Here is a 57,671-nt window from a genome sequence, read left to right as displayed (position 1 = left end):
CAGCCTTCGGCAAACCATCGAAGACGGTGGTATCGTCTATGGAGCACGCGCGTCGACGTTCTCGCCGACCGTAATCGAGGTATTCGGCGAGTTGGGCGTCGATTTCGTCTGGCTCGACTTCGAGCATATGGGACCCAGTCCGTACGACAGTCGGGTCTTCGAAGACCTCACCCGAGCGGCCGAGGCCGGTGGGACGGAACTCTTCGTTCGATTACCCAGCGGGGACCCACCGCTCATCAGGAAAGTGCTGGATGCCGGTGTACGCAACATCCTCATTCCCCGTGTCGACTCGGCCGAGGAAGTCCGCAAAGCGGTCGAAGCGACACGGTTCGTTTACGAGGACGGGCCTGGGGAACGTGGGAAAGCGAGCGGCCGGTCAAGCAACTGGGGTGCCGCCGATGGGTACATCGAGACCGAGGACGACGAGGTCTGCCTCGGCGTGATGATCGAGAAGACGACTGCGGTCGACGAACTCGACGACATCCTCTCGGTCCCCGAGCTCGGCTTCGTGTTCATCGGCCCTTCCGACCTCTCGGTACAGATGGGCCATCCCGGCGAGAAGACACATACTGAGGTACTCGAGACGATCGAGAAGATCACCGACGCGTGCCACGAGGCCGACGTTTCGACGGGCGTCATCAAGACGGATCCAGACGAAATCGAGGCGGCCGTCGACGACGGGCACCAGATCCTCCGCGTCGGTGGCGACCTTGGCTCGATCAAGGCAACGCTCGGAGAGCGACTCACGACGATCCGCGACGACAACTGAGACGCTCACCGTGATTCTTTCCGGGTAGACACTATCCTCTGTACCGCGAGCGATGATGCGTGACTACGGCAGTTCGTATCGGGTTTCGGTGGCCGGTAGCAGTTGATTTATTCGGGTGCCGTCTGACCGTCTATCTATGGCGCCAGAAGTTGCACGGCTAGGCCACGTATCGCTCGAAACCCCGAATCTCGAAGAATCGCTGTCCTTCTTTCACGATGCCGTCGGACTGGAAATCGTCGAGAGCGTCGACGACACCGTATTCCTCCGTGCGGTAGACGAGCACGATCACCACTCGCTCAGTCTGACCGAGGCCGACGCGGCGCGTATCGACCACATCGGGTGGCAAACTGCCGAACCCGAGGACGTGAGGAGGTTCGCGGAGAAGTTCGAACAACAGGGATTCGATCTCACGTGGATCGAGGAGGACGAAGAACCCGGACAGGGGGAGGCGATTCGGTTCGAGATACCGAACGGTCACCGGTTCGAGCTCTACGGTACGATGGAAAAGCCGGAACCGCCGGCGGAGCGGCGATCGAAGCTCAAGAATCGCGTCTACGATCCGTCTGGAAACAACCCCGTCGCCCCGCATCGAATCGACCACGTCCAGATCTGGGACCCCGACGGGCTCGAGTGCGCGGAGTGGATCCGCGACGAGCTCGGATTCCAGGTGCAGGAGTACTACGACGAAGCCGACGGCTCGAGATGGGGGACTTTTCTGAGCGCCTGCGAGGCGAAAATCGATATCGCGGTTGTCCAGTCGGAACACGAAGACGACCTCCCCGCACTTCACCACGTCGCCTATGCAGTGGATTCACCCAACGATCTGTTCGAGGCGCACAACGCGATGAACGAACACGGGGTTCCCGTCGACGGAATCGGCCAACACGGGATCTCACGAGGCGAATTTATGTATGCGCGGGATCCGATCAGCGGTCACCGGGTCGAGTTCAACACGGGTAGTTATCTCACGCTGGACCCTCACTGGGAACCGATCGCCTGGGAGGCAGGCGACATCAGCGACGGTGACGATCACCAGTGGATCGGTGGTATCGACTCCCTCGAACGAGTCCACTACTGATCGCACAGCCGCCCGGTTGAACGTCGTCGCCAATCGAAAATACGACGGGTGCACGCGGTGATTTCGACTCACACGGCCGTCCTCGTCGAGACCCCGTCTATCGTGAGTCGTCGAGGTACGGACTCGGTGCGACCGTCGCGGATATCTCCGTCTGCGAGTGTGCTTCCACCGTCGGATTCGGCGATTGACCGCCCTCCTCGCCCCAGACGAAGGTGACCTCCGTACCGGGTTCGCTGTACTCTCGGTCGATCGAACAGATAGAGATCATCTCCCGGTCGCTGTAGGAGTACGCGAAACTCTTCGAGATACCGACGACCTCGCCGTCTTTGAGCACTTTGTCGTGGTGGCCGCCCCACCGATCGCGCGGGAGGTCGATGAACTTGTTCGGGAGCGCGTCGTCGTCGAACAGCGACGCGAAGATACCGATGGCGTCTTCGTCGTCCCAGACGAGCGTCACGCGCGTCCGGTCGGGGTCTGCCGCCTCGGTCTCGAGGGCCTCGCGTCCGACGAACTCGTGGTCGAACTCGATCATATGGTCGTAGCCGATGTCGAGCGGACTCACGTAGTAATCACGAATGTCGTCCGAGTGATAGCTCCCAGCGATCGAATACGTGCCTTCGTAGCTACTCGCACTCAGCCACTCGCGGTACTCCGCCATCTCTTCGCCGGTGTATATCGCGGGGACGTGCGTCGTGACCCAGCCGAGCTTCACACTCAGCGGTTCGTACGCACGGGTCCCGAGTCGCTGGATATCGTATTCTTCACCCGCTTCGAGGATCACGTCTTTGATCAGATCGGCGTGTTCGTAGGGGCCCTGCAGTTCGAAGCCGATCTCGCCGGCCATTCCGTGGCGGAGTGCGCGGACCTCCTCGCCCGCGATGGTGATCCGCTTGAAATTGAAGAACGGGATGTCGGTGAGAGATTCGTCGACGATCTCCTGCATCACGTCGAGCGCGTTCGGTCCCTGCACCTGGTAGGTGTAGAAATGCGGGTCGTCGTCGGTCTTCGAGGACTTCGGATAGATAGTCTCGCTGACGTCGTACTCACCCGTCTCAGCGTGATACGCGAGCCAGTGTGCGGCCGGAACTTTGCCGCTCATCACGAACTTTTCGTCCTCCAGTCGCTGCAGCACCCCGTCTCCGATGAACTTCCCGTCGGGGTTGCAGAAAATGGCCTGCTTGGCCTTCCCGACGTCGAATCCCTCGAAACTGTTCGTACAAAGTTTCTTCAGGAGGTCGAACGAACCAGGACCCTCGATCACCTGATCCATCTGGTGGTGAGAGAGGTCCGCCAACACACACGTTTCGCGGGCGGCGCGTAGCTCGTCCATCCAATTCGAGTACTCGCGTTTCACTTCCTGCGGCCAGACCCATCGCCCGCCGGCCTGCTGGAGCATTCCCACTGGATCCTGAGCCGCATCTAGAGCTGTCTGTAGGCTTCGGTCAGCCATACAGAAGTGAATACAGTTTTATTATTTAAACTTACCGTCCAGGGGGGGACCAAAATAAACAATTCGGCCGTTGCGAACGCTGGCCGTGACCACGCGTCGTTGACGAACTTCGACTCAGTAACTATCGGCAACCGTTGTGAGCACAAACTCTACGATCAATCGGGCCTAGAGGCCCGATTTCGAGGTCGACAGTTAGTGTGGGTCTGCTCAAGCGGTCTATGATGATCGTTGCTCTAAAACTTGTTCAATATTGTTGAACAAATCTGCTGCATACGACTTGAAGTAATTGAGGGGAGGGGGGATAACATTTGTACATTTGTGATTATCGAGGTCCTGGCGGCGTGGTATGAGGGTACACTGGTGCTAAGAGAATTATATAATATATGTACATCTGTTATTCTACACGGTCGACTACAGGCCGCTCTCGGAGTACGTCAATTTTAGTTCTATTTCGTTGGCTGCACCCTTTACGATGTCCGGGATATCGGCGGTGAATCGTTCGCCGACGAACCGGTTAGCAGGTCCAGCGAGGCTGATCGAGCAGACGACCTCGCCGTCGAGCAGGATCGGTGCTGCGACCGAACGCATCCCCTCTACTGATTCTTCTCTGGAGTAGGCATGTCCCTGCTCACGTATCTGTTTTAGCTCCTCTCGCAGTTCGTCGGGGTCCGTGATGGTCTGTGGCGTCTTTTGTTCTAGCGGTCGCTGTGAAATGATCTCCTCGATTCGTTCCTGCGGGAGATGCGCGAAAATTGCCTTTCCGCTGGCCGTGCAGTGGAGACCTGATCGGTCACCCATCGTGAGATCGGTCCGGACTGCCCGATTCCCCTCCGTCCCGTAGACGTATACAGCCTCTCCGAGTTCTTCTACGAAACAGGCCGCCAGCTCCCCAGTCGTATCCGCTAGTTCCTCGACTTTCGATTTGACGTTAGGGAACACGGGTTCGTTCCAGAGTGCGTACATTCCGTATTGCAGGAACTGCAGACCGATCTGGTACTTCGCGCCATCCTTTACGACGAATTTGTTCTTCGCGAGGGTATTCAAATAGACCTGTACAGTGCTCTTCGGCATATCTAGCTCCTGTGATAGTTCTGTGACCGTTTTCCCACCGTTGGATTTGAGGTGTTCAACCATCTTGAACACCTTGTTGACCGATTTGAGGGTGTTGTCGTGTCGAGTCATACCACGGAATTCGGCGCGATGCCATAACAATCTTCTTGTTCTCCCGGAGCAACCGTTTCAGTTCAATATTGTTGAACGAATCTCCGATCCTACTTGTGCGTCGCTGTTCGGGGTTAGTATCATATATGTTTGAAAATGCTTTAGTAGTACTATGTATATCCCTACCTATGGGTGTCAATGACAGCCTGTTGTCTCGGAGAAAAGTAGTCAAAGCTCTCGCCGCAGGGACTGGGGTTGCAGGACTTGCCGGCTGTTCTGGCGGTGGCGGCGGTGGCACGTCGGACGGCGACAGTGGCAGCGGCGACGGCGGTTCCGGTGACGGAAGCACCACCAGTTCCAGCGGCGGCAGCTCTGGTGGCGATAAGGCAGTCGTTCGCGTCGGTGGCGGCGGCGGCAGCTGGGGAGAAGCCCGACGGGAATCGTTGTTCGAACCGTTCGCAAACGGTGAGCCCCCGTACGAAGAGGAACACAATTATAACTACATCACTGCTTCGTCCGAACAGTACACGGCGGAGCTGAAACGCGACCCGGAGAATCCGAACTACGAACTCGTCGAACTGGACGCGCAGCGCGCCGCACTTCTCGGACAGAACGACGCCCTCATCAAACAGACCGACTTCGAGAACTACGACGACATCCCGCCCGCGTTCAAAAACGAGTATATGGGCGGGACCGTATACTTCCCGCGCGGTATCGCCTACCGGGAAGATATGACTGACAAGGAGTTCAACACCTGGGATTCGCTCATCGACCCCGACCTCGAGGGGAAAGTCGGATTCGAGCCCTGGGACAATGCGGGGTCGAAGTACTTCTACGTTATCAACAAAATCAAGGGTGGCTCTCTCGACAATATCGAACCGGGGCTGAACTGGCTCCGTGAGTTCGTCGAGACGACTGATCCCATCATCTTCGACTCGATCGACCAAGCTCGCTCCCTCTATTTGAACGACGAGATGTACGTCGCGCCATTCCTTTCGGCGCGAGCCGAGAACATCGAAATCGACGAGGGCCTCCCGATGGGCTTCTCGGTCCCGGAGGGCGGATGCGTCCAGGACACGTGGGGATACCCGATCACGAAACACACCAGCGAGGACCGCCTCGAGCAGGCCAAAATACTCGGAAACGGCAATCTGGCCCCTGAACCACAGGTCTACTTCGCCGAGACTATGGGCTACCCGCCGGCCAACCCGAAGGCGCTCGAGATGATCTCTGAAGAGGTCAAAGAGAAGCACCCGATGATAAATCCCACCGAGGAACAGAGACAACGGTACGACGTCGACATCGACTGGGTCCAGGTAGAACAGCAGAAACAACAAGACGGCCAGCGCTTCAAGAAAATCATCGCTGGCGCATAATACCGACAACCGTCAGCGCGTCTGCACGTGGTGTATTTTCTCCGCAAAGAATAAATAATAACCAGCCAATCTCAAGCTATAATCCAGAAATGGCATTCGTAAACATTCAGAACCTCCGAAAAACGTACGGGGACGTCGTCGCAGTGAACGATGTTTCATTAGACATCGAGGAAGGCGAGTTCGTCTCGATTCTCGGGCCATCGGGGTCCGGGAAGACGACGATGCTGAAGTCGATCGCCGGATTCGTCGATCCCACCGCGGGGAGCATTGTCGTCGCCGGGAACGAGATGATCGGGCTCCCGCCCGAGGACCGAAATATGGGGCTCGTGTTCCAGCGCCTAGCTCTGTTTCCTCATATGTCCGTGTTCGACAACGTCGCGTTCGGTCTCCGACATCGAGAAAACCTCACGGAGGCAGAGATGGAAGAGCGCGTCGCCGAAATCCTCGAGATCGTTTCACTCCCGGGCTACGAAGATCGCAATATCCAGAACTTGAGCGGCGGGGAACAACAGCGTGTCGCGCTGGCCCGCGTCCTCGTTCTCGAACCCGACTTGCTCCTCTACGACGAGCCGCTGTCGGACCTCGACCGCCAGCTCCGCGAGCAGATGCGCCGTGAGATCAAAGACCTGCACGACAGGCTCGAGATCACGTCGATCTACGTGACACACAACCAGCGCGAGGCACTGACGCTGTCTGACCGCGTGCTCGTGCTCCACGAGGGCGAGAAGATTCGGTACGCACCTCCGTCGGAGATCTACCAGGACCCACAGTCGAAGTTCGTCGCGAACTTCGTCGGCGACTCGAACTTCGTCTCTGTCACTAAGGGGCAGAACGGTACCGTGACCTTCGAGGACGACGACATCTCGCTGCCGATGCACGAGGCGGACGCTGACGCAGCCACGGACCTCCTCTACATCCGTCCCGAGGACATCACGATCAACCCCCCCGACGGGGAACGAGTCTTCTCTGGGACCGTCCGCAGCACGGTCCACCTTGGCTCGGTGACCGAGTACAAGATCGAAGTGGGTGGAAACGAGTTCCTCACCACTGATCTGGGCGCACCGCAGTACACCGAAGGTGACAGCGTGACTGTCCGATTCGAGGATTACGGGCTCGTGGAGGCGTAGTATGCTGGGCGCAATCACAGACTTCACTGGCGATCTCGTCGGTCGGCCAAACCGGGTCTCGGATTGGCTGGACGAGTACCTTCCGGCCGTGCCACCGGCGGCGTACCTGCTGTTCTTCCTGATCATCCCGATCCTCTATGCGGTGTACATCAGCTTTTTCGAGTACAGCGCGACGACGATCATTTCCTGGAACTTCACCCTCGAACACTACGAGCAGCTCCTGTTCGATCCCTTCTACCAGGGACTGCTCTGGTACACGGTCAGGCTGTCGCTCATCGTGTCCGCGTTCTGCGTCTTGCTTGGGTACCCACTCGGGTACTTTATCGCAACGACCACTCCGCTGCGTCGCCAGCTGGCGCTGTTCGCGGTCTTCCTCCCACTTATGGTCGGGACGGTGGTCCGCATCTACGGGTGGATCGTTCTGTTCGCCACCAACGGCGTGATCAACACTGTCCTCCAGGATCTGCTGGGTTTCAAAATCGCTCTTCTGGGGAACACGCTGTCGGTCACAATCGGTCTAATCGGGGTATACCTCCCGCTCGTCGTCCTGCCCGTCTACTCGTCGATCGAAGACATCCCGGACTCGCTCGTCCCCGCGGCGCGAAACCTCGGCGCGAATCAGCTCCAGGCGTTCTACAAGGTGACGTTCCGCCTGAGCCTGCCCGGTCTACTCACCGGGACCATCTTCGTGTTCGTCCTGACGATGAACTCAATCGTGACTCCTGACCTGCTCGGCGGCCGTTCGGATCTGACGATGGGGCGGTTGATATACGACAGTGCCGTGAACGGTCTCAACTGGCCCTTCGCGAGCGCCGTTGGGACGATCCTGACGATCACGACGACAGCAATGGTGTACATTTACTTTTCATTCGTTCGCGACCGAATGGGGGTTTCAGAATGGGACTGATGGCGATTATGAGCGTGATTTCGACGCTCCTGACCGGCCGGAACTCGCGGTCGCTCTCGGCTCCGGCGGTCTTCGCCGGACGGGCGCTCTATTACGGGCTGCTCGGATTAGCGGTATCCATACTGGTCCTTCCGATCGTCATCGTGGTCGGGATCTCGCTCAACCCGACCCAATCTCAGGCATTTCCCCCGACAGGGATCTCCCTGCGCTGGTATCAAGAATTCATCGCGAGTTCGTTCTTCGACCCGTTCTTTTTCGTGAGCCTACCGATCGCAGTCACTACCGCCACGATCTCGACGATCCTCGGAATCCTCGCCGCGTACGTCGTCGTTCGCCGTGACGTGCCGTTCGAGAACGAGGTCGTTATGTACTTCATCTCTCCCCTCATCATCCCGCCGGCGATCATCGCGCTCGCGCTGATGATAACGCTCAATTTCAACTTCCTGAGTTTCGTTCCGACGTCCGCAAAGCTCGTCGTGGGCCACGTGGTCATCACGATCCCGTACACGTTCCTCACGGCGATGACGGCGATCGAGTCGGTCGATACCGAACTCGTCGAAGGGGCGCGAAACCTCGGCGCGACCAAGTTCCAGGCGTTCCGGAAGATAACGCTCCCGTTGATGAAAAGCGGGGTCATCTCCGGATTCCTGCTGGCGTTCATCCTCTCGTTCACGGACTCTCTGGTCGCGCTGTTCCTCTCGAGCGGGAGCTCGACGACGCTGCCGGTCGAGATATTCCTCTTCCTGCAGTACGAGTCGTCACCGCTAGTGGCGGCCACCGCATCGATTCAGATTCTCTTGGTGCTGGTCCTCGTGGTGCTGATCGGCCGCCTGATTGGCTTCAAAGCGGCCGCCGTTAGCTCCTGAGACGGGCTTCGTTCCGCTCAGATTTTCCTCATCTCCCGCTGTAGTGCAGCTCTGATCGATCTATCGTCCAGCAGCTGTGTGTCAAATGCACAGGACCTGTTCCCCGTTCGACCCCGACCGCTCCGGCCCAGAGGCTAATTATTTATTCCTGTGGTTCGACCCCTCAATGGATGAGCCAAGAGTTGAGTGATACGCCTCTCTACATCGACGGCGAGTGGCACGCACCGGCGAACGACGACAGCATTCCCGTCTCTGATCCGACTACAGGGACAGAAGTGGATTCAGTACCGTCCGCGACGACAGACGACGTCCGGCGAGCCACGGAAGCGGCGCGGGCCGCGCAACCCGAATGGGAGCGACGCCCGGCGAAGGAACGCGGTGATCTGATCCGTGAGATCGCGGACCTCCTCGAAGACCACGCCGAACCGCTGGCAGAGACGCTCGTCACCGAACAGGGAAAGACGTATTCGGTGGCGGAATACGAGATCCGCGCGGCCGCGGACATCGCACGATATATGTCGGAGTGGGACCGTCGAATCGAAGGCGACGTCGTTCCGGGAAGCGAACCGCGCCAGTCGATCAATCTGCTGCGGAAGCCCTACGGGGTTGTCGCGGGGATTATCCCGTGGAACTTCCCGATTTCCGTCTTCGTGCGGAAGTTCGCGCCTGCCCTCGTCACTGGCAACACGACAGTCCTCAAGCCGAGCGAGCTGACGCCGCTGACCACGCTCGAACTGGTCGACATCGTCGACCGCGAGGTCGATCTTCCACCAGGTGTCCTGAACGTCGTGACCGGCGGCGGCGCGGTCGGAGCCGGACTCGTAAGCGACAGCGAGGTGGATTACGTGACGATGACCGGCAACGTCGAGACCGGGAAGGCGATAATGCGTAACGCGGCGGACGATCTCACGCGGGTTTCGCTCGAGCTCGGTGGTAAGGCGCCGGCGATCGTCTGCGCGGACGCCGACGTCGAACTCGCCGTGGAGAACATCGTCGCGTCGCGGACGATCAACGCGGGACAGGCCTGCACGTGCGTCGAGCGGGTATACGTCCACTCCGACGTCCGCGATGAGTTCCAGTCGCAGTTCGTTGAAGCGATGGACGCCCTCGAGATCGGCGACCCGCGTGACGACCCCGATATGGGGCCGCAGGTGAGCGCGGGAGAACTCGAGAAGACGCAGGAAGCGATCCGAGGAGCGATCGAGCAGGGGGCAACGGTCCTGACGGGCGGTGAGTCGGTCGCAGAGCCGCCCACCTCGGGCGGTCACTGGGTGGAACCGACCGTTCTCGGCGACGTGAATCAGGAAATGGACGTCGTCAGCGAGGAGGTGTTCGGCCCGGTGGCGCCCGTCGTCGAGGTCGACTCCGTGGATCAGGCCGTCGCGTACGCCAACGACTCGCGGTACGGGCTCTCCTCGTACGTCTTCACCGAGAGCTATCGCGATGCGATGCAGATCGCGGAGGACCTCGACTTCGGCGAGACGTTCATCAACGGGAGTGGTGGCGCACAACAGGGCCACCACATCGGCTGGAACGAGTCCGGACTGGGCGGCGAAGACGGGAAACACGGCGCGCTGAAGTACACCCAGATCAAGTCGGTCTACCACAATTTCCAGTAGTGTCTGACCCTGCCGCGACGGCGACGCCGCATCTCGACTAGTCGGTACATATAATAACGGGTAGGCAGACTTTTCGATATGGTTGAGACCACTGCCGGAGTCGTCGGACTCGGCAAGATGGGCGGCAATATGGCGAAGCATCTCCTCGACGAGGGCTTCGAGGTGTACGGACACGACCTCCAGCCGGAGGCCCGCGAGACGTTTGCCGATTACGGAGGGATCGTCGCTGACAGCGGCCGCGACGTTGCCCGACGGAGCGACGTCACCATCACGAGCCTCCCGAACTCCGAGATCGTGAAGGCCGTGTATACCGGTGAGGGAGGGCTAGCGCACGAGTCTGTCGAGACAACCTTCTTGGAGATGAGTACGATCGCACCGCCGACGACCGAAGCGGTCGCCGAGGCTGTCGAGGACACGCCCGCAGAGATTCTGGATGCGCCGATCACTGGCGGACCGGAAAACTCGCGTGACGGTACTCTCACGGGCCTCGTTGGTGGAAAAGAGGCCGTCTTCGACTCCGAGCACGCACAGAACGTGTTGCAGGCCCTCTGTGCGGAGCTCCACTACGCCGGCTCTTCGGGGGCCGGACACGCGATGAAGCTGCTGAACAATACGATGTCGATGGGGAACCTGCTGCTGGCGATGGAGACCGTCGCGCTCGGCGCTCGGTACGGCATCGATAGCGAGCGCCTCTGGGACATTCTGGGGAACGCCAGCGCCACTTCGGTGGCGTTCGAAAGCCGAATGCCGCGCGTGCTCGAACGTGACTTCGAGGCGGGGTTCAGCGTCGACTTCGCGCGAAAGGACGTCGGCCTCGCCGTCGATATGGCGGATTCGGAGGATTTCCCGATGGTGATGGGAAGCCTCGTCCACCGCCTGTACACGCAGGCAAGTGACGAGGGGTTCGGTGAGGAAGACGTTGGTTCGGTCGTGAAGATGTTCGAACAGGAACTGGAAGATCAGGTCGGCGGCGAGTAACGGTCTTCGTCGAGATAGTGGAGGGTGACTTTGCCTCTCGGGACGGCTGGAGGTGACGTTACTCGTCGAGACGGCTGTACAGTTCGTCCGCCTCGATGGTCTTTCGATCGTTAGCGTGGATCGATCGACCCTCGCCACTGAAGTTCGATTCGAAGTTGACGTAGCGTTCGAGTTTTTTCGAGGCGTCTTTGAACACCGGCGTCCCGTGGTTGAGGAGCGCGACATCGAACTCGTAGTCCAGCAGTTTTTCGAGGTTCTTCTCGGCCTCGACAGCCGCCTCCGCCGGCTGATTCGTGTGTGTCGCCTGCGGCGGATGGAGGAGATACCCCGGCGGGAGACCGCGGCGGTCCGATCCCGAAACCGTGTCGGCGCAGTGGGCTATTCCCGCCTCTTCGTCGACGAGAACGGAGTTCCCGGGCGAGTGACCGGGGACGTGTACGGTCTCGAACCGGCCGATCTGTTCCTTGTCGCCGAAGAGGTGATCGGGTTCGGTCTGAATGTCGATTCCGTAGTCGTCGATCTCGACGACGTTGTCGTCCTCGGGGACCCACGTTTCCACGTCGTAGCGTTCCACTACCTCGTCGAACGCGCCGACGTGGTCTAAATGCCGGTGTGTGATGACGAGCCGTTCGGGTTCGACGCCGATCTGTTCGATGCCCTCGAAGAGGTACTCGGCGCGGTTCTGAAAGCAGGTGTCCACGAGGGTCGGTACGTCACCGGGAAGGTCGAAAAAATAGGTCCGGTGGCGCTCGCCCTGGGTGATTTCTGGCCCTTCGTCTGCGGCCTGCCAGGTGATATCGTACACGGTATCGGCGATGTCGAGCGTTCTAACGACTGGAGCAGTCTCCGACATACGAAGAGAGATTCTATCGAGCTACAAATAGCTATCGTCCCTTTCGCTGAAGGGACCTCGGCTGTCGACGTCTCTCGGCAACTTGCCCGTCGTCTATCCGGCATCCCCGAATCGTTTTTGTGACCGTGTCACAGATCCGTAGGTGGGTGTTACGAATGAGCAATGAACGCGGACAGTGCAAGCGGCGAATCCACGATTTCGCCCGTTCGGTGCGGAACACGGGAACCGATCGTATCGCAGACCTCCTGGCGGAACACTACCATCCTGACGCGGGGTGGCACGGTCCGGCTCCTTTCGACGAGTTGGCCGGGCGCGAGGAGATCCGCCAACACTACTGGGAGCCGCTCCTCGAGTCGTTCCCGGATCTCGAGCGGAACGATTACATCCTCTTTGGCGGTGAGTTCCGAGACAGTACGTGGGTGTGTGCCGCAGGCAACTTTGTCGGGACGTTCGAGAACGACTGGCTCGACATCCCCGCCACCGGGCACGCGACGTGGATCAGACACGGGACGTTCCATCGGTTCGAGGAGGGGAAAATCGCGGAGACTCGGCTCTTCATCGACGTCCTCGACGTACTGCGGCAGGCCGGTTATCAGTTCGTCCCGGCGCTCGCCCCCGAAATCGTCGCGCCAGCACCGGCGACTGTCGACGGCATCCTCCTCGATGGTGCGGACCCAGCCGAGACCGAGCGGACGCTTGAACTGGTCGAGGGGATGATCTTCGAGGGTTTGGAATCCTACGAAGACGAAGGACTCGACGGGATGGGGATGGACGAGTACTGGCACGACGACTTTATGTGGTACGGTCCCGCTGGCATCGGTTCGACCCGCGGTATCGACGGGTTTCAGGCATATCATCAGCAGCCGTTTCTGGATGCCTTCCCCGATCGGGAAGCTGACAGCGACGACATCCGACTGGCCGAGGGAACGTACTGTGCGTGGACTGGCTGGCCGAGCTTGGAGGCGACACACCTCGGCGACGGGTGGCTGGGACTCCCTGCGACGGGCAAATCAGTCGAGATGCGGGTTATGGACTTCTGGCGCCGCGAGGGGGATCTGCTCGCAGAAAACTGGGTGTTCATCGATATGATCGACTTGCTCGACCAGATTGGCGTCGACGTTCTCGAGCGGGTGCGGAACGACCGGCAGTATCTCTAAACGGCGCTAGGTTATCGGCCGTCGACCCGGAGTCTGAAGCAGCGCTCGAACGAGTCCATATGCGCGTCCGATAGTGTTTTATCATATCCGCGAGGACCATAATCCAGTCGGTGAGAGCTATGGCAACACAAAGAATGGAAAATAAACAATCAGTACACGAGTTCTCCAGTCGTGTTCACGAGACGACTGCAGACGGCATCGAGGATCTACTTGCCGAATACGTCGACGAGGACGTCGAGTGGCACGGTCCGGCACCGATCGACGAACTCGCGGGCCGGGCTGAACTGGTCGAAGAGTTCTGGCGGCCCTTGCTGCGAGCATTCCCGGATCTCGAGAAGAACGACTACGTCCTGTTCGCCGGGGAGTTCGAGGGCGACGAGTGGGTCTGTGCGACCGGCAATCTCGTCGGGACGTTCGAGAACGACTGGCTCGACATCCCCGCGACCGGACACGCGACGTGGCTCCGATACGGCGAGTTCCACCGGTTCGAGAACGGGAAGATCGCCGAGACGCGAACCATCGTCGACGTGCTGGACGTGCTCCGGCAGGCCGGCTACCAGTTCGTTCCGTCTCTCGCGCCGGAAGTGATTATTCCGGGCCCGACGAGTCAGAACGGTGTCCTGCTCGAACCGCAGGACGAGGAGGATTCCCGACAGACGATGGAACTGGTGGAGGGGATGTTGTTCGACGGGCTGAATTCCTACGAAGAACAGGGTCTGGAAAATATGGGTATGGAGCAGTACTGGCACGAGGACTTTATGTGGTACGGACCGGCCGGCATCGGGAGTACCAGGGGGATCGACGGATTCCAGGAGTTCCATCAGAATCCGTTCTTGGAGGCGTTCCCCGACCGGGAAGTTGGACACCACGACGCGCGCCTCGCCGAGGGGAACTATTGTGCCTCGACTGGATGGCCAGCAGTTGTGGGGACTCATCTGGGCGACGGGTGGCTGGGACTGCCAGCGACCGGGAACTCGACAGATATGCGGGTTATCGACGTCTGGCGACGGGAGGGTGACCTCCTCGCGGAGAACTGGGTGTTCATCGATATGATCGACCTGCTCGACCAGCTCGGTGTCGACGTGTTTGAACGTCTACGCGAGAATCCGCGGTCTGTTCGGCGGTCCTCCGCGCCATAACTTGGAGAAAGTACGCGCTCGGACGCACCACCCCGTACGATAGTTTCATTTTCCGTGTGAGTGGTTATCTTAGTCGAGGCCGAATTATATGGCAGCTGAACCTAAGCGATTAGTCCACGAGTTCTCACAGTGCATCCACGACGTGACGGCAGAGAGTGTCGATGGCCTCCTCGACGAGTTCTACCACGATGACGCGGGGTGGTACGGTCCGGAGCCAATCAACGAGTTGAATGGTGTCGAATCGATAGCCCAAGGATGCTGGAAACCACTGTTGACTGGGTTTCCCGACCTCGAAACGAACGACTACATCCTCCTCGAAGATGAGTTCGAAGGCGAGGAGTGGGTCAGTACGGCAGGGACGTTTGTCGGTACGTTTGATGAAGACTGGCTCGGCATCCCTGCAACCGGGCATACGACCTGGATCCAGTACGGTGCACTATACCGCGTAGTGGATGAAAAAATAGCAGAGACGCGGATTCTGTTCGACGTGCTTGACGTGATGCGACAGGCGGGTTACCGATTCATCCCGGCACTTGCGCCCGAAGTCGTTCGACCAGGCCCAGCAACACAGGACGGACTCCTATTTGACGAGCAGGAAGGATCAGAGTCCAAACAGACCCTCCAGCTGGTTGAGGATATGATCTTCGAGGGGCTAGGTTCGTACGATGGGGAAAATTTGGATGTTATGGATATGGACACGTACTGGCACGAGGACTTTATGTGGTACGGGCCCGCCGGCATCGGTACCACCCGTGGCGTCGACGGGTTCCAGGAGTTCCATCAAGGGCCATGGCTGGAAGCCTTTCCCGACCGCGGAACCGGGGGGAACGCCATCCGTGTTGCCGAAGGTGACTACTGTGCGTGGACGGCGTGGCCGAGCGGTGAGACTACGCATTGCGGGGACGGCCTGTTTGGCCTCCCGAGCACCGGTGAGACAGTAACCTTCCGCGTCATCGACTTCTGGCGGCGGGAGGGCGACCTGCTGGCGGAGAACTGGGTTTTCATCGACATCATCGACTTGCTCAACCAGATGGGCGTCGACGTCTTCGGACGACTCCGCAACAATCCCGGAGCGGTTCAGTGGCCCGGGACCCAGTGAGGGATCAGAACGAGGATGTGCCGGTACGGTTCTACTACTGTCAGACGCAATCCCCTCCCCCCGGTATCAGAAAGCCACACATCGTCACATCCGACAGTACACAGCGCGAAGACCCTTATTCTATTGTTAGTAACTGGTGACGCATCCGATCGCACGCAGTCGGTCGATCGAGTGACTAGAGACGTAGAATCCCGATAGCAGTCGTTGATGAGAACAGCAGGGGTGCTCGCTGATATAACTCGTGGTGCTTCCCACGTCGTGGATGCTCGACCCGACCCATTCGATGGACTTCGGCGATCTCACCAGGCACTGCCGACCGGTACTTATTTTACCGTGTTACGCTCCACCTTACGTGTGAGCCAATGACGAGCGAACGCAAGCGGTTAGTCCACGAGTTTTCACAGGAAATTCACGACGCGACTGCGGAGAATGTTGGGGACCTCCTCGCAGATTATTACCACGCCGACGCGGAGTGGCACGGTCCTGAGCCGATCAACGCGGTCGAGGGTACCGACGCGATAGCTGACGCCTACTGGGTGCCGCTCCTCGAATCCTTCCCGGATCTCGAAAAGAACGACTACATCCTGTTCGCCGGCGAGTTTAACGGCGGCGAGTGGGTCTGTGCGACGGGTAACCTCGTCGGGACGTTCGAGAACGACTGGCTCGACATCCCCGCGACCGGACACGCAACGTGGCTTCGGTACGGTGAGTTCCACCGCGTGGTCGACGGACAGATCGCCGAGACCAGGCTGCTCGTCGATATGCTGGACGTGATGCGGCAGGCCGGCTATCAGTTCGCCCCGGCGCTCGCTCCGGAAGTCGTGATCCCGGGCCCGATGACGCAGGACGGCGTTCTCCTCGACGAACAGGACGATGAGGAATCCGAAAAGACCCTTCAGGTGGTCGAAGGGATGATCGACGGCCTCCACGACTACGAGGAGGAGGGCCTCGACGGGATGGGCCTCGAGAAGTTCTGGCACGAGGACTTTATGTGGTACGGGCCGGCAGGGACCGGTACCACCCGAGGTATCGACGGTTTTCAGGAGTATCATCAGGCTCCGTTTCTCGAGGCGTTCCCCGACCGCGAGGGTGGTGATCACGTCGCCCGGTTCGCCGAAGGCAACTACTGCGCATCGACGGGGTGGCCGTCCGTTAGAGCGACACACCTCGGCGACGGATGGATGGGGCTTCCAGCGACAGAGGAGCCGGTCGAGATGCGCGTGATGGACTTCTGGCGACGGGAGGGCGAGCGCCTCGCGGAGAACTGGGTGTTCATCGACAAGATCGATCTGCTCCAACAGATGGGCGTCGACGTCTTCGACCGGCTTCGTGACGATCGACAGTATTTCTGATCCTCGGCAGACGGAGACGCTCCGTCGAACGGATTCGACCCGGATGATAGGGGATCTGGAGCCAAATGTAGCGTAATATTTAAAACACACGATGCAAACCATTCAGTAGGGTTCAGTAGTGACGCAATCAAGCCTAAAGACTGTGATAAAGTCGGATGCAGGTATCGATCACCGGATAGCAGACGCTGCCACGGGGGCGCGGCGATGACCGAAGACTGGCGCACCGCGGACGAGCTCGACGTCGAGCGGATGATCCGTCAAAGCACCAGGGAGATCTGGGACGAGAAACTCGTCGGCAAGATCTACGAGTACTACGACGACGACGTGGTCGTCCACGGCGGCGAGGGAGACATCGTCGGTTCCGAGGCGCTCGTCGAAGACACCTTGGCGCGGTTGAACGCGTTCCCCGAGACGGAGATGAACATCGAGAAGATCATCTGGGAGGGCAACCCCGAAGACGGGTACTACACCTCGATGGTGCGGACGATAACCGCCGAGAACACCGGTCCGACGGAATACGGACCGCCGACCGGGAAGACAATGGAGGACAACCTCGGTATCGCGAACTGTCTCATCCAGAAGGTCGACGGAGAGTGGAAATATGTCGAGGAGTGGATCGCCTACGACAAGATCGGCTACATCAAAGCCGTCACCGACGACGACGACCCCATCCACGACTACTGATCGCGATCACCCGGTCCATACCGTGATGCGATCTCCCGTTCGATTTGAGTTACGGCCTCACGTAACTCCGGGACGATCTGTTCCTCGGAGAGGCGGTACGGCGGCCCCGACACGTCGAGAGATCCCAGTACGCTTCCATCGGGAGTCGTAATGGCCATCCCCACGGCCATCAGTCCCTCGAGGGCTTCCTGTTGGTTGAGCGAGTAGCCCCGTTCGCGGGTCCGCTCCAACTCGTCGTAGAGTTCTTCCGCGCTCTGGATCGTGTTCTCCGTCTCCCTGGGAAGTCCCCACCGATCGAGCACCCCCTCGACTCGGTCGCGGGAGAACTCCGCGAGCATCGCTTTCCCGCTCGCGGAGTTATGCATATGGAAGTATCGTCCCACCTGGAACCCCTCCTTCGCAGGGTCGTTGTTCTCGTCGAAGATGATGACCGACCGCCCGTGCTCGGTGATGGCGAACGCGACCTCCTCGTTGAGGCGATTGCTCAGTTCGTGGGCGTGCCGTCGAACGATCTCGTACTCGGGCTTTCGGTGGCGCGCCTGCTCGCCGAGGTGGAAGAACTTGATCCCCAGGTGGAACTCGTTGCCCTCCTTCACGACGAGTTCGTGGTTGCGAAGCGTCGTCAGGTGCGCGTGGACGGTACTGTTGGCCAACCCCAGTTCCGTGGCGATCTCGCTCATTCGGGCCCCTTCCAGTCGGTCGATCGCGTCGACGATCCGGAGCGAGGTGGCGGTCGTCGTCAGTTCGCGTCCGTGTTCTGGCACGGGCCACCGTTCGCGGGGGAGATATATAAACATTCACGAGATGCGAATTTCAGTGGCACCTCGAGACGTGGTTTCGGAGGGCGGAGAGCGCTCACGGCCCAAGTAATTGTTATTTAGTCATTCTTCGGACTCTAAATTCATATTTGGCCACTTTCTGGGCGAAGTATGACCAGATGTGTACTTCCCCGATTACGCAGGGGCGAACGCTGTCTCGGCTTCGACGAAGCGATAATCGGTAAACGTGACCGTTCGAACTCCCGTCTCCGCCGGAGATACACCTCAAACGGGCTAAAAGAGTCGGATCCCGCCGCCGATCCGAACAGACCGAGACGGGATCGGAGTGTGCTGACGACAGCCACTTCGATTCACACATCGCGAAAAATACCGCGTTATAATACAACGGATACGTAATTATTTGGGCAAAAAACACATAAATACTTGTAGTTGTATGGTGTAGAGTGTGTCACCCAAGCGAACACCGCTGTACGAAGCTCACCGTCGAGCGGGTGCGGACTTCACCGACTTCGGCGGGTGGGAGATGCCGGTCTCGTTCGGCTCGATCCGGGAGGAACATCGAGCCGTACGAGAGGGTGTCGGGCTGTTCGACGTGAGCCATATGGGGCAGCTGGCCGTCGACGGGCCCGGTGCGGAGACGTTGTTGCACCGACTCACACCGAGCGACGTTCGGGGGCTCGAACCGGGCGAGGCGCAGTACTCGTGTGTTCTCCGTCCTGACGGCGTTATGCTCGACGACATCGTCGTGTACGATCACCCGAGTGAAAGTGGGTACGTCGTCGTTCCGAACGCCGGACACGACGAGGAACTGTACGGTCGACTGCGCGAGTACGCCGACCGCTGGAGCCTCGACGTCACTCTCGGAAACCGGACCACGGAAACTGGAATGATCGCGGTCCAGGGGCCCGACGCGGTCGAGCGTATCGACGAGGAGGCGGACGGACAGATCGACGGATTGGACCCGTTCTCCCTGGTGGACACATCGATCGGCGACGTCGAGTGCCTCGCCGCTCGGACGGGGTACACCGGTGAAGACGGCGTCGAGATCCTCTTTCCCGGGGAGGATGCGACGGCGATCGATCGCCTGTTCGACGACGTGCAGCGCTGTGGACTCGGAGCCAGAGACACCCTCCGGCTCGAGGCCGGGCTGCTGCTCTCCGGGCAGGACTTCGACCCCGAGGACGAACCGCACGACCCCTTCGAGGCCGACATCGGATTCGTCGTCGACTTCGACGACGAGGACTTCGTCGGTCGGTCGGCCTTAGAACAGGTTCGGGACGATGGCGTCGACGAGCGGATCGTCGGACTGCGTCTCGAAGAGCGGGCGATTGCTCGCCACGGGTACGAGATCTGCGACGACGGCGACCCCGTCGGTCGAGTGACGAGCGGGACGATGAGTCCCACGCTCGGGATCCCGATCGCGCTCGGATACGTCGACGCCGAATTCGCATCCTCCGGCACCGGCCTCTCGGTCTCGGTCCGCGACCGGTCTGTCGACGCGACCGTCGTCGGCACGCCGTTCCTCGAATCGTGCGGCGAGTAACGCGCACCGAACGCTCTCACAGCAACAGAGCCGATGACGAACGACGCGCGCAGCGAACCTCAGAGACAATGACGAACGACAACCCCCACGAAGCTCAGAGACAATGACGAACGAGACGCCCGACGACTTACAGTACACCGACTCACACGAGTGGATCGATGACCGCGGAGATGCCCGGCGAATCGGGATCACCGACTTCGCGCAGGACGAACTCGGCGACGTCGTGTTCGTCGAACTCCCGGAGGAGGGCGAGTCCCTCGAAAGCGGGACGGCCTGCGCGGTCGTCGAGAGCATCAAAGCGGTCTCGGACATCTACACCCCGGTTTCGGGAACAGTGACCGCGACCAACGACGACGTTCTCGACCGACCGGAGCTGCTCAACACCGATCCGTACGGCGAGGGGTGGCTCTTCGAGATCGACGGACAGGTACCTGACGACGCGCTCGACGCGGACGACTACCGCGAGCAGACCGAATGACGACAATGCAACGAATCCAACACGACCGAACGGACGGGTCGCACGAACCGAACGAATCGAGTCCCTTCGCCCCGCAGACGCCGCAGGAAGTGGAGGCGATGCTCTCGGCGATCGACGCCGATAGCGTGGAGGAACTGTTCGACGTCCCGGAGGCGGTCGCCTTCGATGGCGACTTCGACGTCGAGGCGAAATCGGAGTACGAGGTCAGAAGCGAAATCGAGGATCTGCTCGGACGGAACGCCGATCGGACCGAGTTCCTCGGGCGCGGCCACTACGACCACTACGTGCCGTCGGTCGTCGACTACCTCTCGCTGCGCTCGGAGTTTCTGACCTCCTACACGCAGTACCAACCGGAGACCTCCCAGGGGTTCCTCCAGGCGCTCTTCGAGTTCCAGTCGATGATCGTCGAACTGACCGGCCTCGACGTCGCCAACTGCTCGATGTACGACGCCGCGACCGCGCTCGGCGAGGCGGCCCTGCTCGCCGCGCGGGTCAGAGACACCAGTGGCTCTCGCGTCCTCGTCCCCGAGACCATCCGCTCGGAGCGGCGAAGCGTGTTGGAAAATTACGCCGACGGCGCGGAGTTGACAGTGGAGACCTATCCGCTGGACGCGGGGAACACCGACCTCGACGCGCTCTCGGACCTGATCGACGAGGACGTCGTGATGGTGTACGCCCAGTCACCGACCGCCCGAGGGGCGATCGAGGAGCGACTATCGGATGTCGCGAGCCTCGCGGACGACCACGAGGCGGCGTTCTGTCTCGGGTCGGACCCCGTCGCGTTGGCGCTCCTGAAGGAGCCGGCCGCAGTGGGCGCAGACATCGTCATCGGCGACGCGAGCGTCCTGGGTCTCTCGGCCAGCCACGGGATGGGGCTCGGCCTGTTCGCCGTCAAGGAGGGGTATCTGCGACAGGTCCCCGGACGGCTCGTGGGAACGAGCGAGACGGCCGATGGACGGCGCGCGTACACCCTGACGCTGCAGACCCGAGAGCAGCACATCCGGAAGGAACGGGCCACGTCGAACATCTGTACGAACCAGGCGTGGGTCGCGCTTCGAACGGCGATTCACATCGCCTCGCTCGGTGCGTCGGGCCTGGCGTCTCTCGCCGAGGAGTGCGTGACGATGGCGTCCGAGGCCGCGGCTCGACTCGAAGACGTCGACGGCGTCGCGGCTCCGGTCGACGACCGCCACCACTTCCGGGAGTTCGTCGCGCGCACGGAGGTTCCCGCCACAGAGGTGGTCGACGAACTGGCGGACCGAGGCTTCCTCGTCCACGAGGTCGGGGAGTTCGAGATCCAGGTGTGCGTGACGGAGACCAACAGCGCCGACCTGGACGATCTGGTCGCGGCCGTCCGGGAGGTGCTCGTATGAACTACCGACAGGCCACCTGGGAGCGCGAGACCGATAGCGGCGAATCGGTCAACGAACCGCTCCTGTCGGAAAAGCGGACCGAGACCGTCACCCACGACGACGTCGACCTCCCCGACGAGCTGGTTCGCGAAGAGCTGACGCTTCCCGAACCGGCAGAACCCGAGGTCGCGAGCCACTACACGCGGCTCTCGCAGATGACCTACTCGGTCGAACACGGCCCCTACCCGCTGGGGAGCTGTACGATGAAGTACAACCCCAAGTTCATCGAGGACGTCGCCGCGCTGGACGAGGGCTCGATCCACCCCGACCGCGCCGACGAGGACGCACAGGGAACTCTCGCGATCCTCCACGGACTCCAGGAGTACCTGGCCGAGATCGGCGGAATGGAGACTGCAACCCTGCAACCGCCCGCCGGAGCGGCGGGGGAATTCACCGGCCTGCTCGTGGCGCGCGCGTACCACCGGTCGAACGACGAGGACGACGAGCGTCGGGAGGTGATCGTGCCCGCGTCGGCCCACGGAACGAACTTCGCGAGTGCAGCGATGGCCGGCTACGACGTCGTCGAACTCCCGAGCGACGAGGACGGCCGGGTGCCCGTCGACGCGCTCGAAGCGGCCGTCGGCGATTCGACGGCGGCGCTGATGCTGACGAACCCGAACACGCTCGGTCTGTTCGAGCGCGATATCTCCGAGATCGCCGACGTCGTCCACGACGCGGGCGGCCTGTTGTACTACGACGGGGCGAACCTCAACGCGCTCCTCGGGCGGGCCCGTCCCGGCGATATGGGCTTCGATATCATGCACTACAACGTGCACAAGACGTTCGCGTCGCCGCACGGCGGCGGCGGCCCGGGGGCCGGACCGATCGGCGTCGTCGACGAACTCACCGACTTCCTCCCCGACCCGCACGTCCGCGAGACCGACGACGGGTCCTTCGAGTTCTACGAGCCCGCCGAGAGCGTCGGCAAGGTGCACGGTTTCCACGGCAACTGGCTGGTGCTCCTGAAGACTTACGCGTACATCTCCCGGCTCGGCGACGGCGGACTGAAGGACACCTCGGCGATGGCCGTCCTGAACGCGAACTACCTCGCCTCCCAGATCGATCTCGACGTCCCGTACGGGCCGTTCCACCACGAGTTCGTCGCCAGCGCCGGCGACGTCGACGCCGCGGAGTTCGCGAAGGGGATGCTCGACGAGGGGGTCCACCCGCCGACGACCAAGTGGCCCGAGATCGTCGACGAGGCGCTGATGACCGAGCCCACCGAGGCGCTGAGCAAGGACCAACTCGACGTGCTGGCGGAGGCGTTCACGGCGACCGGCCAAAAGACGCCGGAGGAGCTCTCTGAGGCGCCCACGACGACCGCTGCGGGGCGCATCGATCAGACGAGCGCCGCCCGGAACCCTCGGCTCTCGTGGCACGACGTGGAGGCAGACGATGAGTGAATTCGATACGGAAGTCCTCGTCGTGGGCGGGCCGGCGGGGTAGGTCGCTCACGACGCCCGAACCAGGTCACAGATGAGAATCCCGACCTCGACGCCATCGTCACCGGCGGTTCGATCCGGTACCACGTATGCATTTCAACCTCCTCGCTCAACGTTCGGTAAGTAATGAAACGAAGCGACGAGCGCGTTCTCACGACTCACGTCGGGAGTTTACCACGAACGGACCACCTAGTCGAATTGATGCACCAGCGGGGGGAGGGTACAGGCATCGATCGAAACGTGATGAACGATGCGATCGACGAGGCGACGGGGCGGGCTATACGGAGGCAGTCCGACGTCGGCATCGACATCGGAAACGACGGCGAACAGTCCCGTCCCGGGTTTCACATCTACGCCTCAGAACGGCTCGAAGGATTTAGCGAGCGTACCATCCCCCGGCCGCAGTGGGCGGACGTCGAGGATTTTCCGGAGTACGCTGGGAAGGCGTTTCCGGATATTGTCTCGGAGGCACAGACGCGGCCGGTGGCGACCGAAGCGGTGCGGTACGACGGCGGATCGCACATCGACACGGAGATTGAACGGTTCCGATGGACGCTCGACACCACGGGGGTCGAATTCGAAGAGACGTTTATGACTGCGGCGTCCCCGGGCGTCATCGCCTCCTCGCTCGGGAACCAGTATTACGAATCTAACGACGAATTCACTTTCGCGCTGGCGCGCGCGATGCGAGCCGAGTACGAGCGGATAGCGGATGCGGGACTGCTCTTACAGATCGACGCGCCGGACGTGCTCTCCGAACGCCATCGGAAATTCAAGAGCCTCTCCACAGAGGAGTTCAAAAGCTGTGCCCGCCGTCGGATCGAGGCGATCAACCAGGCTACAAGCAGCGTCCCGGCCGAGCAGATCCGCCTGCATTGTTGTTGGGGAAATTACGAGGGGCCCCATCACAAGGACATCCCTCTCGAAGAGATGCTCCCGATCCTGTACGAAGCCGACGTCGGCGGGTTGCTGATCGAACGAGCCAACCCACGACACCACCACGAGTGGCGGGCCTTCGAAGAGTATCCGCTGCCGTCAGAGTGGGTTTTGGTCCCCGGCGTCGTCGACGTTAAAACCAATATCGTTGAGCATCCGCAGACCATTGCGGATCGAATTACGAAAATTGCCGAGATCATCGGAGACCCATCGCGGATCATCGCAGGCCCCGATTGTGGACTCGCCACGCTCGCCGGACACCAGATCGTCGAACCCGAAATCGCTTGGGCCAAACTGGAGGCACTCTCCGCGGGTGCGGACCGAGCCAGTGAGACTCTGTTTTAACATATATCAATAATACATTTCCAAATGGTATATTTCGGTCGCTTTTCGGTCCGAGAAAATAGATGGCTTGCCAACGTAAAAACTACAAAGAGTATACTAGTACAGTAGACAACTACCACACCTGATAAATTAATATAGAATACTTTATCTAATGTGAATATATTTAATATTTCTGACTATCATAATCGGCTATTCTTTCACGTTGCGATGAGAAACAGCTGGGTACTGTTCTCTCGTCTCGTTGGACGCGACCCCGTAAACCGTCTCGGATTTTCGGTCAGGCGAACTGTTTCACAAGCGGTACGCTTGCGAGAACAGGTGTCTTTGTACGATCCCGAGCACCGACTTCTCGGTAACTGCCGTTCTCGGAGCCCACACGCGGCCGTTCCCGGACTCCACCTACTATGGTCGTTTGAGCGACTGACCAGCAAGGGGTAGCCCTCTTCGGAGTGACTGTGTGGCTCGGAAGATACCGGGTCGAACGTCTTTCCGCTGGAGTTCTACTCGGAACACCAATTTAAAGAAAACTCCCGAGGTTCACAATAAAGACCACATACAGGAGCAGTAGCGTCATTCCCTCCCAACGCGTTATTTCGCGGTCCTGCGTGATGAAAAAGTACAGAACCGTGATCAGGACCATTGCCGGAAGTCCGTAAGAGCGAATACTGGTCGGAACGACGAGGTCGCCTGCGAGGCTCGGTAGGCCGGTACCGAGGAAGCTGTTATAAAGGTTCGAACCCAGGACGTTCCCGACGGCCAACCCGGGGAGGTCCCTCCGCACGGCTACGATGCTGACGACGATCTCGGGGAGCGACGTTCCCACCGCCACCGCGGTGATCGCGACGATCTCCGTTCCGATCTGAAGGGTGGTCGAGACTGTGATGATGGACTCGACGAGACCGTACGCCGCGGCGAAAACTACCCCTATGCTCAGAACCAGTCGAGCGTAAGTCCTCGTGTCTGTCTGTGGCCTGGGCTCTTCTGAGTCCGCCTCACCGCTTTCCTCGACCATTTCTTCGATCAGCATACCGACGTACCGATCTTTCTCTCTGATGGTGAACTGGATGTACACTCCCAGGGCTACTACCGCGAGCAGCCCCTCGTACCACGAGAACGGAGAGCCCCACGTGGCCAAGAGGAGGAACACCGCCGACGCGACAAGCAACGGGAGGTCGACTTCGACGAGTTCGCGAATCACGAGGATATTTCCGCCGACGACAGCCGCGGTTCCCAGCACCAAGAGCATATTCGAGATGTTCGACCCGACGACGCTTCCCATGACGATTTCCGGTGCGCCTCGGAGCACTGCCAGAATCGACGAGGTGAGTTCCGGTAGCGACGTTCCACCGGCCACGACCGTCACTCCGATTATGAACGGCGAAACCCCGAGTGAGAGGCCGATTTGCTCCGCGGCCGAAGTGAACACGTCCGATGCGAGCAATAGCGCTCCGAGACTTCCGACGAACAGCACGGCGGGGATGAGTAGTTCGGCCATCCGTCCTCTAGGTGCGATGACACGCCTCTGCGTAATAAGGCTGCACTGGTCGAGCACGGAGTCTCGACCGCCGGTGCGCCGACACGGCGCGTGAGGCCCGAGGAGACGGGACCGATCGAAGAGATCGGTCAGTCCTCGGCGACCGGTTCGCGGGGGACCTGTTGCGTATGCCCGTGTGAGTTCCGTGCGATCACTTGCGCGCACGCTCCCCGGTGGCCCTCCGTACCGGTGGTGAACTCTCGGTAGTGGAGGACTGTCAAATCGAGACTGGCCCTGAGGAGTTCGTTCGCCCCGACGCGGTGGCGTTCGGACGGACCGCGATCGACCGAGTCGGTCGTGCGGAGATGCGTCTGATAGTATATGACGCCGTCGGGGGCGAGCGCCGCTTTGATATCGGTGAACCGATCCAGTATTTGGAAGTACTGAATCGTGATCACGTCGTAGATCTCGTCGGGATACTCGTGGGTGTGGGCGTCTCCCCGAATCCACGAACAGTTCTCGTCGACGCCTCGCTTCTTCGCGTTCTCCCGGGCGATTCGGAGTCCCTCCCGCGATTTATCCAGCGCGTCGACCGTATACCCGTTTTCGGCGAGAAACACGGCGTTCCGTCCGGTCCCGGTAGCGATATCCAGCGCGCGGCCGTCCGGAAACGAACCGATGTACTGCCGGAGGACCGGCGCTGGATCGGGATCGAGTGGATACTCTCCCTCGCGAAACCGCTCGTCCCAAGTGGGCATATCTAGACGATACGGTCGGTCGGTATAGTCTCTCGGGAGAATCGACTGCGAGTGCCTGTGCCGCGAGTCGCGTGGGACATCGAGAGCGTCCTACGTGGGATGCCCGCGACTCTCAGCGTAGCCATCGGCCCTGTGGCGTCCTACCCAAGGGTCGAACCCAGCGAATACGAAAACGAACCGTTCCTACTGGCGTGGGGGACTGACGAGGAGGTAGTCCTTCTTCGCTTCGACCCTGTGAGCCGGGACGAGTAACTGCCCGTCTTCGACGCGATCGAAGCCACTGGTCGCTCGATCGTTCGGATCCAGACGGAGGTGTTCGAGCGCTCCCGTCGAGGGATCCATCGTCACGTTCTCGACGGTCCCGATTTCGGCACCGTCGGTCGTCATCACGTTACAACCGCTGAGGGAGGATGCGAGGACCGAATCCATAGTGCGACAGTTCTCACAGAGACTATTAACTTTCGAGGAGACTGAAAACGTCGCTTCAGTAATGTTCGCGGATATCTTCCCTCCCGTATCGACGGATTACGGACGCACTCGGACGACCTGTTTCCCGATGTTGTCCCCCGAAAAGAGCCCGAGGAACGCGTCGGGGGCGGCTTCTAACCCGTCGACGATCGTTTCACGGTGCGTGAGGTCGCCGGTCGCGACCCACTCCGCGAGTTGCTCGCTCGCTTCACCGAAGCGAGGCGCAAAGTCGCCGACCAACAGCCCCCGGACGGTGGCGCGGGTGGCGATGAGTTGCGGGAGTTTCCGAGGCCCGGTGGGGACCGATTCGTCGTTGTAGTGGGCGATTTGTCCGCAGACAGCGACGCGGGCGTCGAGCGCCAATCGCGAAAAGACGGCGTCGGTAATGGGCCCGCCGACGTTGTCGAAGTACACGTCGACTCCCTCGGGAGCGACGTCGTCCAGCGCCGATCGATAGTCGTCGGTCGCCTTGTAGTTGACCGCGGCGTCGAATCCGAGGTCGTCGGTCAGCCACGCCACCTTCTCGTCGGAGCCGGCAAACCCGACGACATCGCACCCGTTCAGCTTCGCGATCTGTCCGACGACGGATCCGACCGCACCCGCAGCGCCGGAGACGACGACGGTGTCGCCGGGGTTCGGGTCACCCACCTCGAGCAAGCCGAAGTACGCCGTTCGGCCGGGCATCCCGAGCGCCCCGAGGTACGCGGGGGGATCCGCAACGTCCGTGTCGATTGCCTGGGTGTCGGCGGCGTCGAGGACGGCGTATTCGCTCCAGGTCCCGTTCCCGGTGACGACGTCTCCGATCTCGAACTGGTCGCTGTGACTGTCGACGACCTCCCCGACGACGCCGCCTTCCAGCATCTCGCCGACTGCCCACGGCTCCGCGTACGATTCGGAGTCCCGCATTCGACCCCGCATGTACGGGTCGACCGAGAGATACTGTACCTTGACGAGGACCTCGCCGTAGTTCGGTGTCGGAACCGGCGATTCGTCGAACTCGAAATCCGCCCGGGTCGGTTCGCCGCGTGGCCGTTCAGCGAGAGACCACGCGTGATGAGTGTCTGTCACAGTACCCCTTCGAGCCGCACGGACAGCCGTCTTCCGGCATCGGCAGAGGGTTCCGCAACACGCTCGAATGCTCTCTCGACGATCGCCGTGCACGGTCCGTGGATGCGACGACCCGACACTGTCTGAGAGACGTTCGTAGACCGCCCGTCCGTGTCACGCGGTGCGGCCTTCCAATGCGGTCGACGCGAGCGCGGACCGCACCGCGTCCGCAACGTCAACACCGGGGCGAGGCCACTCGGACTACGCGCCGTCGGCGGGCGTGGCCTCTCGGAGTCGAACGTCCAACTTCGGCCGGACGCCGACCCGGTTGCACAGGTCCCAGACCGTCGCCGCGTTGCTCGAAACGACGGGGACGTCGAACTCCCGTTCCAGCGACGCCAGCGCCGACATCGATCGGTAGTTCGTACACGAGACGAACAGCGCGTCCGCATCGGGGGCGTTCGAGAGGACCGATCGACCCTGACTTTCGGCTTCGTCGGGGCTCAACGCGCCGATTGCGGTGTTCTCCACGAGCCCTCGGCCGTCGATCGAGACGACGTCGAACCCGTTCTCGACCAGGTACTCGCGCTCCAGGCGGTCCAGCTCTGCCGAGTACGGCGTCGCGACGGCGATCCGATCCGCGTCGAGTGCGTTCAACGCGCGCACGACCGAGAGCGCGGTCGCCACCGCCGGCGCGCTGACCGCCTCGGACAGCCGGGATTCCAGGCGGGCGTCGAAGCCGGAGCCGTGGATGAGACTCCCGGTGGTGCAGGCGTAGGCGACGCCCTCGACCGCCGCGTGCGAGAGCAGCGAGGCCGCGCGCTCGGCGTCGTCGGCCATCGAGTCGAGTTCCTCCCTGGTCACGTCCTCGAGCGGCATCCGCGCCGCGTGCACGGTGCAGTCGTCCGGGAGCGCGGCGCGGAACTCCGGTTCGACGGTGGTGTTCGACGAGGGGACGACGACGCCGAGACGGCTCATCGGCCGTTCACCTTCCCGTCGCGTCGGTCGCGATCTCTGGCGGCCGGGTCCCGGTCGTCGGGGTCGCCGTGACCGCCACCGCCGGGCGTCCGGATCGAGACGGTCGTCCCCGCCTCGACGTCGATAGACGCCTTCGAGGGGACGTCCTCGCCGTCGACGAGGTTCTCCCCGGTCGCGCCGTCCTCGCCGCCGTCGATTCCCGCGGGGGCCGTCCGACGGCGCTCCGTCAGCAGCGACACGGTCGCCTCGGTCTCGACTGTCACCGTCCGTTCGAGTCCCAGTCCACCCCGATATCGGCCGTCGCCCCCGCTGGACGGGCGCAGTGCGTACCGCTCGACGCGGAGCGGATACTCGGTCTCCATCGCCTCGACCGGCGTGTTGAGCGTGTTGGTCATCCCGACCTGCACGCCGTCCATCCCGTCCTTCCCGGGACGGGCGCCGAACCCGCCGCCGATCGTCTCGTAGTAGGTGAACTCACCGCTCCGATCACCGATGATGAGGTTGTTCATCGTTCCCTGCCCGCCGGCGGGCACCTCTTCGGGGACAGCCGCGGCCAGCGCGGCCAGCGTGACGTCGGTGACCCGCTGGCTCGTCTCGACGTTGCCGCCGACGACCGCCGCTGGAGGATCAGGGTTGAGCACCGACCCCTCGGGTGCCGACACCGATACCGGCTCGTAACAGCCGTGGTTCGGCGGGATCTCCGGATCGGTGATCGCGCGGACGACGAAGTAGACCGCGCTCTTGGCCACCGACAGGGGCGCGTTGAGGTTGCCCGCCACCTGGTCGGCCGTCCCGGCGAAGTCGACGTCGATCGAGGCGCCGTCGACGGTGACGGCCGCTTTTATCGGGATGTCCTCGTCGGTCACGCCGTCGCCTTCGAGGACGTCTTGCGCCCGGTACGTGCCGTCCGGGAGCTCCGCGAGTTCGGCTTCGACGCGCTCGCGGGAGTACTCGATGACGGCGTCGAACGCGTCGAGCAGCGTCGAGCCGTGTTCCTCCAGCAGCTCGCCGATCCGCTCTTCCGCCCGCGCGTTCGCGGCGCGCTGGGCCCGGAGGTCAGCCTCCCGCTCGTCCGGCGTCCGGACGTTGGCCCGGATCAGCTCGTGGACCTCGTCGTTCGGCTCACCGCCGTCGACGAGTCGGACCGCCGGCAGCCGAAGCCCCTCCTCGTAGATCTCCTGGGCGCCCGGCGGCATACTCCCGGGCGAACTCCCACCGACGTCTGCGTGGTGCGCCCGCGACACGGCGAAGCCGATCACCTCGCCGCGGGGGGCGATCGTCGAGACCAGCGTGATGTCGGGCAGGTGCGTCCCCCCGGCGAAGGGGTCGTTGACGATGAACACGTCGCCCGGTTTCGGGTCCTTTTCGAGGACGATCTCGACCGCGTCGGGCATCGCGCCGAGGTGGACCGGGATGTGTTCGGCCTGCGCCACCATCCGACCCGACGCGTCGAAGAGCGCGGTCGAGCAGTCCTGTCGCTCCTTGATGTTCGGCGAGTACGCCCCGCGGATGAGCACGTGGCCCATCTCGGTGGCGACGCTCTCCAGTTGGTTCCGGAGGATCTCCAGAGTCACGGGATCGATCTCGTCTTGCGTCCCGTCTGTCGACCCTCCGTTCGTCGCTTCCCCGTTCGCCGTCGTGGGATCGTCGCTCATTTCTCGTCCACCCCCGCGATCAGCGCGCCGTCTTCACGCACCCGCACGTCCCAACTCGGCGGAACGACGATCGTGCTCTCGTCGCCCTCGACGATCGCCGGCCCCTCGATCGTCCCGCCGGGTGCCAACTGGTCCCGGTCGTACACGGGGGTCTCGTGGACCCCGTCGGCGAACGCCGCTTCCCGGCTCCCACGCTGTGGCTCCCCGCCGGCGGCGTAGTCGATCGCCGGTGCGCTCCGCGGGACGGTGGTCGTCACACGGCAGTTCACGAGTTCGACCGGTTCCTCGGCCTGATAGCCGTACGCGGACTCGTGCGCCGCCGCGAACCGCTCGCCGGCCTCCCGGGCGTCGAACGGCCGATCGACGTCGACGGGGAGCTCGAAGCTCTGACCGGCGTATCTGAGGTCCGCAGAGCACGTCACGTCGGCGTTCTCCCGTTCACTGACTTCCGAGAGCAACTCCTCGGATAGATCCTCGTACACGTCGTCGACGTCGTCGGGGTCGACGTCCGCGAGCGATCGCTGATAGGTCCGAACGGCGTCGCGCTTCTCGTCTGCCGCGAGCAGGCCGTAGGCCGACAGGACGCCCGAGGCGCGCGGGATCACGACCCGGTCGATATCGAGGCCGTCCGCGATCGAGATCGCGTGCATCGGCCCCGCGCCGCCGAACGCGACGAGCCCGAACTTCCGGGGATCGTACCCTCGCTCGACGGTCACAGAGCGGATCGCCCGCGTCATGTTCGCGTTCGCGACCCGGTAGACGCCGCGGGCGGCCTCCAATGCACTGTCCATCCCCGCCTCGTCTGCGAGGTCCGCGAGGACGTCGTGGGCGGCCGCCTCGTCCAGCGACATCTCGCCGCCGAGGCTGGTGCTCGACCCGATGTACCCCAGGACGAGGTTCGCGTCCGTGACGGTCGGTTCGGTCCCGCCCTTTCCGTAGCAGGCGGGCCCGGGATCGGCCCCGGCAGAGCGCGGCCCGATCCGGAGCGCGCCGCCGGCGTCGACCCACGCGATCGATCCGCCGCCCGCGCCCACCGTCTCGATGTCGACCATCGGCGTCTTGATCGGGCGGTCGTTGATCACGCCCTCGGTCGTCCGCTCGGCCTCGCCGTCGCGGACGAGGCTCACGTCGCTCGAGGTCCCGCCCATGTCGAAGGTGACGAGTCCCGCGTGGTGGTCGTCGCCGGCCGAACGGTCATCGTCGCCAGTCGAGCGGTCGTCGCCGCCGTCGCCCGCCATCGCGCTGGCTCCCACGACGCCCGCGGCGGGCCCCGAGAGGACGGTCGTGACGGCGTTTCGTCTGACCGTGTCGGCGTCGGTGATACCGCCGTTAGCCTGCATAATCCGCGGTTGGGGGACGCCGTTCTCTCCCGCGCTCTCGGTCAGGTGACTGACGTACCGGTCGATCGCCGGCCGGACGTACGCGTCGACGGCGGTCGTCGACGTCCGCTCGTACTCGCGGAACTCCGCGAGGACCTCGTGGGAGGCCGACACGGGCACGTCGAGTTCTTCCCGCAGCACCTCCGCCACGCGCTCCTCGTTCTCGGGGTGGGCGTACGCGTGCAGGAGCGAGACCGCGACGGCCTCGACGTCCGCCTCGCGGATCTCGCCGGCGATCGCACGCACTTCGTCGTCGTCGACGGGCCGTTCGATCCCCTCGGTCGTCGTTCGCTCGGAAACCTCGTATCGGCGGCGTCTGGGAACCAGGGGGGTCGGCTTCTCCGCGTCGAGGTCGTACAGCGACGGCCGGTCCTGGCGACCGATCTCGAGGACGTCACGGAAGCCCTCGGTCGCGACGAGCGCGGTCTTCGCGCCGTCCTCCTCGAGGAGCGCGTTGACCGAGACGGTCATCGCGTGGGAGAACTCCGTCAGCGTCTCGGGATCGATTCCGGCCTCCGCGCAGGCCTTTTCGATCCCGGCCATCACGCCCTCGCTCTGGTCTTCGGTGCTCGGGACCTTCGCGGTCACGAGTTCGCCGCCGAGCGACAGCGTCACGTCCGTGAACGTGCCGCCGACGTCGACGCCGATCCTCCGCTCTTCCATTTACAGCACCCCGGCCACGTCGAGGATCGTTCGGACGCCGAGCCACACGACCACGATCGTCACGATCGCGCCGAGGGCGTTCGCGACCGGTCCGTTGGTGTACTCGCCGAGGAGGTCCTCCTGGTTCATCGCGTAGATCAGGAAGATCGCGACGATGGGGAGCAAGATCCCGTTGACGACCTGCGCGAACACGATGATCTCGACGGGGCTCCCACCGAGAAGCACCGAGAGGACGCCGACGCCCAGGATCGTCCCCCAGACGGCGCGGAACCGCGTGCTCTGCATATCCGAGTCCCAACCCAGCGCTCCCGTGGTCGCCCACGCGCCCGCCAGCGGCGCCGTCGTCGCGCTCGTGAACCCGGCGGCGAACAGCCCGATGCTGAAGAACAGCTCCGCGTACGGGCCCGCGAGCGGCCTGAGCTGTTCGGCCATCCGCCCGACGTCGCTGATCTGCGTTCCCGGTTCGAACGCGGCGGCCGCGGTGACCATAATCGTGATCGTGATCACGCCGCCGACGACGATCGAGAGGATCGTGTCGGTCCGCGAGTGACCGATATCTTCGGGACCGCTCCAGCGCTCTTGGACGTTGCTCGCGTGCAGGAACAGGTTGTACCCGACGATCGTCGTCCCGATGAGGCCCGTGATGAGATACAGCGATCCCGACGGGACGCCCGGCACGAACCCCATCGCGATCGCGCCGAAGTCCGGACCGATGAGGGCCGCCGACGCCACGAACGAGAGGGCCATCACGCCGACGAGGCCGACGAGCGCCCGCTCGATCAGTTTGTACCGGCCGGTGTACAGGAGAGTGCCGGCCACGAGCCCCATCACGACGCCCCACACCGTCGAACTCACGCCGGTGATGGTCGCGAGCCCCGCCGCGCCGCCGAGGATGTTCCCCGCCTCGTAGGCGGCGGTCCCGATCCCGATCGCGCCAACCACGAGGAAGATGCTCACGTACTCGACGGCCTGGCTGTCGAACCGTTCGCGGAGCGCCTCACCGAGTCCCTCCCCGGAGACGAGGCCCAGTCGCGCGCTCATCTCCTGGAGGACGATCGTCGCGATGATCGAGAACGCGATCGTCCAGAGGAGTGCGTAGCCGAACTGTGCTCCCGTTACGCTCGCAGTCGTGACCGTCCCGGGGCCGATGAACGCCGCGGCGACCATCGCGCCCGGACCGACGGATTTGAGTCGTTGGATGAGATTCATTGTCGGTGGATTTGATATCCAGTGTCACGGTGCGGGTAATGCTAAAAAAGGGTTGTTGAGACTCTCGTGCATCAGTTCATCAGCCGTATGAGATACGTGCATATTTTCATCGCTCGTGTGAACGCCAACTGAAAGACGATCATCGCTACAGCGCTCGGGGTCACTCGGCCCGAGAGCCGCTGCCGTCGTCAAGTTCGCGTTCGGTGAAGAGCACCTTCGAGACGCTCTCTTCGATCTCGACCTCGAAGGGGAGATCGACCACGCTCCCGCGGATGAACCGGACCATAAACCACCGCAACTGCTCGGAGGGAAAGACGACGTGGTAGCTCCCCGCCTCGGCCCGTCGAACGGTCAGGAACCCGCACAGCGAGAGCCAGTCGAGGACGTCCTCGAGCGAGTCGAACCGCTCGGCGTACTCTGAAGCGTGGTACCCGGCCACCTGATCGATCGTGTCGAGGAACTCCCCGTCCCGGTCTTCGGGGCCCGCTACCTGGTTCAAGAACGCGTGCAGCAGGTCCACGTCGAGGAGGACGTGTTCGCCGGTCGAGAGCATCTCGTAGTAGGTCTGTAGATGGTCGCTGTCGCTCGCCCTCGCGGAGTCGAAGTTGGCCGCGTAGAACGCGATCGCCTCGCGGATCACCTCGCTGCGACTCTCGTCGGTCTGCTCGGTCAGTCCTTCGAGCGCGTTTTTCGCGTCCTCGTCGAGCGACACCGTGACCCGATCCCCTGGCATAGTTCGTGTCGCTACCGGACGGACTTATAGTATGCTACGCGCCGGCCGGGCGCGACCAGGGCGACGTTCTACCCCAGTGCGGCCGACAGTATGAATATCACGTAGTTCGACCGACGAGGTATCATCAGATCAGCTATGTGTCCTGTCTCGTTCGCCGGCGGTGATATCCGACACTGCGCGCTTGTCTCTCGGAACCGCACGAGCCGGATCAGACGTCCCCACGCCTCACGCTGATGCAGCGGGAATCACTGTACTTCACGGGCCCGTTCGAGACGGAGCTCAGACCGACCACCGTCGAGATGAGCGACGAGGAAGTGCTCGTCCAGACGCGAATCTCCGGGATCAGCGCCGGGACCGAACTGCTCATCTATCGGGGGGAAGCGCCGACGGACCTGCCCGCCGACGAGACGTTCGAGACCATCGACGGCGACCTGTCGTTCCCGCTTCGGTACGGCTACGCGGCGGTCGGCGACGTCGTCGCCGTCGGGGACGCCGTCGACGACGAGTGGCTCGGACGGTCCGTGTTCGCGTTCGACCCCCACGAGACGCGCTTCGCGATCGCCCCCGAAAACCTCCTTTCGGTCCCGGAGAACGCGACCCCCGAGGCGATGGCGCTGTTCCCCTCGGTGGAGACCGCGACGTCGCTCGTGCTCGACGGCCAGCCACGGATCGGTGAGGAGGTGGTCGTCTTCGGCGCGGGCGTCGTCGGCCTCTGTACCATCGGGATCCTCTCGTCGTTCCCGCTCGACCGCCTCGTCGCGGTCGAACCGATCCCGGACAGACGAGAACACGCGCGGTCGATGGGGGCCGACGTCGCGGTCGCGCCCGATCGCCTGGACGACGTTCTCGACGCCGAAGTCGATGCCTCTCCCCGGAGTGATTTCCCCGAGGGCGTCGACCTGGCGTTCGAGCTCTCGGGCCGTCCGGCCGCGCTCGACGACGCCGTCGACGCGGTCGGGTACGACGGGCGCGTCGTGGTCGGCTCGTGGTACGGCGAGAAACCGGCCACGCTCGATCTGGGCACGTCGTTCCACCGGGATCGTATCTCCGTCGAGTCGAGTCAGGTGAGCACGCTCGCGCCGGAGACTCGCGGCCGGTGGACGAAGGGTCGGCGGGCGGCGACCGCGCTCGATCGCCTCTGCGAACTCGACGTCGCCTCGCTCGTCACCCACCGGATCCCCTTCGCCGACGCGTCCGAGGCGTATCGCCTCCTCGACGACCGTCGGGATGGCGTGCTACAGGTGCTTCTGACCTACAAGTAGTTCACGATCGAACGTACTAACACGCTTCACAATGACACGAACCGACCCGGACGACGCGTACGAACTGACCGTCGAGAGATCGTTCATCGCACAGCACTACCTGACTGTCCCCGATCCCGGGCCCGAGGGCGTCGTACACAGTCATCAGTTCACGGTCGAACTGCGGTTCTCGGGCTCGACGCTCGGCGAGTACGGGTACCTCGTCGACATCGACGCCGTCGACGCGCTCCTCGACGACCTCGAGGCTCGCTACCGCGACGCGCTGCTCAACGACCTCCCCGAGTTCGAGGGACTCAATCCGAGCATCGAACACTTCGCGCGGTTGTTCGGCGACCGCGTTGCCGAGGCGCTGGCCGATCCCACGCCGACGGGGCTGACCGTCCGGATCTGGGAGGACGACGTCTCCTGGGCCAGCCATAGCCGTCAGCTCGGGGAATGACCCCCCCTTCGTCAGCGTCCGGACCGATGAATCACGCCCGACCCAGATACCTCGAATCGAAGCGCTCGGTCGACGACCGGGCCCTGTCGAGACGCGTTCGAGAGCGGTTGCTGGCCGACCTCCCGCCGGACCCTCGAATCGTCGAGGCGGGGTGTGGAACCGGCGTCACGGTCTCTCGGCTCCTCTCGTGGGGGATCGCCTCCGGACGGTACCTCGGCGTCGACACCGACGAGCGAATCGTCGATTTCGCCCGAGACGTCCGTCCGAAGGCGCTCCGCCGTCGGGGGTACGCCGTAACCGACCGGACGGGCCAGATCGACCGGTGCGATCCGATCGAACCGACTGACCAGACCGCTTCGCCCGATCCCGAGTTCACGGTCGCCGATCTCGACGTCGGGTTCGCGACCGGCGACGCGCTCGATACGCTCGAAGCCGCCTCGGACTGCGACCTGGTCGTCGCCCAGGCGTTCGCCGACCTCGTGCCGCTCTCCCGGTTCGTCTCGGCGGTCGAGTCAGCCCTCCGACCGGGCGGGCTGGCGTACGTCCCGATCACGTTCGATGGCGGGACGATCTTCCAACCGGACCACCCGGCCGACGACGCCGTCGAGGGGGCCTATCACGCGGCGATCGATGCCCGTCCCGGACGGGACGTACGGGCTGGCCGCCACCTGATCGATCTGCTCGGGCGGCGCGCTGGGACGCTCCTGGAGGCGGAAAGTTCGGACTGGATCGTCCGCGCACGGGGTCGGAGGTACCCCGCGGACGAGCGTTACTTCCTGTCTCGGATCCTCGGATTCGTCGACGAGGCAGTGGGCTCGTCGTCTCACTCGGTCGACGCCTTCGACTCGTGGCTCTCGACACGTCGGGAGCAACTCGGCAGGGGATCTCTCACGTACGTCGCCCACCAGTACGACCTGCTGTATCGCGCGCCGAAGAGCTAGTCCGCCTCGAAACACTCCTCCGACCGGTACGTTCTTTTCTCCGCTTCGAGACGGTTCCACTCGATGGCGCTGCTCGGATTCCTCCCCAATACGCCGATCGTGAACGGGACTGTCGTCCTCGTCGCAACCGGACTGATCTGGATCGGGAGCGGGTGGCTCGAGACGTCCGCGGAGCGACTCTCCGCGCACTACGGGCTCCCGGCCGTGGTCCAGGGGTCGATCGTCGTCGCGATCGGCTCCAGCTTTCCGGAACTCTCGAGCGTCGTGTTCGCTGCCCTCTCGGGGGTGTTCGACATCGGCGTCGGTGCCGTCGTCGGCTCCGCGATCTTCAACATCCTCGTCATTCCCGCTCTGTCGGGACTCGCCGCGGCTGACACGCTCGAGACCAACCGAACGCTGGTGTACAAGGAGGCGCAGTTCTACATGATCGCGGTGTCCGCGTTGATCATCACGTTCGCCTTCGCGATCATTTACGTGCCGGTCCCGGACGGACCGCCGCTCATCGGACGAATCACCCGGCCGCTCGCGGCGGTGCCGTTACTCCTGTACGGGTTGTACCTCTTCATCCAGTGGCAGGACGTCTCGGACCACGCCGACGCGGGCGTCGTCGACGCGGGCATCCGCCGGCAGTGGGTGACCCTCGGTGCCGGCCTCGCGCTGATCCTCGTCGCCGTCGAACAGTTGGTCGGCAGCGTCGAGTCACTTTCGACCACGTTCGGGATCCCGGAACTGCTCGCCGGGGTGACGATCGTCGCCGCCGCGACGAGTCTGCCCGACCTGCTCGTCAGCGTTCGATCCGCCCGCGACGGTAACAGCGTCACCAGCCTCGCCAACGTGCTCGGCTCGAACACGTTCGACCTGCTGGTCGCGATTCCGATCGGCGTCCTCATCGCCGGGAGCGTCACGGTCGACTTCGCGACGGCCGTCCCGATGTTCGCGGTTCTGACACTCGCGACCGTGATTCTGTTCGCGATGATTCGAACGGACCTGCGTCTCAGTACCGCGGAAGCGTACGGACTTTTGGTGTGCTATCTGCTGTTCGTCGCGTGGCTGATCACCGAGGTGCTGGGGATCACGACTGTTCTGAAATAATTGAATATTTACCTATTTATAACCCTGACAGAAAAACAAGATAAATATAAAACGTGAGAGCAAGTCTCTTTTTGTCTCTTTAGCGCACCTAGAGGCGTTTGTTACGCGACAATTCTCTGATTTCTAATCAGATTCTCGGTGCCACTACCCCGAGACACCCGTGAAATATTAAAAATAGTATGTATATAAATTCACTCACTATATTATTCTTATATAAATTCCGATACTATATAAAACAACTATTATCGTTAATTTTCACCGTGTTCTGGCTTGTCACTGAGGTTCAATATGTCAGGGGACGATACCCTCTTCGTTCGAGATAAAACATCTTTGGTGGAGAAACCCGCGGAACAGCGTCGTGCGGAGCGACCTAACGAGCCTGTCTCGGGCGTTCACGACCCGTAGAGGCAGCAAAGCGGGTTTGTATCCGGAATCCACGGCAGTGTTCGAGTTCCGGTCCGGGCTCCCCGGCGAATCGCTGCGTCCGTGTGTCGGACGCGGGGCTATCCCGGGGGCGACCAACTTAGAGTTCGGGCTCGTCGAGGTTCACGTATACGCTCTTCTGACGCTGGTAGTGATCGAGGGCCTCCAGCCCAAGGTCCTTCCCGAAGCCCGACCGCTTGAACCCGCCGTAGGGCGCGTCTGGCATAATCGGCCCGTACTCGTTGACGTACACGAGGCCGGCGTCCAGGTCGTCGGCAGTCTGATGTACGAGCGACGTGCTCTCGGTCCCGATGCCGGAGGCGAGCCCGTACTGCGTGTCGTTCGCGAGTTCGATCGCCTCGTCGTAGCTCTCGAACGTCTGGATCGTCTGGACCGGCCCGAAGATCTCCTCGCAGCCGACGGTCATATCGTTCGTCACGTCGTCGAAGACGGTCGGTTCGACGTAGTAGCCGTCGGCCAACTCCGGGTCGTCCGGCCGCCCGCCGCCGCAGAGCAGATCCGCCGCTTCCTTGCCCGTCTCGATGTAGTCGGTTACGGTCTCGAGCTGGCGCTTCGAGGTCAGCGGCCCCATCGTCGTCTCCTCGTCGAGTGGGTCCCCCAATACGTAGGATTCGGCCGCCTGGACGAACCGCTCGGTGAACTCGTCGGCGATCGACTCGTGGACTAACGCCCGGGAGAAGGCGTCACAGATCTCGCCGGTGCTGTAGAAGATACCGTCGGCGACGGCTTGGACGACTTTGTCGAGGTCCGCGTCGGGGAAGACGATGAACGGGGACTTGCCGCCGAGTTCCAGCGTCACCGGCGCGACCCGGTCGGCGGCCGCGCGCATCACCCCGCTGCCGACGCCGGTGCTGCCGGTGAACGAGACCTTACGGATCTCTTCGTGTTCCGCGATCGCCTGCCCGACCTCGCTGCCCGATCCCGGCACGACGTTGAGCACGCCGTCGGGGAAGATGCCCTCCGAGAGCTGCGCGGCGCGGACCGTCGACAGCGGCGTGTCGCTGGCGGGCTTCAGGACGCACGCGTTGCCCGCGGCGAGCGCCGGACCGAGTTTCCAGGCGGCCGCCCACAGGGGGTAGTTCCAGGGGACGATCTGTCCGACGACGCCGTACGGCTCCCGTTTCGTGTAGAGGTGGAGGTCCTCCCCTGCCGGTACCTCGCTGCCGCGTTGTCCCCGAATTGCGGACGCGTAGAACTCCAGTGTATCGATCGCGCCCTCGACCTCGCCGCGGGCCTGCGAGATCGGCTTGCCGCAGTCCAGACACTCCAACAACGTGAGTTCCTCGACGTGATCCGCCAGGACGTCGGCCCACTCGAAGAGGCGCTCTGACCGGTCGCGGACGGTGGCGTCCTCCCACCCGCCCCCGAAGGTGTCCCACGCCGCGCCGACCGCGTCGTCGACGTCGCCGGCGTCGGACTGCGGGACGTCGACGATCGATTCACCGATCACCGGATCCTCGATCCCCCGTTTCGGTCCCCCGGTGCGACGCTCGCCGTCGATCCACGCGCCGAACTCGACGTCGGCCGTTGCCTCCCGGTGTTTCGAGCGGTGCCGCTCGGCGATCGTACTACCGCCTGGTCGCGAACTGTCCATACAGCCTGTCTCTCTCACCGGTTCAAAAAACTTCTCACGATGCGGTCCGTCCGGATGAAACAAGCGATTGTTGCTTGTTCCATCATCTTTATATGTTGTATTTCCCGAATTTCGTGTGGATGCGACACAACAGCCGCGACTGTCCGACGAGTAGCACAGCCATCCCGTCCGCGCGGAGGAAGAGACGATGAGCCTCGGCGAGTACACCTTCTCGTTCCCGATCTGGGTCGAGTTCGGGAACGGGAAGAGCGAGCGGACCGGCGAAGTGATCGACGCGAAGGGGTGGGAGAGCGCGCTGGTCGTCACCGACCAGGATATCAGGACGGCCGGCATCCTCGACGGCGTCGAGTCCTCGCTCGAAGCCGAGGGAATCGAGTACGAGGTCTACGACGAGATCGAGCCCAACCCGACGACGGCGATGGTCCACGACGCCCTGGAGACGCTGAACGCCGGTGACTTTGACGTGGTCGTCGCGGTGGGCGGCGGGAGCGTCATCGACACCGCGAAGTGCGCGACGCTTCTGAAGACCAACTCGGGGGAGCTCTCTGAGTACGAGGTGAACGTCCCGGAGGATGTCACCGCGGGCAGTATCGAGAACCACCCGCACCCGCTCGTCACGGTCCCGACGACGTCCGGGACCGGGAGCGAGGTGGACTACTGGGCCGTGATCACCGCGCCCGATAGGGAATTCAAGATGGCGATCGGTCAACCCCCGCTGTACCCCGATGGGCCGTACCTCGGCGCCGAGGTCTCACTGGTGGATCCCGAACTGACTGCGTCGCTCCCGCCGCGACAGACCGCTGCGACCGGGTTCGACGCGTTCTCCCACGCCCTGGAGAACCACGTCGCCGCCGGGGCGCCCGAACTCGTCAAGCCGTACACGAAACACGTGATGGGGCTCGTCCCGGAGTACCTCCCCGACGCCTACGAGACGGGCGATATGGAGGCCCGCGAGCAGATGCTGTACGGGTCGCATATGGCTGGCTTCTGTGAGAACTTCGCCGGGTTCGGCGCGATTCACTCCCTCGCCGAGGTGACTGGCGGGATGTATCCCGAGATCCCCCACGGCGAGGCAATCGCGGTGTTCACGCCGCCGGTGATGCGGTACAACCTCAAGGAGTACCCCGCGCGCTACGCGGAGGTCGCCGAGGCGATGGGGCTCGACACCGACGGACTGTCCGACGTCGAAGCCGCACACGAGGCGGTCGAGGCGGTCGAGGCCCTGATCGACGAGGTCGACCTTCCCTCGAGCTTGAGCGAACTCGACGTCGACGAGGACGATCTCTCCGAGATCGCCGAGAAGTCACTTGAGACGATCGAGATCCACGACAACCCCCGCGACGCCGACGCCGAGGACTTGCTCGAAGTCGCCCGCGACGCGTACTGAGCCCCCTCCCGCTATCTTTCACTCCACCGTTCGCGCCCGATAGGGACCAAGCGGCCTACGTCCGGGACGCGTCCGCGAGTTCGGACTCCAGCGAGTCGGCCACGTCCTCCAGCGCCCGCGGGATCTCTGTGTCGAGCACCGATCCGTCGATCCGGTATGTCGGCCCCGAGACGCTGAGCGCACCCACCGCGGTTCCGTCGGCTCCGGTTACCACCTTTCCGACGCTTCGGAGCCCATCCGTGTAGTACCGATCTCCGATGGCGTATCCCCGCTCGTCGACCCGATCCAGTTCCTCGAACAGTTCCGCACGCGACGTGATTGTCTGCTCCGTGACTGCGGGAAGCCCCGTGTCGTCGACGATCGCTTCGACTCGGTCCCGCGGATAGGACGCGAGGATCGCGAGGCCGGATCCGGTCGCGTGCATCGGGTAGTAGGTACCGATGTTCGCCCGATATCGCTTCGTACCGTCGTCACTCCCGTACTTCGCCCACTTGTGATACGACTCGACGACCGTGATGACCCGACCGTGGTCGTCGACGACGAAGTCGCACTCCTCTTCGGTCCGCTCGGCCAGTTCCTCGACGGCCGCTTTGACGGCCGAGAACCAGGACCACTGCTCGCGGGCGTACTCGCCGAGGTTCAGGAACTTGTAACCGATGTAGTATCGCTCGCCGACCTTCCGCAGGTATCCTGCCCGTTCGAGCGTCGTGAGGTGCTTGTGAGCCGTGCTCTTGGCGACGTCGTGTGCTTCGACGATCTCGTTCGTCCGTGCGCCGCCGATTTCACGGATCGTCGAGAGCATTTCCAGCGACGTTTGCGTCGTCTTCACGATCGATTCGTTCTCGGTCATTGGTACCAACACGCTCACACGCGAATATAAAAATTTCGCATATCCGAACTTTGAAGTTCGGGCCTTGAAAGATCGGTCGTAGCCGGGGGGAACTCCAGCACGGTTTTGCAGTCACCGCCGTACCGCTCTCTAGGGCGTGCTACTGCATTGAGGCCGCTTCACGGCATTCTGTCAGATCCCGTTCACTGATACGGTCGCGGTTTCCCGAGACAACATTTGGACGTATACTTCGGAATTCACAAACTATTTGGTTAAATAACGGAAACTGATACAGGATCTCGATTGATACCTGCTCTAGATCACGTATTCGAGACGATATTGTCTAAACGGTGACGTTCCAAGGTTCGACAAATAGTTCGATTATCTCGAACTGGACTCGCGTTCTCGATGCAACTATGTACATAACAAACGTACGTATGTTACCGCGTTCGTTTCGGGCTCGGTCGGCCGATCGAGTCAGGCGTACGAGATAGTGAGTTGAAACTCCTTGACGGCTCCTGTCACGAGTTCGGGGAGATCGGTCTCGAAGCGTTCGCCTCGCATTCGGTGGATCGGACCGGCGACGACCAGACTTCCGATAACGGTTCCGTCGGCATCGAAGGCGGGGGCTGCGACGGCCCGCAACCCGTCGGTGTACTCCTCGTGGGCGAAGGCGTAGCCACGTTCTCGGATCTCGTCCAAGTCGTCCAGCAACGTCGCTCGATCGGTCAACGTCTCGTCCGTGCGTGGCGGGAGCCCGTACTGATCGAGGATCCTCGACCTCCGTTCGGCGGGGAGGTGTGCGAGAATCGCCTTTCCCGACGCGGATTGGTGAAGCAACAGGTTCTGCCCGACCTTCGCCTCCGATGGAACACCCTCCGTTCCCATCTCGCAGTATATGAAGGTCCCGACGCCTTGTTCTTCGACGAGGAATCCGACGAACTCGCCGGTTTGATCTGCCACCTGCTGGACGATCGATTTCGACTGCCGGTGAAACGGATAGCGCTCCCGCGCAGCCCCACCGAATCGGAGGAATTCTAATCCGAGCCGGTACTCCTCGTCTCCCTTCGAGACGAATCTGCGCGCGCGCAGCGTCTCCAGGTGGCGATGGACAGTGCTCTTCGAGACGTCGACCTCGTCTGCGATCGCCGTGAGCGTGGATTCGTCGAGGCTGTGCAGCGCTTCCAGTATCTCGAGAAGAGTTTCGTCCGACTTGATCGTGTCCCCGGTTGGCTCTCGCATTCTACCTTTTCGTACGGTCGTCTCCCACAAATTTGTTCCGCCTCGTGCAACGAACGATGGGTTCTTCATCATCGTTTACGCTCATTCCCCACCGCATTCCGTCAAAAGGAATTCAAGCTCTGTCCGCTGTCGGAGCCGCTATTGGATATATTCGGCCAAGTATCTATAATTTATAAATATCGAGGTGTAAGAATTCGGAAAGCAGGTTAGTTCGACCTCAGAGATTCCGAACACCAGTCTACCGCGTTGTTGCACACTGTGGATTGATACCGACTTACACGTTATTGCCTGGGGAAACGCGTGACCGCTGGTCGACGGAGTAGTGGTGTCGCCTGGGAGTCTTTGACCTCCGTGATCGCACGACAAACGGGTTAACTGAGAATCGGTGACGGACGCTACCGAATGGAACCGGAATGCGACAGTGGAAACGTCGCGAGCTTACTGATCGTCGTTGGACGCCTCGAACAGATCGCCGATGCGGTCCTCGAGGGCTTTCTTTTCGATTTTCCCGACTTCAGTCCGGGGGAGCGACGGGAGCACGGCGAGTCGTTCCGGTCGCTTGAATACGGCGATACCCCGTTCGTCGAGAAACGACGACAACTCATCGACCGAAACGTCCTCGGCCCCCTCAGCTAACTCGACGACGGCCGCGGGTCGTTCTCCGAGTCGATCGTCTGGAATGGCGACGACAGCGACGTTTGCGATCTTCGGGTGTTCGATGAGTTCGTCCTCGACACCAGGTGCGTAGATGTTCTCGCCTCCGCGGATGATCGTATCCTTCATTCGGCCGTACACTTCGAGGTTCCCGTCCGGGCGACGCGCGAGGACGTCCTCGGTGAAGAACCAGCCGTCCACCGAGAAGTTCTCCGCGTTCTCCTCGTCGTTACGGAAGTATCCGGTGAAGTACCCCGGTCCGCGAACGGCGAGTTCTCCCGCCTCTCCGGTGTCGAGGTTCTCTTCTCGGTCGGGACCCACGATACGGACCTCGTCGGCCTCGGGTGCGATTGGGCGGCCGACCGTGTGGGCTTGTACCGCCAGCTCGTCTTCCGGGCGGGAGCAAATCAGGGGCCCTTCCGCCATCCCGAAGATGTTGCAGAACCCGACGTCCCAGCGCTCGACCGCCCGTTCGACCACTGCGGGCGGGACTTTCTGCCCGCCGCTGACGAGCACTTCGAGGGAGGTCAAGTCGTACTCGTCGACGTCGGGGTGATCAAGAATGTCGAGGATCTGGGTGGGCATCGGAAGCGTGTAACTCCCGTCGACGCGTTCGATGAAGTCCATCAGATGTTCCGGTTTCAAGACGGGTTCGACGGCAACGGTCGCGCCTTCCCACAGCGCGGCACCGACGATGCAGTTCAACGACGCGTTGTGGCCGATCGGGACGCTCGGGAACGCGATCCAGTCCGTCTCGACTCCGGCCACCTCGGCCATCCGTTCCCACTGGAACACGTAGTCGTTGTGGGTCCGTGGAATCGCCTTCGGTAACCCGGTGGTGCCCCCCGAGAGGAGCATCACGCCCGGATTCGCCGGGTCGACGTCAGTTTCGACCACCTGCTCCCCGTACGTGTTCACCCACCGCTCGTCTCGCATCGACCCGAAAGTCACACATTCGTCGAGCTCGGCGGCCCCGTCGTCGGTGACCGCGATGACGTGTTCGAGGGAGTCGTGAGCGGCGCGGACGTCGTCTGCGAGGCCGACGAAGTCGAACCGGTTCGGGTAGCGATCGTGGTCGACGACGTACGCGCGGGCGTCGGTCAACTCGACGACGTGGTTCGCCTCGGCCTCGCGGTGGCGCGGAAGCACCATCACCGGGACGACGCCGATACGGGAACAGGCGAGAAACGTCTCCACGAACTCCGAGCAGTTCGGCAGCTGAAACACGACGCGTTCGTTTGGACGCAAGCCCAGTTCGCCGGCGAGATAGGACGCGATCTGTCGGGTGCTCGCTGCGAGTTCCCCGTAGGTGAGCTCTCGGTTCGGACCGACGAGCGCCGTCCGGTCGGGGTGCGCCTCGGCGTGTTCGTCGAGCACCTCGTGGAACGTCGTCTCTCGCCAGTACCCCTCTTCGACGTACTGACGCTGTCGCTCCTCGTCGAACGGCACGTATCCGGCTAACGATGTCGGCTCCATAGGATCGCCTGCGGTCATTGATACGGAACCACGTATCGGACCCAGCGTGATAAAATTATAGTGTCGACGTCACACGGAATCCTCCCGCGGCTCGTCTCCCTGCTTTGCGGTGCGATCCCGTGATCGATAACGTACGTTATAGATAGATTCAAGTGTACCTATTCGAAACGTGGCTTCCGTTACCATGATAGGCGATAGCTTTTGGACACCGAAGCGGCCGGTCCGGATCGCGCTTTTGGGGGCCGTACTGGCGATGGTCGTGCTCCACCAGAGCGAACTCTTCGGGCTGATGAGTTCACAGACGCTGATTCTGGGCTGGATCCCGGTTCAGATCGCGTACGACGTCGCGTACCTCCTAGTCGGGACTGCCATCCTGGCCGTGATGTACCTCGTCGCTCCCGAACCGCCGTCGGAACACGAACCGACCGCCGGCGACAGCGCGAGCGACTCGGCCACTGGGGGGAGTGATCGCTGATGGCGTCGGGATCGAACCTCCTCGTCGTCGCGATCACGACCGTCTACCTGCTCATCGTACTCGGGGTGGGCCACCTCGCCGCTCGGGCGACTGGAACGTCCCGCGAGGACTACTTGATGGCCGATCGGTCGTTCAGTACGATCATTCTCCTGGCCGCCCTCTTCGCGACGAATATGACCGCGGTGGTGATGATCGGCGCGCCCGGTCTGGCCTACAGCGCCGGTGCGGGCGCGTTCGGGTTCTTCGTCGTCCTCTTCGCGTTCCTGTTCCCGGTCTTCCTGATGACCGTGGGGTACCGCATCTGGATGGTGGGCAAGGAGTTCGGTCACATCACGCCCGCACAGATCATCAACCACCGCTGGGACGCGGAGTATCTCGGCGTCCTAGCGATGGTGATGTTCACCATCTGGACGATCCCCTACATCCTCGTCGGCGTGCAGGGCGGTGGCATCGTCTTCGAAGCGCTCACGAACGGACTCGTTCCGTATTGGCTGGGAGCCGCGATCGTCCTCGTCGTCGTCGGCGGGTACGTGTACCAAGGGGGGATGCGCGGGACCGGCTGGACGAACGCGTTCCAGGGGGCGGTGTTCATCGTGTTTCTGCTCGCGATGTTCCTCTGGGTTCCCACCCGGATCGGGGGATTCGACAGCGCGACGCAGGCGGTCGCACAGATCAACGACGGGGTCCTCCTGAACCGTGGCGGTATCCCACCGTTCCAGCCCCGATCCTGGTTCTCACAGGGACTCATCGTCGCCTTTGGGGCGTTTATGTTCCCGCACCTCTTCGTCCGTTATATGACGGCGAAGTCAGTCAAGAACCTTCAGCAGACGGCCGTGCTCTACCCGATCGCCGTCATCGTCGTGTGGACGCCGGCGGTGTTACTCGGCTTTTGGGGCATCGCGCAGTTCCCCGACCTGGCGAATCCCGACTTCATCCTCCCGACGCTCGTCGGCGAACTCCTGCCGGTGTGGGTCGTCGGGTTCGCACTCGCGGGCATCCTCGCGGCGCTGATGTCCAGTCTCGACGGTCAGGTGCTCACGCTGAGCACGTTCTTCACCGAGGACGTCCTCAAAGAGTTCTTCAACATCAGCGAGTACCGAGAGGTCTACTACACGCGTGGGTTCCTGATTCTCATCTTCGTCGCGGCCTTCGTCGGAGCGATGGTCACCCGTGACAGTATCGTCGACACAGCGACGTTCGCCTTCTCCGGATTCGGGTTGATGTTCTTCCCGATCTGTTCGGCGTTCTACTGGCGTCGGTCCAACAAGTACTCGGCGTACGCGGGTCTAATCTGGGGATTCGTCGGCATCTGGGCGTTCGAACTCGGCCTCCTACCGAACAGTCTCACGTTCGGCTTCCTGCCGTTCGTTCCGGTCTTGCTCTCGCAAGTAATCCTGATGATCGTCGTCGCCTACGCCACGGGGAAACCCCCCAAAGATAAGTTGGAACAGTACGAGGAGCTATTCGAACACGTCTGGTAACAGCCCCGCGCGATTCGATCGACGACCGGACGAATCGTTCAGCGCTCGAACGACTAGCGATCGACGACTTCCGAACCGCAATCGACTGCGACGAATTACACACCGAGCACCTATCACGACAGAGTTATGAAAGTCAACACCATCGGCGGCGGCCCAGGCGGACTGTACGCGAGCCTGCTATTGAAGCGAGCACACCCCGACTGGGACGTCACCGTGTACGAGCGAAATCCGCCGGACGTGACGTACGGCTGGGGCATCGTCTTCCCGGACCGAACCATCTCGAACCTCGCCGAGGCGGACGGCCCCTCCCACGAGGCGATCACGGAGGCGTTCGAGCGCTGGGACCCGTTCGACATCCGGACGGACGGCGAGCGCTTCCGCTGCGGCGGCAACACGTTCGCGAGTATGATGCGGACGGATCTCCTCCGCGTGCTCCAGGAGCGCTGTCGGGACGTCGGCGTGGACCTCCAGTTCGAGACAGAGATCACGGATCCCGGTGCGCTCGCGGAGGGATCTGATCTGTGCATCTTCGCCGACGGGATTCACAGCCGCGCCCGCGACGCATTCGCCGAGGAGTTCGGGACGGACGTCGCAGAGGGAGAGGCGAGGTTCTCGTGGTTCGGGACGGAGCAGGACTTCGAGGCGCTCACGCACATCTTCGTCGAGAACGACGACGGTCTCTGGTGTGCCCACACCTATCCGAGTCCGACGAGCACGTTCATCGTCGACTGCGACGCCGAAACGTGGGAACGGTCCGGACTCGCCGAGGCCAGCGAGTCGGAGTACCTCGGGTACCTCGAAGACGTGTTCGCCGATCACCTCGGCGGCCACTCGCTCCTCTCCCAACAGGACCAGTGGCGGACCTTCGAGACGGTCACGAACGAACACTGGCATCACGAGAATATGGTGCTCCTCGGTGACGCTGCACACACGGCTCACTACTCCATCGGATCGGGCACCACGCTCGCGATGGAGGACGCGATCGGCCTGATGGAAGCGTTCGAGGAGCACAGCGACGTCGAGAGTGCGCTCTCGACGTACGAATCCTCCCGGAAGCCGTTCGTGAAGGCGCTGATGTCGGCCGCCGAACGGAGTCGGATCCACTTCGAGGACGTCGCGCGCTACTACGATCTGGCCCCCCGCCAGTTCGCTGTCCACCACCTCACGCGCAGCGGGCGGCTCACGTACGGGAGCCTGAAGCGTCGAGATCCCTCATTCATCAGCGCCTTCGACGAGTGGTTCGCGGCCGAGACCTCGGGCGATGGGGTCGTCGAACCCGCGTACCAGCCGGCGCGGATCGGGGACCTCGAACTCCCGAACCGATTTGTCCGACCGCTCGAACCCTCGTTTTCGGCGGTAGACGGGACGCCGTCGAACGCGCAGCGATCGACGTTCGTCGAGGCGGGCGCAGAAGAGCCAGGATTGCTACTCACCCAGCCGCTCGCCGTGGCACCCGAGGGGCGATCGACCACCGGGACGCCGGGACTGTACGACGACGAGCATGTCGAAGCCTGGAGCGAGGAATTGGCTTCCATTCCCGATAACGTCACTGCCGGCGCACGACTGCATCACGCCGGTGCGAACGGGGCCCGTGAGCCCCGACTCTTCGGGCGCGGTGAACTGGTGGAGCGGGAATCCACGTGGGCGCCGCGGCTCACAGACGAGTTCCCCGCTCGACCGGGCGCGTTCCGGATCGACGAGATGACCGCGAGTGACCGAGAGGACATCACCGAAGATTTCGCCGCGGCCGCACGGCGCGCGAGGGACGCCGGATTCGACTGCCTCTTCCTCGACGCAGGCCCGGAATCGCTGCTCGGTGACGCTCTCACTCGGTCGGACGCCCCTCCCGCCGAGGGCGTTCGATTCCCCCTAGCGGTCGTCGAAGCGGTCGCTGAGGCGTGGCCGGCCGACCGACTGCTCGGGGTTTCGCTCCCGGTTTCGGACGGCGATGGCGACGGTGTCTCACTCCAGGTCGCCTTCGACCTCGTCTGCCGACTCGACCGGGCAGGGTGCGATTTGGTCGCACCCGTCGACGTCTCGACGAGCGGACGCGAGGTCGACCAAAAGGGACCGAGTGATTTCAGCGACGACATCCGAAACGAAACTGGGATCGCCACCCTCGCCACCGTAGCGACGACTTCACTCGACAAAGTAAACACGCTCGTCGCGACGGGTCGAGCAGACCTCTGCTCGTTCCCGCGTTCGCCTCCGGAAAAATAAATTTAATTATATTATATGCGATATTATAATTCGTTGGGTGCGGTCCGTACAGCCACGTCGTGATCGACGTCTCTTCGAAAGCCCGCGGAAACAGTACAACGAGGGGTATGACGATGCATACTGTACAATTTAACAAAAGCACCCGAGGAGAAAGGACCGCCTACCGATCCGGTTCACAACTAATCTATTTTGATAGTTGTGCTCCTCGTACAGAGTGTTTATCAGAAATTCCGTGACAGTCCATCGATAGGGCGTGATTCGTCACCAGTTCCCCGGCAATTCGTCGGTGTGCTCGTCGAGGAGTTCGACGAGCGGACGTAACTCGCCGAAAGTCGGCCCCCGTGCAACGGTGTCGGCCTCCGCGTCCCAGTCGATAACGCCCCGACTGTCCAGCCGTGGGAGATGATTGTGACGGAGTTCGACTGTGAGCCGCTCCCGTCTCGCGTCACTCTCGGAAGCGGGTCCGTCCCCTTCCGTCTTCGACGTCTCCGACAGGGTTTCCAGTAACTCCGGCAGGTCAACTCGTCCGTCGTCCCCGATATCGCGCTCACAGAACGTCCGAAGGAGTTGGTAGCGTGTCTCGTCTGCGAGGAGTTCCAGCGCCTCGTCGGTCGACAGTTCCCCTTCCCCGTTGCCCGGGCTCATCGACCTCTCCCACGTGAGACGGATCGATTCACGATGCAACGCCTGCTTTGTACCTGTGTCAGCTCTCGGCGTCGTCTAATCCGGTGGGCATACATACTGTCTGGTAGACACTTCCACGCGGATCGTTATTAATAACAACTGTTTACCCGATGACAATCGACCTCACGGAAACAGTAATAGACGGCCTAACGGAGTCGACGTGCTCGACAGGGTTGTGATCCGTCACCGGGAGACGATTGGAGAAACCCCGAAGTCAGATGTCTGCATCGAGTTCAGACTGCAACATAGAGTTCTACGGCACTCGGGCACACGCCTCTACTCGCGGCCACGGAGTGAACTTGGAAATCGGAACGAAAAAATAACTCGCGTCCTGACCGGTGAGCAACGAATGAACAGAAAGCACACCCCCGTGATCCGGTCTCGTGTGCACGCCTGTAAGGTGGCGCGGCGAACGCGCCGTGATATGAGATGAAAGAACGGCCTGAACAGGCAGTCTACAGGTACGATTGGGAGGACGTTCCACCGTCTGTCGCCGTCGTCGAGGCACTAAGCGACTGCACCGGTCTCGACCCCACCGACCTCCCGACGTTGAACGATTCGATCGATCCGGACGCGCTCGATGCGCTGTATTCGGACACGACGAGCGATCGGGGGTCGCCCACTGTGTCATTTGCCTACGCCGACGAGACGGTCACTGTCCTTGGAGACGGAACGGTCATTCTGGATCGAAAGTCGTCCCACCGACTCGATCGGTGACGGTTCGCTGTCTCCTCTGTTCACTCGTTCCGAAATAAAAGCGCCCGCCGATCCGACGTTCGCGTCGGCTCGTAATGGGGGGGTGGGTGGGGGATCGCCGGATGACGGGACAGGCGGAATACGTCCTGCCAGACCCTTTGTTAGAGTCTCATTAGCGTCCGTTTCGAACGGGTTAGGTTCGGCTCCGTCTTCGGCTGCATCCTCGAATATCCACGCCGATATTATGTTCTAAGTCGGTTTCTCGAGCCCTATCGGGGGCGTGAATCCCGGAGCTCACACGACCGCACTCCCCCGGGCGATCGGCGGTATAACGAGTTACAAACGCTACACCCTCGTCCGGTATTTCGTATATAACCAAGAGTTCATTGGGATATCGTGGCACGTATGTCCGACCGAAACGCCTCAACGGCGACGACTCGGCAGTGTCGACGGTGTGGATCGGCAGTCAGCAAACAGTTCATCCGCGTCTTCGGTGTCGACAACAGCGTCCACGGGTGTCTCAACTGTCTCACTCGAACGCAGTTGGCCATCGGCGAGGCGGCCGTCCGCGGCGACGGAAACGGAGAGCAGTCACCCCAGCGGCCTCGATGGCCGACCAGTGACCTCCCGTGATTTGAGGGGGGTCCGTGTCCTTCGGACCGAAACGTCGGTAGCGGACGCGCTTGTTCGTCACCGGTCTTGCTGTCGGATGGAATTGTTCGAATAGTCTCTCCTAGGGGATCCTGAATCACCCCCCGAACTGGTATCAACGCGGCGCTCGGGGATCCGATTGCCTGCGATCGTGGAATCGAGCTACTAACGCGGCGGGTACGACCGAGAACGACTGCCCGTCGAATTGATACGGTTGCGTGAATACATACTGAGGCGACGATAACTGGTCGTAAACCGCTTATAGTTACTGTATAGTAAGGGTCCGTGCCGTCCTCGTGGCTCTTACGATGCGATTCGAGCACCACGCTATCGACGACTCGCCGCCGTGTGGGCGTCTCTTCGTCTGTCAACCCACCGATTTGACCGGTGACGGGTATCCCGATCTGATTGTCGGCGGGATGGGTGCAGAGGATCTCCCTGTCCTCGGCGACCGGAGTATCCCGCTCATTGGACGCCTGCTTCGACGACTCGAAAACGACCTGTTCTGGTACGAAAACCCCGGCGCGGGCCGGCACAACGGTGGTTCCGAGTGGACCCGGCACACGATTTCGTCGGCGTCGGACCTCCACGCCCTCGGGAGCACACTGGGTGACGTCAACGGGAACGGACGCCTCGATCTGATCGTCGGGCAGGGGTACGGCCGCAACGACATCTACTGGTTCGAACAACCGTCGGACCCGCGGGACCGGTGGACGAAACACCTGATTGCGGACGACTTCTCGAAGTATCACGACCTGGCTTTCGGCGACGTCGACAACGACGGCGAACCGGAGGTCGTCGGGCTCTCCCAGGAGAGCGAGACGGTCTTTTATTACGACGTCCCGGCCGATCCCTCCCAGTCGCCGTGGCCGAGTGAGCAGCTGACAGTCGTCAGTCGCGGCGTCGACGTCGAGGGACTCGCGATCGTCGATATCGACGGCGACGGCGGCAACGAACTGATCGCCGGAACGGCGATCTACCGAAAGGCAGCGGCGACGGGCGGACCAGACCAGCCGTCCAGTCGGCCGGTCGAAGCCGACGGCGGTGAAGAGTCCGATCTCGCACCGGAGTGGACGCGGGAGCACATCGTCACCGGTTGGGACTGGACCCGCGTCGCCGTCGGCGATCTCGACGACGACGGCGAACTGGAGGTCGTGTTCGCCGAGGGCGACTCCCCGATATACGGGGAACACATGGGGCGAGTCGGGTGGTTCGATCCCCCAAACTGGGAGCCTCACATCCTCAGTGACGAGCTGTACTGCCCGCACACGGTACAGGTCTCCGACTTCGATGGAAACGGTTCTCCCGACATCTACGTCGCCGAGATGGGCCTCGGAGAGAACGACGCATCGGCACAGCACATCCGGTTTCACAACCAGGGCGGCGGCGAGTTCAGAGAAGAAATCGTCGAGTCGGGGATTCCGACCCACGAGGCCAAGGCCGTCGACGTCGACGGAGACGGCCGCCCCGACATCATCGGGAAGTCCTTCGAGCCGAACGTCCACGTCGACGTCTGGTACAACCGGTCCTGATTGCGACGTCAATCGATATTACGCCCTCGGTGTCCGCTGTGCCCCGCCTGTCAAAACGTGTAGACGCCTACGATCGTGTCGTAAACGCTCCTCGACGAAACTTCGGGGGTATCGGCCCCGAAGTCTGGGGTCGAAGATCCATACACAGAGACCGGTACCGCAACTGCGGCGGGATGTCCGGGGTCAAGGGACGCTCGCAGACAGCCGCGGTACGAGTGTACTATCGACCACACCGATATTTGCTATAAATCATCTAAATTCGATAAGGTTGACTTATTTTCTAAAATACCTGTCCGTCAGGCACAGTTATTTTATCATTGCCATTTCCTTCGTGGCGAGGGACCACTGACCGACCGCTGACACTGACAGGGTCGGTGGTCGACCCATACGCCGTAACCTATGGCATCGTTTGCTGCCGATTCCCCGCAGTCTTCGCGTACCCGACCGAAGGCAGTCGTGTGATCGGCTGAACGGCCAAGCAAACGACATTACAGCGGGGCAGATCGACACTGTTTATAGAGGGTAGTCTAAATCCCGGGGCAAGAGAGCCAGTATGAATCCGTCTCAAGCGACTCACCGAAGCGCGGCATCGAACGCTGACGCGTCGACCATCTACCGGACCCGTCGAGACCCTGACGCGTCCGCTACCGTCTCGGTCATCAGGGCTGTCGCCGAAGTCGAAGACGTAACGCCGGGCGATCTGCCCGTACTGGGAGACGTTATCGACCCGGAGGCGCTCGACGGCGTGTTCGAAGACGGCCAGCGCGTCGGCCGATCGAACGCCCGATTATCGTTCGACTACTGTGGATACACCGTCACCGTTACCGAAGACGTAGTCACGCTCGACATTCGGTGAGTCCGCCCTGGAGCGGTCACTGCTCGCTTCACCGACCGATCCACTCCGACTCCGAGGCGCTTCGTCGCGTCGAATATCGATTCGGTCTCGGTCGGCAGTAGGAGTCTCCTAACGAATCCCGCCGTGTCAGAGTTTCTTTTGACGTTCTATAGGATTTTTCAAGGATCTGCATTACAATATCTGTTCAGGCAGCAGATGAGGTATGCATAGTTCCTGTCGGAGTGCGTTCGTGCGTGAACGGAATACCGAGGTGACCGGCGGCACCGTTCGGCCTCGATCGGGTCCTACAGTCGGATTCCGGGTATGACTTCGATCGATCGAGCGGTCGTCCTCGCTGCGGGCGAGGGTCGCCGGACCCGCCCGCTGACTCGGTATCAACCCAAACCGATGCTTCGGGTGGCCGGTCGGCCGATACTCGAATACCCCCTGGACGCGCTCGCCGACAGCGGGGTCGAGTCCGTGGTTCTGGTGGTCGGACACGCGAAAAACCGGATCCAGAACCACTTCGAGAGCAGCTATCGGAACCTCGATCTCACCTACGTCACGCAGTCGACCCAGTTGGGTAGCGGCCACGCGCTCCAGGCGGCAGCAGAGTACGCCGGCGAGACCTTTCTCGTCGTCAACGGCGACAACGTCATCGACGCGACGATGGTCCGCGAGACCGTCAGCCGATACGTCGAGTCGGACGCCGCGGCCTGTCTCGCCGTCGCGTCCTCGAGCCGGACGGCGGAGTACGGGACGGTAGGGATTCGAGACGGACTCGTCGAACGGATCGACGAGTCCGGACACAGTAGGTCCGCACGCGTGAACACGGGCGTGTACGCGTTCGACCGGACGATATTCGACGCGCTCGAACGTACCGACTTCGTCGACGGTGAACGGCCGCTGACGGGCGCGATCGGCGAACTCGCGGGAGACGTCGTCGCGACGACACCCAACGGCGTCTGGTTCGACCCGTCGTATCCCTGGGATCTGCTCTCGACGAACCGGACCCTCATCTATTCCCATCCAGAACTCGTCGCTGCTGTGTCCCCCGTCGACGATTCTGCCCGAGTACACGATTCCGCCGTCGTCGGCGAGAACGTCCTGATCGGACCGGACTGTAAGGTGTCCGCCGGCGCGGTCGTCCGCGACGGGACGTGCCTCCACGCGAGCACGATCGTGGGAGAGAACACGGTGTTGGAGGGCTCGATCGTCGGTCCCGACTCGCGCGTGGGTGCCAACGCCGTGCTCCGAGACACGATCGTCGGCGGCGGAGCGACGATCGGCGACGGGACCGTCTCCCCGGGACGATCGGCGACGGTCGTCCTCGATGGCACCGAGTACACTAACAAAAGGATGGGCGGAGTCGTCGCCGACCGTGCGACGGTCGGTTCCAACGTCACGATCACGCCCGGGTGTCGAATCGGTCCGCGGGGGACCGTCGCCTCCGGCGTCAACCTCGGATACGACGTCTCCGAGGGCGCGGAGGTGAGAGGATAATGTGCGGAATCACCGCCCGGGTCGGCCGCGGCGACGCGGTCGACGAACTCGTCTCGGGGCTCCGAAACCTCGAGTACCGCGGGTACGACTCCGCCGGCATCGCCACCGCGAACGCCGACGGCCTCGACGTCATCAAACGCGCCGGCGAGATCGATGCCCTGTGCGACGCGGTCGAGACGGCATCGATACACGGCCGGATCGGCGTCGGTCACACGCGCTGGTCGACTCACGGCCCCCCGACGGACGCGAACGCGCACCCACACACCGACTGCTTAGAGCAGGTCGCCGTCGTTCACAACGGCATCATCGACAACTACGCCGAACTCAAATCGGAGCTCTCGACGCACGAGTTCACGAGCGAGACGGACACCGAGGTCGTCCCCCACCTCATCGAGGAGTTCCTTTCTGCGGGGTATTCGCCGGAGCAGGCTTTCAGACGGGCGGTCGATCGGATCTCGGGGAGCTACGCGATCGCCGCCGTATTCGAGGAGAGCGACACCGTGTTCGGAACCCGAAGCGGGTCGCCCCTGGTGCTCGGTCGGTCCGAGGACCGGTTCTACCTCGCCAGCGACGTGCCCGCCTTCCTCGAATACACCGACGAAGTCGTCTACATCGAGGACGGCGACGTCGTCACGATGCGTCCGGGCGGCTACGAGATCACGGACGGTGACGGGGTCGCGATCGACCGTCCGGTCGAGACGGTCGAGTGGGATCCGAACGACGCTGGAAAGGGCGGGTACGACCACTATATGCTGAAGGAGATCTACGAGCAGCCGACCGCCCTTCGGCAGACGATCCGCGGACGGAGCAACCAGTTGGACGGCCGCGCGGAACTCGAAGAGCTCCCTCCGGGGGCGTTCTCCGACGTGGAATCGATTCACCTCGTCGCGATGGGGACTTCTTACCACGCGGCGATGTACGCGCAGACCCTGCTCGCCGACCGGGGTATCACTGCACAGGCGTTCCTCTCGGGGGAGTACGGCTCCAACCCGCCGCCCACGGACGACGGGACGCTCGTGATCGCCGTCTCCCAGAGCGGGGAGACGGCCGACACGCTGTCGGCGATCCGGAGTGTGCAGGGCACCGGTGCGCGCACGCTCGCCCTGACGAACGTCGTCGGATCCACGCTCACCCGAGAGTGTGAAGACACGGTGTACATCCGGGCCGGTCCCGAGATCGGCGTCGCGGCCACGAAGTCGTTCTCGGCGCAGGTCGCGACGTTGATCCTCCTGAGTGAGCGGCTGAGTCAGGACATCCACGGCGGGACCCCGGCGGCGACGGGCGATCTGCTCGAGTCGCTGGCGGTGCTCCCCGACGACG

50 protein-coding genes (2 of these 50 running past the window's edge) are annotated in these 57,671 nt (G+C 62.4%); 32 read left to right on the top strand and 18 right to left on the bottom strand.

From position 1 onward, the window contains the following. Window positions 1-769, top strand: the 3' portion of a protein-coding gene (locus NO876_RS08245) for an HpcH/HpaI aldolase family protein (protein ID WP_256421213.1). 14 nt of this gene lie to the left of the window's left edge; only the last 769 of its 783 coding nucleotides appear in the window; its start codon lies off the left edge, out of view; it ends in the stop codon at window positions 767-769. A 136-nt stretch (window positions 770-905) separates the two neighbouring features. After that, the gene (locus NO876_RS08240; protein ID WP_256421212.1) at window positions 906-1,847 is read left to right on the top strand and encodes a VOC family protein; all 942 of its coding nucleotides are present in this window, start codon (window positions 906-908) and stop codon (window positions 1,845-1,847) included. A 97-nt stretch (window positions 1,848-1,944) separates the two neighbouring features. Here NO876_RS08240 and NO876_RS08235 read toward each other — a convergent pair whose 3' ends face one another. Both NO876_RS08235 and NO876_RS08230 read right to left on the bottom strand, forming a co-directional pair. Continuing rightward, entirely contained in the window at window positions 1,945-3,297 is a 1,353-nt protein-coding gene (locus NO876_RS08235) for a hypothetical protein (RefSeq protein ID WP_256421211.1), read from the bottom strand. A gap of 411 nt (window positions 3,298-3,708) precedes the next feature. Beyond that, complete coding sequence (locus tag NO876_RS08230; RefSeq protein WP_256421210.1) at window positions 3,709-4,479, bottom strand: IclR family transcriptional regulator; 771 nt, start codon at window positions 4,477-4,479, stop codon at window positions 3,709-3,711. Window positions 4,480-4,604: 125 nt separating this feature from the next. Between NO876_RS08230 and NO876_RS08225 the strand changes: the two genes are divergently transcribed. From NO876_RS08225 to NO876_RS08200, 6 genes are all read left to right on the top strand, one after another. Then, window positions 4,605-5,834, top strand: coding sequence for an ABC transporter substrate-binding protein (locus tag NO876_RS08225; RefSeq protein WP_256421209.1), 1,230 nt, complete (start codon window positions 4,605-4,607; stop codon window positions 5,832-5,834). An 89-nt stretch (window positions 5,835-5,923) separates the two neighbouring features. After that, window positions 5,924-6,961 carry an ABC transporter ATP-binding protein gene (locus NO876_RS08220; protein ID WP_256421208.1) on the top strand — a complete coding sequence of 346 codons (1,038 nt, stop codon included), beginning with the start codon at window positions 5,924-5,926 and terminating at the stop codon, window positions 6,959-6,961. 1 nt (window position 6,962) lies between these two features. Continuing rightward, window positions 6,963-7,868 (top strand): ABC transporter permease, encoded by a 906-nt coding sequence (locus NO876_RS08215; protein WP_256421207.1) that lies wholly within the window; start codon window positions 6,963-6,965, stop codon window positions 7,866-7,868. Next, window positions 7,859-8,734 (top strand): ABC transporter permease, encoded by an 876-nt coding sequence (locus tag NO876_RS08210; RefSeq protein ID WP_256421206.1) that lies wholly within the window; start codon window positions 7,859-7,861, stop codon window positions 8,732-8,734. The genes NO876_RS08215 and NO876_RS08210 overlap by 10 nt, the downstream gene beginning before the upstream one ends. A 170-nt stretch (window positions 8,735-8,904) precedes the next feature. Continuing rightward, window positions 8,905-10,353, top strand: coding sequence for an aldehyde dehydrogenase (gene aldA, locus NO876_RS08205; RefSeq protein WP_256421205.1), 1,449 nt, complete (start codon window positions 8,905-8,907; stop codon window positions 10,351-10,353). 78 nt (window positions 10,354-10,431) lie between these two features. Beyond that, complete coding sequence (locus NO876_RS08200; protein ID WP_256421204.1) at window positions 10,432-11,331, top strand: NAD(P)-dependent oxidoreductase; 900 nt, start codon at window positions 10,432-10,434, stop codon at window positions 11,329-11,331. A 58-nt stretch (window positions 11,332-11,389) separates the two neighbouring features. On the opposite strand, the gene NO876_RS08195 is transcribed toward NO876_RS08200, so the two are convergent. Then, window positions 11,390-12,184, bottom strand: a complete 795-nt coding sequence (locus tag NO876_RS08195) for an MBL fold metallo-hydrolase (RefSeq protein ID WP_256421203.1) — start codon at window positions 12,182-12,184, stop codon at window positions 11,390-11,392. Between the two features lie 155 nt (window positions 12,185-12,339). Here NO876_RS08195 and NO876_RS08190 point away from each other — a divergent pair, with 155 nt between their 5' ends. The 5 genes from NO876_RS08190 to NO876_RS08170 all read left to right on the top strand — a co-directional run bounded on the left by NO876_RS08190 (window position 12,340) and on the right by NO876_RS08170 (window position 17,615). Then, window positions 12,340-13,341 (top strand): ester cyclase, encoded by a 1,002-nt coding sequence (locus NO876_RS08190; RefSeq protein WP_256421202.1) that lies wholly within the window; start codon window positions 12,340-12,342, stop codon window positions 13,339-13,341. Window positions 13,342-13,475: 134 nt separating this feature from the next. Continuing rightward, window positions 13,476-14,480, top strand: a complete 1,005-nt coding sequence (locus NO876_RS08185) for an ester cyclase (protein WP_256421201.1) — start codon at window positions 13,476-13,478, stop codon at window positions 14,478-14,480. A gap of 88 nt (window positions 14,481-14,568) precedes the next feature. Next, on the top strand, window positions 14,569-15,579 hold the full coding sequence (locus NO876_RS08180; protein ID WP_256421200.1) for an ester cyclase: 1,011 nt from the start codon (window positions 14,569-14,571) through the stop codon (window positions 15,577-15,579). Between the two features lie 362 nt (window positions 15,580-15,941). After that, window positions 15,942-16,931, top strand: coding sequence for an ester cyclase (locus NO876_RS08175; protein WP_256421199.1), 990 nt, complete (start codon window positions 15,942-15,944; stop codon window positions 16,929-16,931). Window positions 16,932-17,135: 204 nt separating this feature from the next. After that, complete coding sequence (locus NO876_RS08170) at window positions 17,136-17,615, top strand: ester cyclase (protein ID WP_103992701.1); 480 nt, start codon at window positions 17,136-17,138, stop codon at window positions 17,613-17,615. On the opposite strand, the gene NO876_RS08165 is transcribed toward NO876_RS08170, so the two are convergent. Further along, window positions 17,609-18,379 (bottom strand): IclR family transcriptional regulator, encoded by a 771-nt coding sequence (locus NO876_RS08165; RefSeq protein ID WP_256421198.1) that lies wholly within the window; start codon window positions 18,377-18,379, stop codon window positions 17,609-17,611. The genes NO876_RS08170 and NO876_RS08165 overlap by 7 nt on opposite strands. Window positions 18,380-18,839: 460 nt before the next feature. Between NO876_RS08165 and gcvT the strand changes: the two genes are divergently transcribed. The 5 genes from gcvT to NO876_RS08140 all read left to right on the top strand — a co-directional run bounded on the left by gcvT (window position 18,840) and on the right by NO876_RS08140 (window position 24,550). Next, window positions 18,840-19,937, top strand: a complete 1,098-nt coding sequence (gene gcvT / locus NO876_RS08160) for a glycine cleavage system aminomethyltransferase GcvT (protein ID WP_256421197.1) — start codon at window positions 18,840-18,842, stop codon at window positions 19,935-19,937. A gap of 103 nt (window positions 19,938-20,040) precedes the next feature. Then, on the top strand, window positions 20,041-20,415 hold the full coding sequence (gene gcvH / locus NO876_RS08155) for a glycine cleavage system protein GcvH (RefSeq protein WP_256421196.1): 375 nt from the start codon (window positions 20,041-20,043) through the stop codon (window positions 20,413-20,415). Window positions 20,416-20,420: 5 nt separating this feature from the next. Beyond that, entirely contained in the window at window positions 20,421-21,788 is a 1,368-nt protein-coding gene (gene gcvPA / locus NO876_RS08150; protein ID WP_256421195.1) for an aminomethyl-transferring glycine dehydrogenase subunit GcvPA, read from the top strand. After that, window positions 21,785-23,230, top strand: a complete 1,446-nt coding sequence (gene gcvPB, locus NO876_RS08145; protein WP_256421194.1) for an aminomethyl-transferring glycine dehydrogenase subunit GcvPB — start codon at window positions 21,785-21,787, stop codon at window positions 23,228-23,230. The genes gcvPA and gcvPB overlap by 4 nt, the downstream gene beginning before the upstream one ends. A 165-nt stretch (window positions 23,231-23,395) precedes the next feature. Then, on the top strand, window positions 23,396-24,550 hold the full coding sequence (locus NO876_RS08140; RefSeq protein WP_256421193.1) for a cobalamin-independent methionine synthase II family protein: 1,155 nt from the start codon (window positions 23,396-23,398) through the stop codon (window positions 24,548-24,550). A 517-nt stretch (window positions 24,551-25,067) separates the two neighbouring features. Here the strand turns inward: NO876_RS08140 and NO876_RS08135 are convergent. The 9 genes from NO876_RS08135 to NO876_RS08095 all read right to left on the bottom strand — a co-directional run bounded on the left by NO876_RS08135 (window position 25,068) and on the right by NO876_RS08095 (window position 34,914). Continuing rightward, window positions 25,068-26,045 (bottom strand): calcium/sodium antiporter, encoded by a 978-nt coding sequence (locus NO876_RS08135; RefSeq protein WP_256421192.1) that lies wholly within the window; start codon window positions 26,043-26,045, stop codon window positions 25,068-25,070. Between the two features lie 128 nt (window positions 26,046-26,173). Continuing rightward, window positions 26,174-26,782 carry a class I SAM-dependent methyltransferase gene (locus tag NO876_RS08130; RefSeq protein WP_256421191.1) on the bottom strand — a complete coding sequence of 203 codons (609 nt, stop codon included), beginning with the start codon at window positions 26,780-26,782 and terminating at the stop codon, window positions 26,174-26,176. Window positions 26,783-26,965: 183 nt separating this feature from the next. Then, window positions 26,966-27,211, bottom strand: a complete 246-nt coding sequence (locus NO876_RS08125; RefSeq protein WP_256421190.1) for a PRC-barrel domain-containing protein — start codon at window positions 27,209-27,211, stop codon at window positions 26,966-26,968. A gap of 96 nt (window positions 27,212-27,307) precedes the next feature. Then, window positions 27,308-28,318, bottom strand: coding sequence for an NADP-dependent oxidoreductase (locus tag NO876_RS08120; protein WP_256421189.1), 1,011 nt, complete (start codon window positions 28,316-28,318; stop codon window positions 27,308-27,310). 240 nt (window positions 28,319-28,558) lie between these two features. After that, a complete protein-coding gene (locus tag NO876_RS08115) occupies window positions 28,559-29,275 on the bottom strand; it encodes a maleate cis-trans isomerase family protein (RefSeq protein ID WP_256421188.1) in 717 nt (238 codons plus the stop codon). After that, window positions 29,272-30,930, bottom strand: a complete 1,659-nt coding sequence (locus tag NO876_RS08110) for a hydantoinase B/oxoprolinase family protein (protein WP_256421187.1) — start codon at window positions 30,928-30,930, stop codon at window positions 29,272-29,274. Before NO876_RS08110 ends, NO876_RS08115 begins: the two co-directional genes overlap by 4 nt. Beyond that, window positions 30,927-32,972, bottom strand: coding sequence for a hydantoinase/oxoprolinase family protein (locus NO876_RS08105; RefSeq protein WP_256421186.1), 2,046 nt, complete (start codon window positions 32,970-32,972; stop codon window positions 30,927-30,929). The genes NO876_RS08110 and NO876_RS08105 overlap by 4 nt, the downstream gene beginning before the upstream one ends. Then, window positions 32,973-34,181 (bottom strand): Nramp family divalent metal transporter, encoded by a 1,209-nt coding sequence (locus NO876_RS08100; protein ID WP_256421185.1) that lies wholly within the window; start codon window positions 34,179-34,181, stop codon window positions 32,973-32,975. 160 nt (window positions 34,182-34,341) lie between these two features. Further along, window positions 34,342-34,914: a ribbon-helix-helix protein, CopG family gene (locus NO876_RS08095; RefSeq protein ID WP_256421184.1), complete on the bottom strand. Its 573-nt coding sequence runs from the start codon at window positions 34,912-34,914 to the stop codon at window positions 34,342-34,344. A gap of 233 nt (window positions 34,915-35,147) precedes the next feature. Here NO876_RS08095 and NO876_RS08090 point away from each other — a divergent pair, with 233 nt between their 5' ends. The 4 genes from NO876_RS08090 (at window position 35,148) to NO876_RS08075 (ending at window position 38,648) form a co-directional block, all read left to right on the top strand. Then, entirely contained in the window at window positions 35,148-36,176 is a 1,029-nt protein-coding gene (locus tag NO876_RS08090) for a zinc-dependent alcohol dehydrogenase (RefSeq protein ID WP_256421183.1), read from the top strand. A 31-nt stretch (window positions 36,177-36,207) separates the two neighbouring features. Continuing rightward, window positions 36,208-36,615, top strand: a complete 408-nt coding sequence (locus NO876_RS08085) for a 6-pyruvoyl trahydropterin synthase family protein (RefSeq protein WP_256421182.1) — start codon at window positions 36,208-36,210, stop codon at window positions 36,613-36,615. A gap of 26 nt (window positions 36,616-36,641) precedes the next feature. Continuing rightward, window positions 36,642-37,556: a class I SAM-dependent methyltransferase gene (locus NO876_RS08080; RefSeq protein ID WP_256421181.1), complete on the top strand. Its 915-nt coding sequence runs from the start codon at window positions 36,642-36,644 to the stop codon at window positions 37,554-37,556. 63 nt (window positions 37,557-37,619) lie between these two features. Beyond that, window positions 37,620-38,648: a sodium:calcium antiporter gene (locus NO876_RS08075; protein WP_256421180.1), complete on the top strand. Its 1,029-nt coding sequence runs from the start codon at window positions 37,620-37,622 to the stop codon at window positions 38,646-38,648. A 523-nt stretch (window positions 38,649-39,171) separates the two neighbouring features. On the opposite strand, the gene NO876_RS08070 is transcribed toward NO876_RS08075, so the two are convergent. Then, entirely contained in the window at window positions 39,172-40,686 is a 1,515-nt protein-coding gene (locus NO876_RS08070; RefSeq protein ID WP_256421179.1) for an aldehyde dehydrogenase family protein, read from the bottom strand. Between the two features lie 187 nt (window positions 40,687-40,873). Here NO876_RS08070 and NO876_RS08065 point away from each other — a divergent pair, with 187 nt between their 5' ends. Then, window positions 40,874-42,073, top strand: coding sequence for an iron-containing alcohol dehydrogenase (locus tag NO876_RS08065; RefSeq protein WP_256421178.1), 1,200 nt, complete (start codon window positions 40,874-40,876; stop codon window positions 42,071-42,073). A 55-nt stretch (window positions 42,074-42,128) separates the two neighbouring features. Here the strand turns inward: NO876_RS08065 and NO876_RS08060 are convergent, their stop codons facing one another. From NO876_RS08060 to NO876_RS08050, 3 genes are all read right to left on the bottom strand, one after another. Beyond that, on the bottom strand, window positions 42,129-42,923 hold the full coding sequence (locus tag NO876_RS08060) for an IclR family transcriptional regulator (protein ID WP_256421177.1): 795 nt from the start codon (window positions 42,921-42,923) through the stop codon (window positions 42,129-42,131). Window positions 42,924-43,379: 456 nt separating this feature from the next. After that, window positions 43,380-44,144: an IclR family transcriptional regulator gene (locus tag NO876_RS08055; RefSeq protein WP_256421176.1), complete on the bottom strand. Its 765-nt coding sequence runs from the start codon at window positions 44,142-44,144 to the stop codon at window positions 43,380-43,382. Between the two features lie 438 nt (window positions 44,145-44,582). Beyond that, a complete protein-coding gene (locus NO876_RS08050) occupies window positions 44,583-46,274 on the bottom strand; it encodes a (2,3-dihydroxybenzoyl)adenylate synthase (RefSeq protein ID WP_256421175.1) in 1,692 nt (563 codons plus the stop codon). A 184-nt stretch (window positions 46,275-46,458) separates the two neighbouring features. Here NO876_RS08050 and NO876_RS08045 point away from each other — a divergent pair, with 184 nt between their 5' ends. The 3 genes from NO876_RS08045 to NO876_RS08035 all read left to right on the top strand — a co-directional run bounded on the left by NO876_RS08045 (window position 46,459) and on the right by NO876_RS08035 (window position 50,450). Beyond that, entirely contained in the window at window positions 46,459-46,749 is a 291-nt protein-coding gene (locus NO876_RS08045; RefSeq protein WP_256421174.1) for a hypothetical protein, read from the top strand. Then, window positions 46,749-48,230 (top strand): sodium:solute symporter family protein, encoded by a 1,482-nt coding sequence (locus NO876_RS08040; protein WP_256421173.1) that lies wholly within the window; start codon window positions 46,749-46,751, stop codon window positions 48,228-48,230. Before NO876_RS08045 ends, NO876_RS08040 begins: the two co-directional genes overlap by 1 nt. A 126-nt stretch (window positions 48,231-48,356) precedes the next feature. Next, a complete protein-coding gene (locus NO876_RS08035; protein ID WP_256421172.1) occupies window positions 48,357-50,450 on the top strand; it encodes an FAD-dependent monooxygenase in 2,094 nt (697 codons plus the stop codon). A 261-nt stretch (window positions 50,451-50,711) separates the two neighbouring features. Here NO876_RS08035 and NO876_RS08030 read toward each other — a convergent pair whose 3' ends face one another. After that, window positions 50,712-51,095 (bottom strand): DUF7344 domain-containing protein, encoded by a 384-nt coding sequence (locus NO876_RS08030; protein ID WP_256421171.1) that lies wholly within the window; start codon window positions 51,093-51,095, stop codon window positions 50,712-50,714. A gap of 468 nt (window positions 51,096-51,563) precedes the next feature. On the opposite strand from NO876_RS08030, the gene NO876_RS08025 reads away from it, so the two are divergent. From NO876_RS08025 to glmS, 6 genes are all read left to right on the top strand, one after another. Further along, window positions 51,564-51,851, top strand: coding sequence for a HalOD1 output domain-containing protein (locus NO876_RS08025; protein WP_256421170.1), 288 nt, complete (start codon window positions 51,564-51,566; stop codon window positions 51,849-51,851). Window positions 51,852-52,235: 384 nt separating this feature from the next. Further along, window positions 52,236-52,463: a DUF7563 family protein gene (locus tag NO876_RS08020; RefSeq protein ID WP_256421169.1), complete on the top strand. Its 228-nt coding sequence runs from the start codon at window positions 52,236-52,238 to the stop codon at window positions 52,461-52,463. A 326-nt stretch (window positions 52,464-52,789) separates the two neighbouring features. After that, window positions 52,790-54,013 (top strand): FG-GAP repeat domain-containing protein, encoded by a 1,224-nt coding sequence (locus tag NO876_RS08015; RefSeq protein WP_256421168.1) that lies wholly within the window; start codon window positions 52,790-52,792, stop codon window positions 54,011-54,013. Between the two features lie 553 nt (window positions 54,014-54,566). Beyond that, window positions 54,567-54,869, top strand: a complete 303-nt coding sequence (locus NO876_RS08010; protein ID WP_256421167.1) for a HalOD1 output domain-containing protein — start codon at window positions 54,567-54,569, stop codon at window positions 54,867-54,869. A 303-nt stretch (window positions 54,870-55,172) separates the two neighbouring features. After that, entirely contained in the window at window positions 55,173-56,351 is a 1,179-nt protein-coding gene (locus tag NO876_RS08005) for a sugar phosphate nucleotidyltransferase (protein ID WP_256421166.1), read from the top strand. Continuing rightward, window positions 56,351-57,671: the 5' portion of a glutamine--fructose-6-phosphate transaminase (isomerizing) gene (gene glmS, locus NO876_RS08000; protein ID WP_256421165.1), read on the top strand. It continues 491 nt past the right edge of the window; 1,321 of the gene's 1,812 nt are visible here — the first part of the coding sequence; it begins with the start codon at window positions 56,351-56,353; its stop codon lies off the right edge, out of view. Before NO876_RS08005 ends, glmS begins: the two co-directional genes overlap by 1 nt.

This window comes from Halobellus rarus (genome assembly GCF_024494595.1).
Classification (GTDB): Archaea; Halobacteriota; Halobacteria; order Halobacteriales; family Haloferacaceae; genus Haloquadratum; species Haloquadratum rarum.
Note: the sequence above shows the minus strand (reverse complement) of the source record. Positions and strands in the feature narration are given on the sequence as shown.

Coding starts and splice junctions, on each gene's coding strand:
- NO876_RS08240 (WP_256421212.1), top strand. CDS start 906: ATGGCGCCAGAAGTTGCACGGCTAGGCCACGTATCGCTCGAAACCCCG.
- NO876_RS08235 (WP_256421211.1), bottom strand. CDS start 3,297: ATGGCTGACCGAAGCCTACAGACAGCTCTAGATGCGGCTCAGGATCCA.
- NO876_RS08230 (WP_256421210.1), bottom strand. CDS start 4,479: ATGACTCGACACGACAACACCCTCAAATCGGTCAACAAGGTGTTCAAG.
- NO876_RS08225 (WP_256421209.1), top strand. CDS start 4,605: ATGTTTGAAAATGCTTTAGTAGTACTATGTATATCCCTACCTATGGGT.
- NO876_RS08220 (WP_256421208.1), top strand. CDS start 5,924: ATGGCATTCGTAAACATTCAGAACCTCCGAAAAACGTACGGGGACGTC.
- NO876_RS08215 (WP_256421207.1), top strand. CDS start 6,963: ATGCTGGGCGCAATCACAGACTTCACTGGCGATCTCGTCGGTCGGCCA.
- NO876_RS08210 (WP_256421206.1), top strand. CDS start 7,859: ATGGGACTGATGGCGATTATGAGCGTGATTTCGACGCTCCTGACCGGC.
- aldA (WP_256421205.1), top strand. CDS start 8,905: ATGAGCCAAGAGTTGAGTGATACGCCTCTCTACATCGACGGCGAGTGG.
- NO876_RS08200 (WP_256421204.1), top strand. CDS start 10,432: ATGGTTGAGACCACTGCCGGAGTCGTCGGACTCGGCAAGATGGGCGGC.
- NO876_RS08195 (WP_256421203.1), bottom strand. CDS start 12,184: ATGTCGGAGACTGCTCCAGTCGTTAGAACGCTCGACATCGCCGATACC.
- NO876_RS08190 (WP_256421202.1), top strand. CDS start 12,340: ATGAGCAATGAACGCGGACAGTGCAAGCGGCGAATCCACGATTTCGCC.
- NO876_RS08185 (WP_256421201.1), top strand. CDS start 13,476: ATGGAAAATAAACAATCAGTACACGAGTTCTCCAGTCGTGTTCACGAG.
- NO876_RS08180 (WP_256421200.1), top strand. CDS start 14,569: ATGGCAGCTGAACCTAAGCGATTAGTCCACGAGTTCTCACAGTGCATC.
- NO876_RS08175 (WP_256421199.1), top strand. CDS start 15,942: ATGACGAGCGAACGCAAGCGGTTAGTCCACGAGTTTTCACAGGAAATT.
- NO876_RS08170 (WP_103992701.1), top strand. CDS start 17,136: ATGACCGAAGACTGGCGCACCGCGGACGAGCTCGACGTCGAGCGGATG.
- gcvH (WP_256421196.1), top strand. CDS start 20,041: ATGACGAACGAGACGCCCGACGACTTACAGTACACCGACTCACACGAG.
- gcvPA (WP_256421195.1), top strand. CDS start 20,421: ATGCAACGAATCCAACACGACCGAACGGACGGGTCGCACGAACCGAAC.
- gcvPB (WP_256421194.1), top strand. CDS start 21,785: ATGAACTACCGACAGGCCACCTGGGAGCGCGAGACCGATAGCGGCGAA.
- NO876_RS08140 (WP_256421193.1), top strand. CDS start 23,396: ATGAAACGAAGCGACGAGCGCGTTCTCACGACTCACGTCGGGAGTTTA.
- NO876_RS08135 (WP_256421192.1), bottom strand. CDS start 26,045: ATGGCCGAACTACTCATCCCCGCCGTGCTGTTCGTCGGAAGTCTCGGA.
- NO876_RS08130 (WP_256421191.1), bottom strand. CDS start 26,782: ATGCCCACTTGGGACGAGCGGTTTCGCGAGGGAGAGTATCCACTCGAT.
- NO876_RS08125 (WP_256421190.1), bottom strand. CDS start 27,211: ATGGATTCGGTCCTCGCATCCTCCCTCAGCGGTTGTAACGTGATGACG.
- NO876_RS08115 (WP_256421188.1), bottom strand. CDS start 29,275: ATGAGCCGTCTCGGCGTCGTCGTCCCCTCGTCGAACACCACCGTCGAA.
- NO876_RS08110 (WP_256421187.1), bottom strand. CDS start 30,930: ATGAGCGACGATCCCACGACGGCGAACGGGGAAGCGACGAACGGAGGG.
- NO876_RS08105 (WP_256421186.1), bottom strand. CDS start 32,972: ATGGAAGAGCGGAGGATCGGCGTCGACGTCGGCGGCACGTTCACGGAC.
- NO876_RS08100 (WP_256421185.1), bottom strand. CDS start 34,181: ATGAATCTCATCCAACGACTCAAATCCGTCGGTCCGGGCGCGATGGTC.
- NO876_RS08095 (WP_256421184.1), bottom strand. CDS start 34,914: ATGCCAGGGGATCGGGTCACGGTGTCGCTCGACGAGGACGCGAAAAAC.
- NO876_RS08090 (WP_256421183.1), top strand. CDS start 35,148: ATGCAGCGGGAATCACTGTACTTCACGGGCCCGTTCGAGACGGAGCTC.
- NO876_RS08085 (WP_256421182.1), top strand. CDS start 36,208: ATGACACGAACCGACCCGGACGACGCGTACGAACTGACCGTCGAGAGA.
- NO876_RS08080 (WP_256421181.1), top strand. CDS start 36,642: ATGAATCACGCCCGACCCAGATACCTCGAATCGAAGCGCTCGGTCGAC.
- NO876_RS08075 (WP_256421180.1), top strand. CDS start 37,620: ATGGCGCTGCTCGGATTCCTCCCCAATACGCCGATCGTGAACGGGACT.
- NO876_RS08070 (WP_256421179.1), bottom strand. CDS start 40,686: ATGGACAGTTCGCGACCAGGCGGTAGTACGATCGCCGAGCGGCACCGC.
- NO876_RS08065 (WP_256421178.1), top strand. CDS start 40,874: ATGAGCCTCGGCGAGTACACCTTCTCGTTCCCGATCTGGGTCGAGTTC.
- NO876_RS08060 (WP_256421177.1), bottom strand. CDS start 42,923: ATGACCGAGAACGAATCGATCGTGAAGACGACGCAAACGTCGCTGGAA.
- NO876_RS08055 (WP_256421176.1), bottom strand. CDS start 44,144: ATGCGAGAGCCAACCGGGGACACGATCAAGTCGGACGAAACTCTTCTC.
- NO876_RS08050 (WP_256421175.1), bottom strand. CDS start 46,274: ATGGAGCCGACATCGTTAGCCGGATACGTGCCGTTCGACGAGGAGCGA.
- NO876_RS08045 (WP_256421174.1), top strand. CDS start 46,459: ATGATAGGCGATAGCTTTTGGACACCGAAGCGGCCGGTCCGGATCGCG.
- NO876_RS08040 (WP_256421173.1), top strand. CDS start 46,749: ATGGCGTCGGGATCGAACCTCCTCGTCGTCGCGATCACGACCGTCTAC.
- NO876_RS08035 (WP_256421172.1), top strand. CDS start 48,357: ATGAAAGTCAACACCATCGGCGGCGGCCCAGGCGGACTGTACGCGAGC.
- NO876_RS08030 (WP_256421171.1), bottom strand. CDS start 51,095: ATGAGCCCGGGCAACGGGGAAGGGGAACTGTCGACCGACGAGGCGCTG.
- NO876_RS08025 (WP_256421170.1), top strand. CDS start 51,564: ATGAAAGAACGGCCTGAACAGGCAGTCTACAGGTACGATTGGGAGGAC.
- NO876_RS08020 (WP_256421169.1), top strand. CDS start 52,236: ATGTCCGACCGAAACGCCTCAACGGCGACGACTCGGCAGTGTCGACGG.
- NO876_RS08015 (WP_256421168.1), top strand. CDS start 52,790: ATGCGATTCGAGCACCACGCTATCGACGACTCGCCGCCGTGTGGGCGT.
- NO876_RS08010 (WP_256421167.1), top strand. CDS start 54,567: ATGAATCCGTCTCAAGCGACTCACCGAAGCGCGGCATCGAACGCTGAC.
- NO876_RS08005 (WP_256421166.1), top strand. CDS start 55,173: ATGACTTCGATCGATCGAGCGGTCGTCCTCGCTGCGGGCGAGGGTCGC.